Raw genomic sequence first — 42,411 nt, 5'->3', positions numbered from 1 at the left:
ATGGTTAAGCCGCGAACCTCAGAGGAGGTTCAGGCGGGGTGAGATTAGAAGTTGCCCAGCATCTTGGTGACGTCCAGAGCCGCATCCAGCTGCTCCTCAGTCACTTCGCCGCGCTCCACATAGCCCAGAGCCACAACTGCCTCACGGACAGTCACCTTGTGAGCCACCGAGTACTTAGCGATCTTCGCAGCAGCCTCGTAACCAATCAGCTTGTTCAGCGGGGTCACGGTCGACGGCGAAGCCTCAGCCAGGAAGCGGCAACGGTCAACGTTAGCGGTCAGACCGTCAATCATCTTCTCCGCCGAAACACGGGAAACGTTAGCGAGCAGGCGGATCGACTGCAGCAGGTTAGCAGCCATCACCGGGATACCCACGTTCAGCTCAAACGCGCCGTTAGTGGAAGACAGAGCAATGGTTGCGTCGTTACCGATGACCTGAGCGGCAACCATGATGGTAGCCTCACAAATCACGGGGTTGACCTTACCGGGCATAATCGAGGAGCCGGGCTGCAGATCGGGGATGTGTAGCTCGCCCAGGCCGGTGTTCGGACCCGAACCCATCCAGCGGATGTCGTTGCTGATCTTCATCAGACCGTACGCCAGGGTGCGCAGCTGACCGGAAACCTCAATCAGGCCGTCACGGTTAGCCTGAGCCTCGAAGTGGTTACGAGCCTCGGTCAGGGGCAGGCCAGTCTCCTCAGCGAGCAGCTCAATCACGCGAGCGGAGAAGCCGTCCGGGGTGTTAATGCCGGTACCCACAGCGGTACCGCCCAGGGGAACCTCAGCCACGCGAGGCAGGGAAGCGTTCACACGCTCAATGCCGTAACGTACGGTTGCGGCGTAGCCGGAGAACTCCTGGCCCAGGGTGATGGGGGTTGCGTCCATCAGGTGGGTACGACCGGACTTCACAACGTCCTTGAACTCTGCGGACTTGCGCTCCAGGGACTCAGCGAGCACCTCGAGAGCGGGAATCAGGTCCTTCACCAGAGCCTCGGTCACAGCAACGTGCACGGAGGTGGGGAAGACGTCGTTGGAGGACTGGGAAGCGTTCACGTGGTCATTGGGGTGAACCTCAATGCCCTTGGACTCTAGGGAACGGGTTGCCAGGGTTGCCAGAACCTCATTCGCGTTCATGTTCGAGGAGGTACCGGAACCGGTCTGGAAGACGTCAATGGGGAAGTGGGCGTCGTACTTACCGGTTGCTACCAGATCCGCTGCGTCGCGGATAGCCTGGGCGCGCTCAGCGTCGAGCACCTTGAGTTCCTCATTGGCGGTCGCGGCTGCCTTCTTCACGAGGGCAAGCGCACGAATATGGGCGGATTCGAGGGTCTGACCCGAAATCGGGAAGTTCTCGACTGCGCGCTGGGTCTGTGCACGGTAGAGTGCATCAGCCGGAACGCGAACTTCGCCCATGGTGTCATGTTCAATGCGGTATTCAATGTTTTCAGCCATATCTCTAGGATAGGCGTTCAAAGTGGCTTACGTCGCCTCGAAAAGGTGTCAAAAGAGGAAAAACGCTCATAAATTTTGCGGCGTGAGAAGGCGTGTAAAACCCCCGCCCCGGTAGATGTGCGAACACGCTACCGTGGCGGGGGTATCCCATAGAAAAATCTGTTGTTAAGTGCGAGCATGTGGGTTCTCGCGCTAAGGCTCGTAATGAGCGGAGAAGAGGAAACCTAGTCCAGGTTCTCCGCAACCACAACGCGCGGGGGAGTCTTCACGACCACCGGAAGCGTCTGAGTCGGCGGGTTCTGCGCGTCGTTCTTCTCCTCCGGCAGGGTCAGATCCTGCGAACTGAACACCAGCTCCGCCTTACCCTCCTTCAGATGGTAGAAGACACCAATCACGGCGACCTTACCCTCAACCACCGCATCCGAAATGATGTGGGACTGCTCAATAATGCGGATAGCGGTCTGACGGGTGTGCTCACGCACCATGTCGTTGACGGTCGGGTTCTCCGGCAGCTTCGGGGACATTGCCGAAGGCAGGATGTGCTGCACCAGGTTACGGATGAAGCCGTGCGGCATCTCGCCGGACTCCAGGGCCTTGCTCGCCGCGGTCACAGCACCGCAGGAGTCGTGACCGAGAACCATCACGATGGGGGTCTCAAACTCCTCAACCGCGTACTCCAACGAGCCGAGCGCCGCGTTCTCCAGCACATGACCGGCGGTACGCACCACGAACGCATCGCCCAGACCCAGGTCAAAAATAATCTCCGCCGCCAGGCGAGAGTCACCGCAACCGAAAATCGAGGCGAACGGGAACTGACCCGATGCAAGGTCGGTACGACGAATCGTGTCCTGGTTGGGGTGCTCGTTGCTACCCTCAACAAAACGGCGGTTACCGTCCTTCAGACGCTTCCATGCTTCTGCGGGAGTAGGTTGGATGCCAGCCATATGATGCTCCTTAGCGGACAAATACAGATAACGCGTGCCGTCGGAGCTAGCGAATCTGCGAACGGGTATGTGGGGCTTCAGACGCTCGTGCTGAAGCTCAGCTCCTTGCCGGGAGCCTCCCGGAGAAAGAACCTACCTCAAATATGCCTTAAATATGCGAAAAATAGCTAGTTTGGCACGCCTTCACAGCACCCAAAATCAGCGCCTCAGAGCGTATGAAGTGCCGAAGAGAGACGCAGCCCTCACCGATTTGCCGCATCTGCTCACCTTAAAGTCAACACGCACGCAAACTCGTTCAGAACAAGAAAAACGAAGCCTGAGCGCGCTATCCTGAAAGGAGCACTACTGCGTCGGCGACTTCGTGCTGGAAAGAACCAGCCAGCCGACAGTGTATTCAGAAATCTCGAAGGTGAGTCTATGACTACGAACAACAATCACGGCGATCGCAACCTCGCAATGGAACTGGTCCGCGCGACTGAAGCAGCAGCAATTGCTGCAGGCCCCTGGGTTGGCGCAGGCGAAAAGAACCTCGCAGATGGTGCAGCCGTAGACGCAATGCGCTACCGCCTCTCCACCGTCAACTTCAACGGCACCGTCGTCATCGGTGAAGGCGAGAAGGACAAGGCTCCCATGCTGTACAACGGCGAGAACGTCGGCGACGGCTCCGGCCCCTCCCTCGACGTTGCGGTTGACCCCATCGACGGTACCCGCCTGACCGCACTCGGCATGGACAACGCCCTCTCCGTGATTGCTGTGGCAGACGGCGGCACCATGTTCGACCCCTCCGCAGTGTTCTACATGGAGAAGCTGGTCACCGGCCCCGAGGCTGCAGAATTCGTCGACCTGCGCCTGCCCGTCAAGCAGAACCTGCACCTGGTCGCTAAGGCTAAGGGCAAGAAGGTCAGCGAGCTGACCGTCTGCGTGCTGGACCGCCCCCGCCACGCCAAGCTCATCCAGGAGATTCGCGAGGCAGGCGCCCGTACCCGCATCATCCTCGACGGTGACGTCGCAGGCGCTATCGCAGCTTGCCGCGAGAACACCGGCGTTGACCTCATGCTCGGCACCGGCGGCACCCCGGAAGGTGTCGTCGCAGCGTGCGCTATCAAGGCAACCGGTGGCGTGATTCAGGGCCGCCTGGCACCGACCGACGAGGCAGAGCGCGAAAAGGCACTGGAAGCCGGTCACGACCTGGAGCGCGTGCTGACCACCAACGACCTGGTCACCAGCGACAACTGCTTCTTCGCCGCAACCGGTATCACCGACGGTAAGCTGCTGCGCGGCGTGCGCTACAGCAAGAACGTTGTGACCACCCAGTCGCTGGTCATGCGTTCCTCCTCGGGCACCGTGCGTACCGTTGAGGCTGAGCACCGCCTCTCCCGTCTGCGCGAGATTCTCTCGCACACCAAGAGCCCCGGCGAAGCATAAGCCATTGAGGTAGCCCCCCAAACATAAAGGAGCCGCCCCCAACCGAATCACTCGGTCGGGGGCGGCTCCCTTTGTGTATATAGCTCGTATATTTAGCTTTTAGCTCTCAGGACCTACCCAGAGCGGGGCGCTTGGAGTTCTTTAGCGAGAGCGGAAGGACTGAACCTTTGCCTTCGCCTTCGACACTGCATCGCGAACAGCCGGGCGAGCCTTGTACGCCAGCGTGTAGGCACGGTAACCCAGCGAGGACACCGGAACATCCCAGGTGCCCGGGTACTCCACCGACTCGCCACCGAAGGACTTCTTGAACTTCGTGAAACCAGCCCACTCGTGGTCCGGCTGGTCCTCCGGCGCAATACCGAAGAGGTCAACGTACTTCAAGCCCTTACGCTTAGCATCCAGAATGAAGTTCGTAACCACCGGAATGCCTGCGGACAGGCGACGATGCTCGAAAGAAGCCGCCGCGTGCGCGTAGGTGCGGGTATCGTCCGAGTCGTATACGAACGCCGCCGCAATCGGAGTGCTCTCACCGTTCTTGTCGGTCAGCTTCGCAATGTAGAGCGACGCCGCGCCGGCGGGCATCAGCACGCGAGCCACCTGCATCAGGTAGTCATCCTGCTGACGGTTGAAGCCGTTACGATCTGCGGTCTCCTCGAGGAAGCCGAAGAGAATCGACAAATCCTCAGGATTCGTCGACACCTCAATGGTCACTCCCTTCTTGTGGATGTTGCGGTGCAGGTTGCGGTTATTGGACTTCATGCCCTTGAGGATCTCGTCCTCAGAGCCCGAAAGGTCAATAATCTGAGTGTGCGAAGGCTGCACCTGGCGAGGAGCCAGAACCGCACCACGACGAGCCAAGAAAGCAGCTGCATCCTGGTCACCCCAGATAGCGGACTGGGTAGGCTCAATGCGCACAAACAGGCAACGATGCTTCGCAGCCTCTTCCTTCAACGAGGCGAGAGCCTCATCAAAAGCCACAGCGCTAGAAGCGACCGGTCCGTACGGGCTGTACAGGTAGCGGCCGGTAGCGCCGCCCTCAACGGTCGCAAGGTACGACCAGCCGTTACCGCTCTTACGGATCACGGTGTGACCATTAGATTCCTGAAAACGTGCCCAAATATCGGACTGAAGAATATTGCTCATCCTTCTAGTGTATCCGAGCTTAGGGAACGTAAGCCTGGGGCTCCGACGACGCTTCGGGAGCAGGAACGGGGCGGGGTGCGGAGGAGCTTTCCTCCGCCTCGCGCTCAGCGGCTGCCTTAGCCTTCGCCTCGGCAACGCGGGTGCGCAGAGCCGCGCCCTTGTCCATCGCGGTCTGGCGCAGATCCTGCGAGAATTCACGCAGGTCAGAGTGGACCTGCTGAGCGAATGAGTCAGTGCCCGAACCCAGAATACGCAGGGCCAGCAGACCCGCATTGCGCGCGCCGTTAATGGAGACGGTAGCTACCGGAACACCGGCGGGCATCTGGACAATCGACAGCAGCGAGTCCATACCCTCGAGGTTCTTCAGGCGTACCGGAACACCAATCACGGGCAGTGCGGTCACGGATGCGAGCATGCCGGGCAGGTGAGCGGCACCGCCGGCGCCAGCAATAATCACGCGGATACCGCGGCTGTGAGCCTTCTTGCCGTACTCAATCATGTCCTCGGGCATGCGGTGCGCCGAGACGACATCAGCCTCGTAGGGGATGCCGAACTCGTCCAGAACCTCGGCTGCGGCCTCCATGACCGACCAGTCCGAATCCGAACCCATCACAATGCCAACAATGGGCTGGGAAGAATCATAGGGAGACTGAGACATAATCCTCATATCCTTTCAGGATGCGGTGGCGAACCACCATCAATAGGGTGCGTCGGATACGCAGGATGCTCTCACCCCACGCACCGGCTAAAAATAGGGCTACAGGGGGCGGCCGTCACGCAAAATGGAGGCGGCATTCGCGGCGCTGTGACGCAGTGCCTCAAGCTCAGCCACCGTGCCAGTAATATTCACGTGACCAATCTTGCGGCCCGGGCGGGTTTCCTTGCCGTAGAAGTGAATCTTCGCGCGCGGTTCAGCCGAAAGTGCCAGCGGGTAGACACCGAAAATGTCTTCGTTCTCGCCGCCCAGGTAGTTCTTCATCACGGCAACACCCTCCAGTACGGAGGTGTCACCCAACGGCAAATCCAGGACAGCACGCAGATGTTGCTCAAACTGGCTGGTCACCGAGCCGTCCTGAGTCCAGTGGCCGGTATTGTGCGGGCGCATTGCCAGCTCGTTGATGTAGAAGCCTGCGGGGGAGCCGGGAACCTCAAAAAGCTCAGCCGCCATCACGCCGGTGACGCCCAGCTCGGAGGCAATAGTTACCGCAGCGGCTGCGGCAGCCTCAGCGATCTCGGGGTCCAGGTTCTGCGCGGGGGCAATGACCTCGTCACAGATGGAGTTCACCTGAATGGTCTCAACGACCGGCCAGGGGCGCACCTCGCCGCTTTCACGGCGAGCAACCAGCGCGGAAAGTTCACGAGTGAAAGGCACCTTCTCCTCGGCAAGCAGAGCGGAGAAATCAGTGCGGGAAGGCAACTGCTCGAACCATTCGGCGCTGCGCTCGCGAGCCTCGGCGGGAGAATCCAGAACGAGAACACCCTTGCCGTCGTAGCCGCCGCGCGGGGTCTTCAGCACCACGGGCCAGCCGATTTCATCGCCGAAGGCGAGCAGCTCATCCAGGGTAGAAACCTGAGCCCAGCGCGGGTTAGGCAGGCCCAGACGCTCAACAGCCTTGCGCATCAGGAGCTTGTCCTGAGCGTACTGCAGAGCCTCCGGGTGGGGTTGTACATTCACGCCCTCCGCCATGAGGGCGCGCAGAAATTCGGTGGGCACATGCTCATGGTCGAAAGTGATGACATCCTTGCCGCGAGCAAATTCGCGGAGGGTGTCCAGGTCCTTGTAGTCCCCGACGGGTGCGGTACGTACCGCTGCCACGGCGCCGACGGTGGGCGCCTCCGCAAGAATCTGCAGGTCGAGGCCAAGGTTAGTTGCTGCGGGTGCCATCATGCGGGCCAGCTGGCCTCCGCCGATGACGCCAATTACGGGTCCAGTCACAGGGTAAGTCACAGCACCTAAGTGTACCGGGTTCGGAGTGCTTATGGGAGCAAGACCACATTAAGGTCACAGAATGGGTGCCAGAGAGGTGAAACAATCCAGCGCATAGATTCTTGCGCGATTGATATAACGCGGCGGATACGCGGTAAAGCCCTCAAGCTTGCCTCTTCGGCATCATCAGGGGCGAGGTGAACGGAGGCGTCCCGATAGCTGGGAGGTCTGTGGAAAAACTCTCAAAGGTACAAACAACGCACCGGGACTGTATTAACATATAAGAGCTTGTAAAAGAGGCTGAAGCATCACGCAGTGACAACGTAACCAACGCTCACCGTCGCAGCATCGGCACTTTTTCCCGAATAAAACCTCGCTAGATAGGCCCCGCATGAGCGCACAGACGAAACCGACCCTTACCGAACGCTTGAAATCTCTCTGGGACAGCTACGGTATTGAGGTGCTCAAATTCGGTACCGTGGGCGGCGCCGCCTTCATCGTCAACTCTGTGACGGTGTGGGTGCTGATGATGACCATCATGTCGGAGTCCCACACCAAGGCGAAGGTTGTTGCAAGTATTGTTGCGACCATCTTCTCCTGGCTCATGAACCGCCTGTGGACTTTCCGTGACTCCCGCTCCGAGAACTGGAAGCGCGAAGCTATCGAATTCGGCTTGGTCAACCTGCTCGGCATCCTCGTTGAAGCCGGCTGTGTGGCGTTCAGTACGTACGTGCTGAACCTGCGCACCCCCGAGGCGTCCTTCATCTCCGGTACGATCATCGGTACCATCCTGGGCACCATCCTTCGCTACTTCCTCTACCGCTTCTGGGTGTACGGTTCGCACCGCCAGAAGGTCGAAGAGGGCGAAGGCACCGACCATGAAGAGCTCGGCCGCATGTTCGACGAGGCCGCCGCCATTCTCGACGGCGAAGAGCCTGCAGCACGTAAGGCAACCTCTGAATCGGCTGCATCCGAGGCGCAGTCGAAGCCTGGTTCGCAGAACTCCTAAGCTCCTCGGGTTGAGCTCCTCTGACCGTAGAAGCAGCTTAGTTAGAACGTGGTATAACGATTCATCCCCCGACACGAACGGTGTCGGGGGATGAATCGTTTAAAGACCTATATGTTTGTTCGCGCTCCGTGTGATTGGTAGCCTTCCACGCGATTTTTCAGGCAACAGGAGAGGGGCGCTATGCGCGGGAAATCTCCACCGCACGCTCGGCAACCATCAAAGACGCCAGCTGCTCATCCTGCCAGTCCACGCTCGGGTCAGCCACAAACACCGCATGACCGGAGAGCAAAATCGCCAGCACCTCCAACAGGGCGCTCATGGTCGCCTCCGACGCATCAAAAGCGTAATCGGGGCTCAACTCCAGCGCGAGCGCACGCTGACCCGAAGGCAGCGCATAACCCGCCGTGTGATAAATCTGTGCCTGTGCAAGCGCCTGCTCGTACGCCTCCGCGTAGGTGAAGCCCTCAAGCACCTCTGCCGAGTCATCCGGAAGCATACCGGAGTACTGGTCGCCGAAGCTACGCACCAGCGCGCAATAATCGAGCACCTCATCAGCGTAGGATGACAGCGCCTGCAAGTCCCCGGTGTAGGAAAGCGCCAGCGGGGCACGATCAACCGCCACAAGGTACGCGGGGTCGTTCGTGTAGCCAGCCTCCTGCTCGGTGCAGACTGCGGCAACCAGCGGCTCATCCTGGTTCAGTAGCGCACCAACTCGCAGCGCCGCCAAACCCAGAACAATAGTGCGCCAGTGCAGGGGCGCCTGAAGATCAAAACCCTCGCCGGGCTCCAGCTCGCATTCTTCAACCAGCAGGTTTGCGCTCTTATCAACCCAATTCATCAGAACCCTGCCGGAGAGTTCGATGCGCTCGCCGTTTGCCGAATACCAGATGAGCGCGGGGGTCTGCTGGCTGCTGAGCTTCTCAAAGAAGCGGTTCAGAGTTGTGGGCACGGAGGCGCCGGTGGGGGAGAGAGTAACCATGGGTTTCACTCTACCGCACCGTGTGGTGGGGGCGCGTGGAGAAGCCGACGCGGGAGTAAAAGATACAGGGGTAAAGTAAAAATGCCTAAGGATGCCTTGAAAAATCTAATGGCTCAAAATGTTTGACAGCCCTAATGTCTCATTTTGGAATGCGGCATAAATATAAATTGGAAATGTAAATGGTTCGCAATGCCTCGAAAAATATTCAGAAACCGCATGGTGAAAAAGATAAGTTTTTCTTATCTAATTATTAGAATCTTTCCCCTTACTTGAGATGGGGCGTGTGGGATGGTCGTCATGAACCCTTATATTTGCAGTCAGGATGCGGAATTTGCGGGCGATGGAAACCAGCCCTGGAGAAGGGAAAACCTGGGTGTCCCTTAGGTGTGAGCGAGGGCAAGTGGTGCGTGGGAAAATATATAAAGGTCAAATTTACATTAAATATGACGCCCCTAACACATACATCTAAATATTGTTTAAGTCTAGTTTGACGAAACGGCGTGTCGCACGTCTAATAGATATATAAGCGTGTTTGCCTTGGAGGGACCGTAGAGGCCAAAGCGAACCATGCCACACCATACACACTAAGATTCCGTCCACGACGGATCCGCAGACTCATTAAGCTCACAATGAGAACACGGAAGGAAAACCCATGGGCTCCTACATTGCATCGGACCGCTCCATCGCGGCCGCGCGCGCATCAGGCGCTCAGCACCGTAGCATGAATCCCACTCAATCTCTCGAAAAAGCCACCGACGCCTTTCTCGCAGACGCAGAACGAAACATGCCTGCCTGCACCGACGTATGGACCGCAGCGGCAGGACTCTACGGAACCGAAGGCGAAGACGGAGAACTCGCCTGGCAAGCTGAAGCGCTCTGCGCCCAAACCGATCCTGAAGCCTTCTTCCCCGAGAAGGGCGGCTCCACCCGAGACGCCAAAAGGGTATGCGGTGTATGCCCCGTGCGCGAAGAATGTCTACAATATGCAATGGACAATGACGAGCGCTTCGGAATCTGGGGCGGCCTGTCAGAACGTGAACGCCGCCGACTGCGCAAGCAGGCGAACTAAGCCAGGAAGGTACCATCCACATGCAGACCGCACGACTGTGCTCCCGCCAAACCTGCCAGCGAGAGGCGACTGTTACTCTCCACTACTCCTACGCAGATTCCACGGCACTCATTGACGCGCTCTCTGAATTTCGCGAACCCCACGCCTACGACCTCTGCGACAACCACGCCGCACGACTGACGGCACCGCAGGGTTGGCGAGTGGTCTACAAGGTACCCGTCCAGGGTGCGGACACCACCGAATCCTAGAATTCGAACCCAAGATTTAAACACCCGAATGCAAAGAACCTTCCGTGAATTCACACGGAAGGTTCTTTGCGTATGAGAAACTGGCAGATAGTACAGACACCCGCAACTCACTCAAACACCATTCACTCGAAGAAGAACGCGAGATCAATGAGCAAAGAAACACACCGAGGAATGTGGGGCGCACTGCGCCCGGCCATCCGCAGCAATAGCGCCGAAGAACTTCTCAAGGCCCGCCGCGCAGAGACCGTCACCAGTGAACCGGCGCCGCACACCGGCGCATTCGGCCGCATCGCAGCAGACGTACCCACCGTCGCTGAAGAACCCGACCTGCCCACCGGTTCCGTACCCGTCGTCCCGGCGCGCAGCAAACTCCGTGAGCAGGGCGTCGGCACCCGCGTGCGCACCCGCACCAACGTCTCCACCGGCTTCGTGCCCCTCGTCCGCGATTCGAAGAGCACCCCCAAAAACCCGACCCTCAGCGACCTCAACCGCGAAACCATGCAGCGCGCCGCCGAAGCAGAAGCCGCAGCAGCAGAAGCCGAAAAAGCCGCTGAAGCAGAACCCGTCGCTACCGCGGAGGCGGCAAGCGCCTCCACCGCCGGACGCAAGTACCGCACCGAAACCACCCGTACCGGCCACACCCAGGCAGTTGCAGACCCCAACGCACCGCTGTCCTCCCTGGCTGCCTCGCCCGAGGCCGCTGAACGCGCCGCAGCCCGTGAAGACGCCGTGGAAGACACCCCGCGTTTCCTCAAGCTTCGCGCAACCCTCATCGCGCTCACCGTACCGCTGACCGTACTCATGATCGCGATTCGTGCCGTTGCTTCCGCGCCCTTCCTCTGGCTCGAATACCACCGCCCCGGATTCCCCGAAGACAGCTACGGCTACTACCTCATCGAGAGAATGCGCCTGGGCTCCTACGGCGTGGACTACATCAACAACTTCGCGCCGCGAGAATACCTCGCCCGTCTCACCACCGGCGCTGACAATACCCTCGCCTTCACCGAAGCAGAAGTGAACCACATGCACGACGTGAAGTGGGTGTTGCTTATCGCCACCGTTGCCGTTGCCGCACTCTTCCTCGTGACGCTCTTCAGCAGCATCTCCCTGCGCGAGCGTGCCCCCGGAACCATTCGCCGTAGCCTCTTCGCCGGCACCTGGATTACCCTGGGCCTTATCGTGGTGCTCGGCGTGGTGGGCGCCTTCGGTTGGGAATGGCTGTTCACCACCTTCCACCAGGTGTTCTTCCCGCAGGGCAACTGGGAGTTCTCCGTGCGAAGCTCCCTGATTCGCCTCTACCCTCCGCAGTTCTGGATCGACGCGGCAATCGCCGTAGCGGTCCTCGTGGCAGCGCAGATTACCCTCCTGCTCGTGACCACCTGGCCCACCAAATACCGCAAGCTCAAGGCAGAACGCCGCCGCCAGGAACGCCAGGAACTGCGCGTCAAGCTCGCCTCCGCACGAGTCGGCGAGAACTAAAAATCATCAGCTGATTCACCGCGCAAACCAGCGTGGAAAGGGCACAGCAAAGGGGGCTGGGCTCTACCCATACGGTAGAACCCAGCCCCCTTCGCTATACCCAAGCTCGCATCGCTCGCGCCTCAACCCGAGCCTAAAACCCGGCTCTAAAACCCGAGGCTAGATTCCGAGCCTAAATCCAGGACTTAAACCACATGTGCGAATACCACTGTTCATACGGAATCACCTGAGCAGTCCACAGCGGCATAAAGTACGCGCTCAACACCAGCACGCCGACCAGGTAAATCGCCACCAGCGTCACGCCCAAACGAGCACGCAACACCGAACCGCGAGCACCCGACAGCACCAGACCTAAAGTACCCGCCAACAGCAGAATCAGGAACGGCTCAAAGGACAGCGCGTAGAAGTAGAACATCGTGCGGGTCGGGTACATAAACCACGGGAAATAGCCCGCACCGAACACAACCAGCAATGCACCAAAACGCCAATCCCGCTTCAGCAACAGAACCAGAAGCGCCACAATAATCGCCGGAATAAAAGCCCACCAAATAGCCGGGTTACCGATATTCAAAATAGCCTCAGAACAGGACTTCACGGTACAACCCGAAGAACCCAGCTTCGGCGATTCATAGTAGTACGAGGTCGGGCGGCCCAAAACCAGCCACTGCCACGCCTGCGAAGAATACGTGTGCGGGCTGCTCAAACCAGAATGGAACTTAAACGCCGACACATGGTACTCCCACAGAGAACGCAGATCCTCAGGAAGCCACATAACACCCTTGCCCGGGTTCTCAACAGCCCAACGGCGGAAATACGCATTCGACGACTGGAACCAGCCCGCCCAAGTGCTCAGATACACCAGCAGACCCACACCAATCATCTGGAAGAACGCGGGGATGCCGTCACGCACCAGCGCCGTCAAACCCCACTTGTCCAGGCCCACAATACGGCGAGCATTAATATCCCAGAACACCGTCAGCAGACCCATCGCCGCAATAAAGAACAGCGAATTCCACTTCACACCCACCGCGGCACCGGCGCACACACCGGCAGCAAAACGCCACAGGCGCAGACCCATACTCGGGCCCCACGGCATCGGCGGAAGCACACCGCTATTCTGACGTGCCGCCTCCGCAATATTGCGCGCCAACACGCGCCGCGCCTGAATACGATCAAGCACCAGGCACACAAAAGTCGCCAGAATCCAGAACATCTGGAAAATATCCAGCAGAGCCAGGCGAGACTCCACCAGCATCAGACCATCCACCGCAGCCAGCAGTGCCGCAATAGTCGCCACCGTCATCGAACGGAACAGCAACCAGCCAGCATACGCAATCAACGCCACCGACAGGGTGCCAATCATCGCAGCAGAAACACGCCAACCAAAGGGATTATTATCACCAAAAATCGCCATGCCCGCGGCAATCATCCACTTACCCAACGGCGGATGCACCACATACTCCGGTGAATCCGTCAACAGACCCGACGGATGACCCGCCGCAAAAGACGCATTAGCGTCCTTCGACCAGCTCAACTCATAGCCGTAATGCACATACGAGTAGGCATCCTTGGCGTAGTAGGTCTCATCAAAAACAATGGCATTCGGATGCGCCAAATTATAAAAACGCAGAATACCGGCAACCAGCACAATCAGTGCGGGCGCCAGCCAACCCCAACGCGGGGCACGAATATAGGCAACAGCGAGCGCATCCAGCAGAGAATCGAGGCCGTAACGACCGCGTTCAGACGAAGAACGGGTCAAATCGGCCGGACCAACCGGAGCGGCAGATGCGGGAGAAAGTAGCTTAGGTATCTTCACCCCATCAATCCTAAAGGGTCAGAACGCACGATGCACCATTTCAGCCCGTGAACGGCTTATATGAAGCACCCTGAACCTGCGCCTGACGCAGCGCCCCGCCCGGCAAGATCACCCGGCGCCGGACAGAGCGCGGGCGTTACACTTAGTGGGTACACGAAGACCAGACACAGACACGAGGCCTGCCATGACCGCACCCGCAGAATACACCGAAGAAACCACCGACCCCTCAGAAACGGTCGAGGCACCCCAGGCTGACACCGCTGACCCTGCTGTCACCTCCGAAGAAGGCGGCGTGCTCATCCTCGGCGGCACCCCCATCGGCAACCTCGCTGACGCCTCCGACCGACTGCGCTCAGCCCTCGCCACCGCAGACCTCATCGCCGTTGAAGATACCCGCAAGCTACGCACCCTCGCCTCCGGCCTTGGCGTGCGCACTCGCGGCCGCGTCATCGTCAACCACGACCACAACGAATCCGAACGCAGCGAAACCATCGTGCAGGCGGTACAGGACGGCCAGCGCGTGCTGTTGCTCTCGGATGCGGGCATGCCCACCATCTCCGACCCCGGCTATGTTGCCGCCGCAGCCGTCGCGGAAGCCGACCTGCCTGTCACCGTGGTGCCCGGCCCCTCCGCCGCGTTGACCGCGCTCGCGCTCTCCGGCCTGCCCACCGGACGATTCACCTTCGAAGGCTTCCTCGCCCGCAAGGGCTCCGAGCGTTCGCGCCGCCTCGCCTCGCTGGTGGGGGAGGAGCGCACCATGATTTTCTACGAATCCCCGCACCGCACCGCCGCAACCCTTGCTGACTTCGTGCAGATCTTCGGCGCTGACCGCCGCGGAACGGTCAGCCGTGAGCTAACTAAGCTTCACGAAGAGGTTCGACGCGGTACCCTGGCTGAGCTTGCCGAATGGGCTGACTCTGAACGCGTCCGAGGCGAAATCGTCATTATTGTTGAGGGCACACAAGCCCCCGAAACCCCCGAAGCGCGGGACGTCGTGCAGCTAGTCCTCGACCGTGTGGCTGGCGGCGAGCGCCTCAAGAGCGCCTGCGCCGCGGTCGCTGCCGAGACCGGCACCTCCAAGCGTGACCTGTACGAGGCAGCCCTGGCTGCCCGCTCCGAATAACCCAAAACACCCGCAGTTTTATCCCGAGGATTTATCAATGTGTCAGAGCCATCCCGGTCCTGAAATCACCCAGGAGTACCTGAACTCCCTCGCCGCCCTGGCGAACTACACCCTGCCCACCCCCGCGGCACTCCAGGCGACCGCCCTGCCTAACGGCTGGGAGTCGGTGCCCGGTGAAGTACCCGCACCCTATAAGGCGGAACTCTACACCGGCATCAGCGACGCCGAAGGCGGAGAGGGAACCCGCCGCCGCTCCACCACCGGTGAGAACGGTCGTAGCCGCAACCTGGTCTTCCCGCCCGCCCCCGAGCCGCTGCCGTACCCGATTGTGGATAACCACACCCACATGGACCTGCTCGACGGCGAAGTAGAAATCAGCGCCCGCGATGCGCTCGATGCCGGTGAGAAGCTCGGCATCGGCGCCATCGTGCAGGTCGGATGCGATATCCCCTCCTCCCTCTACGCCGTGGCCGCCGCCCAGGCTGACGAGCGTGTGCTGGCCGCCGTCGCCATTCACCCGAACACCGCCCCCGAGCTGGCTGCAGCCGGACAGTTGGAGGCGGCGATCGCCACCCTCGACGAGCTTGCCACCGCCGACCGCGTGCGCGCCATCGGTGAGACCGGCCTGGACTACTTCCGCACCGGAGATGAGGGTAAGGAAGCACAGCACTACAGCTTCCGCGAGCATATTCGCATTGCGAAGAAGCACAACCTGGCGCTGCAGATTCACGACCGTGATGCGCATGAGGACGTTGTGCGGATCCTGGATGAAGAGGGTGCGCCGGAACGTACCGTGTTCCACTGCTATTCGGGTGGCCCGGAGCTTGCGGCGATCTGCAATGAGCGTGGCTGGTATATGAGCTTTGCCGGCACGGTGACTTTCAAGAATTCGAAGGGTATTCAGGAGTCGTTGGCGATGGCTCGCCCGGAGCTGATGTTGGCTGAGACGGATGCACCGTTCTTGACTCCGCATCCGTTCCGTGGCCGCCCGAATGCGTCCTACATGACAAATTACACGGTACGTTTTATGGCGGCTCACCGCGGTGAGGAGCTGGAGATGCTCTGCCGCCGTATTCGTGAGAATTCGGAGCGGGTTTACGGTCAGTGGTAGGCGCGTACAGCCTGTAGCTGATAGCTACTCTGGGTCGCCCACTCCGGCTGAGCGTGGTTGCATGCTTAGCCACGTGAAGATGTGGGAGGACTTCGTCGCATCGGATGCTGACTGGGCTCTGATTGCTGAGGATGACATCCTTACTTCTCCGGATGCCGAGGCGGTAGTGGACGCAATCATCACCAAGTTCCCGCAGGTTCAGCTGGTGAACCTGTGCGATGCGTACTCGTTCAAGGCAGGCACCATGAACCCGCGCCTGGGCGTGGGGAAGTAAGTAAGCCTCTTTAAGAAAGCCTCTCTTTGTCATATATGTATGGCAGGGAGGGGCTTTTTTGTTGCCGTTTTCAGCTCTAGCTGGGGAGGGCGCACGTAACGTGCGAGACATAACAAGGGGCTGCACGCCAATTCCCGGGTACTATCTTCACATGAGTGATAGGGTATTTCTATACATACAATTCATCACTCACTGACTAGGCAATTTGTTATCGTGCGCGCATATTTTCGGCGTGCTTTGTGTTTGTCGGTGCCAAGTCAATACTCGGCACTCATGCATGGCTTCTGTCGTTTCAGATCAGGACTGTATGGGTGCGCCACAGCAAAGGGAAATTCATGACAAAAATTCTGAAATACGTTCTGGGACTGGACGGCGCTAACCGGTTTGATTCTTTCTTCTCGGTGGGGGCACCCGCTCAAGGTTTTCAGCGTTATTCTGCGGTGGATAACCGTGATGATCACGTCACTGATGCACAATTCGATAGCAAGCTGTTCTTGACTCGTTACGGTAAAGAGCCGAGGCCTGCCGAAAAGGGTTGCGCTTTGAGCCACTACCACATGTGGAAGGACTTCCTCGCTTCAGATGCCGACTGGGCTTTGCTGGCAGAGGACGATGTCCTCATTTCCCCTGACCTGCAGCCTGTAGTGGAGAGGATTATCGAAAAGTATCCTCACGTGCAGATGGTTAACCTGGGCGATATCTACGCTTCTGAAGCTGGCAAGCTCAACCCGCAGGTTGATTACCCCCGTCTTTCGTTGCTTTCTCCTTTTGTGTACGGCAAGTACCGTATGGGTCGTGCCTATGGTTCAAAGCCTCTGTACGGTGCAGCCTTGTATCTTCTTTCGCGTTCTGGAGCTGAACGACTCGTAGAATGTTATGGCGAGACGGTTCCCGGCGTTGTTGCTGATGATTATTCTCTCTACCGAGAATGGGGAGTGGACATATATTTGGTGCAGCCCGGCCTGTGCGGTTGGGAGGGCACCAGCCTCATTCAAACTTCTGGCGTTCGTCACTTGGAAAGTCTCAAGAGCACGCAGCATGGCACCGGTTTTATCGACCGGGTGCGCATCGCCCTGGCGCCGAAGAAGCGTATTGCGAACGCGAAGAATATTCTGGATGCCACTCTCGAAGATGTGAAGCAGCGTCTAGGACGATAATCCAGAGGCGGTAACCCACAGATGGATTGGGGTACTGTCATCACATAAAAATGTGAATACGTGGATCTTCTGCCCTGTCATTTATCCCCTCCCTATCGTGTACATACGGTAGGGAGGGGATTGCTTTTGCTGTGCATCAGTACGACGTAGGCTATGTCGCGTCTTAACCTGCAGACACCTGAGATTGGTGCATGGTGAATGATAGAATTCTTTCTACGTTGCACTGTAGTGTGCGTATTTATCACATGCTCAATAGTCAGACTCCCTGCCACTTACGCACCGATTTTCAAGATTGATGAACTTTTTGTCGTGCAGGCGGTCTGATGTTCTGAAAGCTCGCCATTAACCGGCGCAATCTTCTGTCGCTGAGGTTTTCTGAGTGAGCTATTGAAGGGAAAAACATGGCAAAGATTCTGAAGTATGTTCTGGGCCTGGATGATGCGAACCGTTTCGATTCGTTCTATTCTGTGGGCGCGCCGGCGCAGGGTTTTGTCCGTTATTCTGCGGTGGATAACCGCGATAATCACGTCGCGGATGAAGAGTTTGATGTTGAGCTTTTCCGCAGCCGTTGGCATCGTGATCCTAGCCCCGCTGAAAAGGGTTGCATGCTCAGCCATGTGAATATGTGGCGCGACTTTATTGCAAGTGACGCCGATTGGGCTCTGATTGCTGAGGACGACATCCTGATTTCTCCGGATGCTGAGGCAGTGGTGAACGCAATCATTACGAAGTACCCGCAGGTGCAGGTGGTGAACCTCTGCGATTCTTTTGCGAATGATGCCGGCAAGCTGAACCCGCAGGTGGAGTACATTCGTCTGTCTCTGCTGTCTCCTTTTGTGCACGGTAAGTACCGTATGGGTAAGCCGTACGGTACCTGGCCTTTGGTTTGCACCGGCCTGTACCTGATTTCCCGTTCGGGTGCCGAGCTGCTGCTCAAGCAGTTTGAGGATAAAGCTCCGGGTACTGTGGCTGATGATTATAGGCTGTACCAGCAGTGGGGTGTGGATGTGCGTTTTGTGCAGCCTGGCCTGTGCGGCTGGGAGGGCAGTAGCGTCATCCTGGAATCCGGCAAGCGTCATCTGGACAAGGTGAATAGCCTCCAGCACGGCACCGGTCCCCTGGACCGGGTGCGTATTGCTTTGGCACCGAAGAAGCGTATTACAAATGCTAAGATCGCACTGGAAGCCACTCTTGATGAGGTAAAGCAGCGTTTCTCGCGGTAACCTAAACTGTAACCTCCCACCATCCACCTATGTGAAGGAACGCTGTGAACGATCTGCCTCTGCTCGGCCCTGCTGAGATTCGTGAGCTTGCCGAGATGCTCGGTATTCGTCCGACGAAGACTCTTGGGCAGAACTTTGTGATTGACCCCAATACGATTCGTCGTATTGTCAACGCGGCAGAGATTTCACCGGAGGAGACGGTGTTGGAGGTTGGCCCGGGTTTGGGTTCGTTGACCCTCGGCATCCTGGATGCTGCGAAGGATATGGTTGCGGTTGAGATTGACCCGCCGCTGGCGCAGCAGCTTCCGCACACGATTGAGAAGTTCCGCCCCGAGAAGGCGGGCGATATTGACGTGGTGCTTATGGATGCACTGAAGGTCACCGAGCTGCCTCGCACTCCGGATGCTCTGGTGGCGAACCTGCCCTATAACGTGGCGGTTCCGGTGCTTCTGCACCTGTTTGCGCAGTTCCCGAGCATCCGTCACGCCCTGGTGATGGTTCAGGACGAGGTTGCTGACCGTCTTTCGGCGACCCCGGGTTCGAAGATTTACGGTGTGCCCTCGGTGAAGGCTAATTGGTACGCCGAGGTGTACAAGGCGGGCGTCATCGGCAAGAACGTGTTCTGGCCTGCCCCGAAGATTAACTCGGGCCTGGTGGGTTTCCGCATGCGCGAGGAGCCGCTCTCGACCGTTGACCGCGACCTGGTGTTCACGATTATTGATGCGGCATTCGCTCAGCGCCGTAAGACTCTGCGCGCCGCGCTGAGCTCCTGGGCGGGCTCGGGCGCGCGTGCGGAGCAGATTCTGACGGCGGCAGGTATCGCTCCGACCGAACGCGGTGAGAAGCTGGATATTCACGGCTTTATCCGCATTGCGGAGGCTTCGCTGACTGTCCCGGCGGAGCCTGCTGCGGAGTAGCTTCTACCTGCTCTGAATTTTTCACTGACGTTCTCACGCGAGTTCCCGCGCGAAAGGTGTATGCGCTGATGAGTACCGCCTCCCAGGTCACTATTTCGGTTGATGCTCCCGGTAAGGTCAATCTGTACCTTGCCGTGGGGGATGTCCGCCCGGACGGCTACCACCCGCTGACTACGCTTTTTGCGGCGGTCTCGCTGACGGAGACCATCACGGTCTCTGAGGGGTCTGTTCCCGGGCTGAGCCTGAGCATGGATATTGTGCCCGGCTCCCTGGTGGACCAGCAGATGCAGGCGGGGCAGTTTGACCCTGCCGATGTGCCGATGGATGAGCGGAACCTCGTGTACCGTGCCGCCGAGCTGATTCTTGCGGAGCACGGCATTGATTCCGCTCCGGCACTGCACCTGCATATTGCAAAGGCTGTGCCTGTGGCAGGCGGCATGGCGGGCGGCTCAGCGGATGCGGCGGCGGCTCTCATCGCCACGGACCGCTACCTGCACGCCACCGGTCGTACCGGCGCGCTACTGACCCAGACGGATTACGAACGTCTTGCCGCGCAGCTAGGCGCCGATATTCCCTTCAGCGTGCGTGCCGCGCTCGGCCAGACTCTCGCCCTGGGGCAGGGGACCGGTACCGAGTTGCAGAACGTTGCGGCGCCTCAAGAACCCCTGCATCTGGTGATCGTCGCCGCGCAGTTTGGCCTCTCAACCCCCAGCGTATTCAAGCAGCTGGACGCGGGCCGTGCCTCGGGTGAGTACCCTGCCTCCGGTGAACTGGTGGAACCCGTAGAGCTTCTTGAAGCTCTGAACTCTTACGACGGTTCGGAGGCGGCGCTCGCCTCCCTGGCTGCTCTGCTGCGTAACGACCTGCAGGCTCCAGCGCTTTCGTGCGCCCCGCAGCTGGAACAGACCCTGAGCCTGCGTGACAGTGAGGGTGTGTATGCTTCGCTGGTCTCTGGCTCCGGCCCGACGGTGCTTCTGCTGGCTTCTTCGCAGGCTCGGGCGGAGGCTCTTGCGTCCGCTCTGCGCGATGCGGGCAACCACGCTGTGAGCGCGGTCATTGCGGTTCTGTATCATTAGTATTTGATACATATATACGATCTATCATTCATTCGCTTCCGCTAGCTACTATCCACTGTCTTGAAAAGTCTCGCACTTTCTCTCCCGAATATGTTGTTCGGCATTGGGAGAAGCTTTTCGAATCTATTCACCGTTAGTAGCCGCTGTAGCGGAGAACTGAATATATACAGAAATGCCGGTTCTAGATTGAATCTAGAACCGGCATTTTTCTATGCCCCGTAGGCGTTAGCCCAGCAGCTCGGAGAGTTCGAGCCAGCGCATTTCTAACTCGTCAATCTCGTCCTGGAGAGCCTGCTGCTGCTCGCCGAGTGCCGCCAAACCGGCGTAGTCGGAGGGGTCGTGCGTGCTCATCTGTTCGGAGAGCTTCTCCTGCTCCGTAGCGAGCTTCGCCAGGCGGCGCTCAATCGCACCGGACTCCTTCTGAGCCGCACGCTGCTCGGCACCGGAAACCTTCGGCTTAGCGGATGCCTCTGCCTCCTGCGCCGAAGTCTTCTGCGTCGGGGAGGTGGAACGCGCCTGCGCGGAACCTGCTGCGGATCCGCCAGCACCTGCCGCCGAGAGCGCCAGATACTCATCCACGCCGCCGGGCAGATGGCGGAACGAACCATCAATGACCGCGTACTGCTGATCGGTCACGCGCTCCATGAGGTAGCGGTCGTGGCTGACCACCAGCAGGGTGCCCGGCCAGGTATCCAGCAGATCTTCCATCGCGGCGAGCATATCGGTATCCAGGTCGTTGGAGGGCTCGTCGAGAATCAGCACGTTCGGCTCGTCCAGCAGAATCAGCATGAGCTGCAGGCGACGCTTCTGACCACCTGACAGGTCCTTGACCGGGGTAGACAGCTGCGCACTGGTAAAGCCCAGACGCTCCAGCATCTGCGAGGGGGACAGCTCCTTGCCGTCTGCAATGTAGCTACGCTTCTTGCGGCCAATCACATCCGAGACGCGGTCGTTAGCGACCTCGTTGAGCTCATCAAGCTGCTGGGTGAGGGTCGCAATCTTCACGGTCTTACCGTGCTTGACGCGGCCCTCGGTCGGCTTCAGGTCGCCGGTCACCAGCGAAAGCAGAGTCGACTTACCCGCGCCGTTCACGCCCAGGATGCCGGTGCGCTCGCCGGGAGCGATACGCCAGGTGACCTTCTTCAGTACGGGGCGCTTGCCGTCGGGCATCGAGGGATCATCGTAGACGACGGAGACGTTTTCGAGGTCCACCACGTCCTTGCCGAGGCGAGAGACCGCCATCTTCTTCAGCTCCACGGTGTCACGTACCGGGGGAACATCCGCGATGAGGGCGTTCGCGGCGTCAATGCGGAACTTCGGCTTGGAGGTACGCGCGGGTGCACCGCGGCGCAGCCATGCGAGCTCCTTACGCATCAGGTTCTGGCGCTTCGCCTCAGCCGCGGCTGCCTGACGGTCACGTTCCACGCGCTGCAGAATGTACGCCGCGTAGCCGCCCTCGAAGGGCTCGACGATGCGGTCGTGCACCTCCCAGGTGTCGGTACAGATTTCGTCGAGGAACCAGCGGTCGTGGGTGACAACCATGAGGCCACCGGCATTCTTAGACCAGCGGGACTTCAGATGGTTGGCGAGCCAGGTAATGGCCTCGACGTCCAGGTGGTTGGTGGGCTCGTCGAGCATGAGCACGTCCCACTCCTGCGCGAGCAGGGAGGCGAGCGCTACGCGTCGGCGCTGACCACCAGAAAGAGAGGAAACCGGCGCGTCCCAGGGCAGGTCGGAGACCAGACCGGAGATAACGTCGCGGATGCGTGCCTGCGACGCCCACTCATATTCGGGGGTGTCGCCCACAATCGCGTAGCCGACCGTGTGGTCGTCGTCGAGAACATCGGACTGGTCGAGGTAGCCGATGCGGGTGCCGCCGCGCACGGTGACGCGGCCGGAGTCCGGTTTGAGCCGGCCGGCAAGGATCTTCATGAGGGTGGACTTGCCGTCGCCGTTACGGCCGACAATACCGATGCGGTCGCCTTCGTTCAGACCGACCGTGATGCCTTCAAAGATGGTTCGGGTAGGGAATTCGAGGTGCAGCGATTCGCCGCCAAGTAGATGTGCCACGCCTTCTAGGGTACAGGGTGAGTCTTCGGTTCAAGTAGCGCCCGAAGCTTTGATGAGGGGGTACTCGGCGGTGCTGAGAAAAGCTGTGAGGATTGCGGGGCGCGCGGCTAAGTTGGGCACAGATATTTGATAAACTGAGGAAAGCATTTCCTGCATTGCGCTGTTCTGTGCCCAAAATGGCGGTCAATGACGATGAGGACCCGCTAGCGGGGGCTTGTCGTGAATGTAAGGATAATCCGCCATGGTGTAATGGCAGCACAGCGGCCTTTGGAGCCGTTTGTCTAGGTTCGAGTCCTAGTGGCGGAGCGTAAGCACTCAACGGCACCGTTGATAGAGAGTTTGCGGTTCGCGCTCACTCCTCACTCTTACAACCTCGTCTAAGGAGTCTTCCCAGTGAATACTGAACTGGCACCCTCTGCAGTGATTGTTCTCGCTGCAGGCGCTGGTACGCGCATGAAGTCCGCTACCCCCAAGGTTATGCACGGTATTGGTGGTCGTTCCATGGTGGAGCACGCTGTCGCCGCTGCCCGTGATTTGAACCCTGAGCGTCTTGCTGTTGTGGTGCGCCACCAGCGCGATAAGGTTGCTGAGCACGTGCTCGCTTTCGACCCCGAGGTGACCATCGTAGACCAGGATGAGATTCCCGGTACCGGCCGCGCTGTTGAGGTCGGTCTGAACGCTCTGGATGCGCAGGCTCCCGTTTCCGGCACCGTCCTGGTGACCTACGGTGACGTTCCTCTGCTGCGCCCCGAGACTCTGCGCGAACTGATTGCTTTCCACGAGGAAGACAAGAACTCTGTTACCGTCCTGACCACTCACGTGGATGAGCCCGGCGCGTACGGCCGTATTGTCCGTAATCAGGCTGGCGAAGTGACCGCCATTGTTGAGGCGAAGGACGCTTCCCCCGAAGAGCTTGAAATCACCGAGATTAACTCCGGTATTTACGCTTTTGACGCCGCTGTCCTGCGTGAGGCACTGCTCGAGGTGACCACCAACAACGCACAGGGTGAGAAGTACATTACCGACGTTCTGTCCATTGCTCGTTCTAAGGGCTACCGCACCTCCGCTCTGGCTATTGACGACCGCTGGGAGGTCGAGGGCGCTAACGACCGCGTGCAGCTGGCTCAGCTGGGTCGTATGCTCAACAACCGCATCCTTGAGGCTCACATGCGTAACGGCGTGACCGTCGTTGATCCTGAGAACACTTGGATTGACGTCACCGTCACCATTGAGAACGATGTGACTCTCCTGCCCGGTGTGCAGCTGCACGGTTCCACCACCGTCGCTACCGGCGCCACCATTGGCCCGGACACCACCCTGACTGATATGACCGTTGAGGCTGACGCTACCGTCATCCGCGCGCACGGTCACGGCGCTGTCATTGGCGAAGGCGCAACTGTTGGCCCCTTCGCATACCTGCGCCCCGGTACCACCCTGGGCAAGGACGCTAAGCTCGGCACCTTCTGTGAGGCTAAGAACTCGCAGATTGGCGATGGCGCTAAGGTCCCGCACCTGTCCTACGTTGGTGATGCCACCATCGGTGAGGGCGCGAATATTGGTGCTGGCTCTATTTTTGCAAACTATAACGGCCTGGTGAAGAACCGCTCCGTTATTGGCGCGCATGCCCGCATGGGATCCGCGGGTATTTACGTTGCACCCGTTACTGTGGGTGACGGTGCATACTCCGGCGCGGGCGCGCTGATCCGTAAGGATGTTCCTGCGGGCGCCCTCGCCTACTCTGAGACTTCCCAGCGCACCATCGATGGCTGGGTCCTGAAGAACCGTGCTGGTACCGAACCCGCCGAGGCCGCTAAGGCTGCTGGCGCGCAGGAACCGGCAGAATCCTAATTTGAGGAAAGAACAACACCATGAGTAGCGAGATTACCAACCCCGGTGAGCGCAAGCTTGTAGTGGTCTCCGGTCGAGCACACCCCAAGCTTGCCGAGGAGATCGCACAGGCTCTTGACCACGACCTGCTGCCCACCTCCGCATACACCTTCGCCAATGGCGAGACCTACGTTCGCTTTGAGGAGTCGGTGCGCGGTGCGGACGCTTTCGTGATTCAGTCGCACCCGGCACCCATCAACGAGTGGCTCATGGAGCAGATCATTATGATCGATGCGCTTAAGCGTGCATCCGCTCGTTCCATTACCGTGGTGTCTCCTTTCTACCCCTACGCTCGTCAGGACAAGAAGCACAAGGGTCGCGAGCCTATCTCGGCACGTCTGATTTCGGACCTGTACAAGACTGCTGGTGCTGACCGCCTGATGTGCGTGGATCTGCACACCTCGCAGATTCAGGGCTTCTTCGACGGTCCGCTGGATCACCTGTTCGCGATTCCGGTTCTGGCTAAGCACATCCGCGACCGCGTGGACGACCTGTCCAACGTGACCGTTGTGTCCCCGGATACCGGTCGTGTCCGTGTGGCTGAGCACTGGGCTGACCTGCTGGACGGCGCGCCCCTGGCATTCGTGCACAAGACCCGCGACATCAACGTCCCCAACCAGGCTGTTTCTAAGACTGTTGTGGGTGACATTGAGGGCCGTACCTGCGTGCTGATTGACGACATGATTGACACCGGCGGCACCATTGCTGGCGCTGTGAAGGTCCTCATGGACAAGGGCGCGAAGGAAGTTATCATCGCGGCAACCCACCCGGTTCTGTCCGATCCGGCTGCTGAGCGTCTGTCCCAGTGCGGTGCTGTGGAGGTCGTCGTGACCAACACCCTGCCCGTGTCGGAAGAGAAGCAGTTCGATAACCTGACTATTCTCTCCATCGCTCCGTTGATCGCTCGCGCTATCCGCGAGGTCTTCGACGAGGGCTCTGTGACCGAGATTTTCGATCACTAAGCTTCTAAAGCCTAACGAAAGTCCCCCGCTGACTACTGTCGGCGGGGGACTTTCTGCTATTGAGGCTAAGTTATAGAGGCTAAAGCTAACCCGGCTGGAGCAGATATCTGTTCCAGCCGGGTTAGTGCTATATTTAGTGTCGTGTGCTTAGCGGTGTGCGCTTAGCGGTGTGCCTGTGCGAGCCAGGGCAGAATGATGCGCAGGGACTGCTCCACCTCGTCCACTGCGACCTTAGCTGCTGCGGGGCCGCGGCGGTAGGGGTCTTCCAGCTTGTCGCTATCGAGCGGGCGAGCACCGTGCGAGTAGAGGTAGGACAGCGGTTCGGCGCGGCGCGCATCCTCACGGATACGTGCAACCTGCTTGAGGAGCTTGATCTTGGCGTGGTGCTGGGGCCACTCGCGCACGATCCAGTCAGCGTGCACCTTCTCAGCCACCAGGATGATGGTGGCGTTCTCAATAATCTGGCCGTTGAGCTGGCGGGAGGCGAAACCCTCCGGGTTGTAGCCTCGCTCAATAAGTTCGTTGGCTACATGCTCGTAGACGCCGTGACCAACAAGCGCGCCGGTGCCTGCGCTGGCGAAAATCCACTTGTCTTCCAGACCGTACTCGGCGGCAAGGTGCTTGGAGATGACCTCGCCGGATGCGCTACGGGCAATGTTGCCGGTGCACACGAAGAGCGCTTCGAAGGGGCCGTCCTTGCGTGTGCTCTCGGCCTGGTTGAGGGTGCTGGGGGAGAACTTGAAGAGGGAGGGACGTTCACTGCGAGGCTTCGTTGCCTGGCGGGAAACCTGCGTATTCTGGCTGTTGGCTTCTTCGGGGTTGGCAAGCTCTTCGGCATCAACGGTGGGCGCGTTGTGCTGACCCACACGGATAATGCTGGGTCCTGCGGGCTTGTCGTCTACGTCGAGAATGTCACCGGGGGTAGCCTCGATATCGGTGTGGGTGAGGGGCTGCGCGGAAACGGTTGCGGTACCGTCGGCGCTGAGCTCTTCTTCAGGCGTGACTTGCTGGCTGGCTACCTCGGCGGGGGAGTGGACTTCGTAGTCTTCGATGGCTTCGCGGAGCGAACCGTCGGGAGTGACGGTACGGCCGGCTACCCCGCGGCGGTTCTTGCCCGCCAGCTCGGGGTTGCTCTTAATGAGGGAACGGACTCCGTCAGCAATATTTGCGGAGGAAGAAGCGGGGGTTGCCGGGTGCTCCTCGGCGGTTTCTGCGGAATTGGTTTTATCCTCGGAGGAGCCCCACGCGTACTTGTCCTTGAGGGACTTAATGTTGAAGATGCCCATCAAAAAGCCTTTTCTAATTGACGTACCCAACAGTGAACAGGGAAGCCGGAAGTGCTGGGTTGGTTGAATGAATAGTATCTATCATACCGAGTTACTTGCACCTTCAACGGTTCCTTTTCCTGTGTGTGGCAAATACCCCTAAATGTCTTGTGTTTTCGCTACGAATTAGAGGTTCTTCTTTCAACTAAAGATGACCAAAAGTACAAGCTTGATGCTGAAAATGTTTAGAGGGTGCGTGCTAGAATTGGCGTGAAATGCTGGTCTTCTTCTCACTCAGAGACCAGCGAGCATACTCACCAACGAGGACCAATGAAGAGGATTTATACTAAGCTTCGCCTGTTTTTCCCGGGACGAACCTTTACGCTACTTGTTTTTAACCTGATCGGCCTGTTCCTCCTATCTTTGATGGAGATGGTTGGCGTTGCTGCAATTCTTCCCATTGTGAATATTGCGATGGGTGCGGAAATTACCGGCTACCTGGCTATTATTTCCGATATCTTTGGCAACCCTCAGCGTTCTGATTTGGTGCTCTATCTGGGTATTGTTCTGGTGCTCGCCTTTGTGATTAAGGGTATCGCTGCGCTCCTCTTTAAGCGTTGGAGCCTGAAGTTTACTGGTTACCAGCAGCTGGCGACGTCGACAACAATCCTCAACCATTACATGAAGGATAGCTACTTTAACCACAGAAAGTCCCAGCCTGAAGAAACCGTCTACTTGATTAGCACCTACGTGGTGTTTGCTTACCGTGGCTATGTCGGCTCGATCATTAACTTTGTAGGCGACCTGCTCTCAATCCTAGTGTTGTTGGTGATGATTCTGTGTGTTATGCCGATTCCTGCGCTGGTTGCTTTCGCATACTTCGGCATTACCATTGCTGTCATGCAGTTCTTCCTGCGTCGAGGAAACACTAAGTACGGTGAGATTTCTGCTCGTGCCGGTCGTAATGCTCTTCGTTCTCTCTTCGATAACATCAAGGGCTTCCGCGAGATTCGTATTTCTAATTCCCGTGAGTCGACCGTTGAAGAGTACCGCCAGTATGCGTTGCGTGGTGTGAAGAGCGAAGTTAACGTTTCCTTCTTGTCGGACTTCCCCAAGTACGCTCTGGAAATTATCTTCATCGTTGGAATCGCGGGTCTTCTGGGTCTGATGACTTCCACTCAGGGCGCTGATGGCCTTCCTGCCCTCATGCTTTTCGCAACCGCTTGCATCCGTATTCTGCCGAACGCTACCCGTATGGTTGCTTCTATGGGTAGCATCCGTGCGAACGAGTTTGCGAGTGAGGAAGTCGCCAAGGTCATCCGCTCGATGAGCCCCGAAGAGCAGCGCCTGCAGATGGTTGAACCTAAGGGCGATTTTGATCCGGCAACCATCATTAACCCGGCTGTTGAACCTGTCGATGTTCTGGTTGATAACCTGGTTTACCGATACCCCGATGGCGATAAGGACGTTCTCAAGGATATTCAGCTGGATGTGCCGGCAGGTACCTCGGTTGCTTTCGTGGGCGGTTCCGGCTCGGGTAAGACTACTCTTGTTGACCTGATTCTTGGTCTGCTCACGCCGACGAGCGGCACGATTTCCAGCCAGGGTAAGGACATCCATAATGACCTGCCCTCCTGGTACCAGAAGATTGGTTATGTCCCTCAGGATCCATACCTGGGTAACGGCACTCTGCGTGAGGCAGTCGCCTTCGGCATTCCCAAGCAGTACATCGACGATGACCGAGTGAATTACTGCCTCGAGCTGGCAGAGCTGATGCCCGTTGTCGAGACCCTGGAAGACGGCATCAACACTCCGATCGGTGAGAACGGTAACCGCCTCTCCGGTGGTCAGCGTCAGCGTGTGGGTATCGCCCGCGCGATGTACCGCAACCCGAGCCTGCTGATCATGGATGAGGCAACCAGTGCACTGGACAATGAGACTGAGCACAAGATTACTCAGACCATTAACCGCATCTCCCAGGAGATTACCGTGATTATCGTGGCTCACCGCCTTTCCACGGTGCGTAACGTTGATCAGCTGGTGTACCTCTCCCAGGGCCGCATTGCCAATAAGGGAACTTTCAAGGAAGTTCAGGCGGCAAACGAAGAATTTGCGAACCTCGTTCGCCTGGGCCAGCTGCCCGACTAATTGAAACTATGGGGGTGATCGTATAGAGATATAGGTACGGTCGCCCCCATATTTAGCCTTCTATCGCTTGTGATTTTCAGGCGCCTCACTCAAAGGACATATTGTGACTCATACTCCCCGTGTTTCTGCGGTTATTCCTTTCTACGGCGAGCCGGAACCGGTTCTTGCCATTATTGACACTCTGCGTGCTCAGCAGGGCATTGACCCCACCGATATCGAGATTGTTATTTCTGACGACGTTTCTCCCACCCCGTTCCCCGAGGTTGAGGGTGTGACCGTCGTGCGTCGTGCCGTCAATGGCGGTTTCGGTAAGGCTGTGAACTCCGGTGTTGCTGCCGCGACCGGTGAATGGGTTTTCATCCTCAACAGCGACCTGGAGCTGGATAACACCTTCGTCTCGCGCATGCTCGCAGCCGTGGAACGCCACGGCAAGGTGCTGGCTAGCCCGCAGATCATTGGCCACGACGGCAAGCAGCAGTGGGTCGCACGCAAGTTCCCCACCGCAGCGCATGTGGCGTGGGAATGGTTCACTCCGCTGGCTCGTTTCAAGCCGACTAACTGGTGGCACCGCGGCGTTGGCCACGACGTTGAGGCCTGCACCGGCACCTCCGACGCGAAGGTCGACTGGGTTATGGGCGCGTGCATGGTCGTGCCCCGCGCGACCTTCAACCGCCTCGGCGGCATGGATGAGCGCTTCTATATGAACAGCGAAGAGGTGGACTTCCAGTACCGCCTCTCGAACGCTGGCGTGGACCGCTATCTGATCCCTTCGGTGACCGTAACCCACGAGGGCGGTGGATCTTCGCCCTCCGAGCGTCGTATTCAGTGGCTGACTACCGCTCGCTTTATTTATGCCAATAAATGGGGCTGGGAGAAGAAGCTGGCGAACCTGCTGCGCGTGACCAGTTACGCGAACTTCCTGGTGAATTCGGTGCGCGGCCTGCGCAATAAGGACGTAGACGCTCGCGGCTTCCTTGCCACCGAGCTGGAGCGTATCGCTAAGGCGGAGCGCCGCGAGAACTAGGTGCGAAACCTACGGAATTTACCGTGATGGTTCCGCATGATTTGTTGCCTTCTTCATAAGAAGGTTCACATAGAACGTAGGAGGCGACACAGTGCACTCGAGTGTGTCGTCTCCTGCTTTCGTTGTAAAATTTCAATAGGTATGTTTTGCCTCAAGTAGCAGGTGAAACTTTCCGTTCCTCTTCACTCCAACACATAGCACCGCACGGTTCTACCCTGCGGGTTCTTATAGCAAACGCCGACAGGATTCAATCCTCATATGACTCAGCCCAAACTTCTACTGCTCTCACCCGCATTCCACGGGTACTGGAAGGCAATTCAGGCATCCCTGGAAGTGCACGGATACGAAGTGCGCACCCACATCTACGATGCCCCGGGTACTCTGCCCGAGCGCATCCTCAACAAGCTTGCCCACGAACTGCCCGAGAAGTACCGCCCCGAAAGCTTCGCAGCGCAGGCAACCCGTAAGGCGATTGACGCTTTCAACGAGTTCCGCCCCGATATTGTGCTGGTCATTAAGGGCGATATGCTCTCCCGCGAATGGTGGGACCTGCTGGAGACCTCCGGCGTTCGCTACGGCACCTGGCTCTACGATGAAATGCGCCGCATGAGCTACACCGAAGAGGACCTGCACCACCTGGGTGCGCTGGCAAGCTACAGCCCGCTGGATGCGCAGCATCTGCGCGAGCAGGGCTTCGAGGTGCTTGATATGCCTAACGCCTACGACACCCACTGCCCGGTTGTCCCCATGCGTGAGGACTCCATCAACTTTGTGGGCGCTAAGTACCCCAACCGTGAGGAGACCCTGCAGGCGCTGGTCGCAGCCGGCCTGCCGGTGCGCGCTTACGGTCGTGCCTGGTCTCGTCACCCCTACGACATTCTGCGCACCAAGCAGTTCAAGGACTCCGGCGTGCCTGCAGGTCGTGATATCGACCGCTCGGAGGCGTACGGCATTATGGCGTCCTCCCCGGCAACGCTGAACATCCACAATAACCAGGATGGTTTTACCATGCGTACCTTTGAGGCCCCCGGCGTGGGCGCTCTGCAGGTGATTGACCGTGCCGATGTGGATCGCTACTACATTCCTGGCGAAGAGGTTCTGGTCTACGAGAGCATCGATGAGCTCATCGAGATTTGTACCCGTATTTTCCGTGAGCCTAAGTGGGCTCGCCAGATTCGTGAGGCCGGTCAGAAGCGTACTCTGGCTGAGCACACCTTCGATCAGCGTGTAAAGATTTTGGAGCAGCTATGGGCCTAAACCTTTCTAAGATTGTGACCAAGATGCCGAGCGTGCGTTGGCACATGGCAGACCTGCTAGGAAAGACCCTGTACTCGCGAGCGTTCGGTTCTTTCGGCTCGGGTACTGTTCTTGTTCGTCCCCTGCGCATGGTCGGTGTAGAGAACATCTACCTTGGTGACCAGATTGCAATCTACGAGGATGCGTGGATTGCTTCTGAAGCCGGAGGTATTCTGCGTATTGGTTCCGGTACCTACGTTGGTCACCGTAGCCATATTCACGCTCTGTCGAATGTGACTATTGGTAAGGACTGTGTCTTTGCCGATAACGTGATGGTCAATTCTGGTGAGCATCCTCTGGACTCTCTGCACGATGTGCAGCCCGGTGGTGACATCGTGATTGGTGATCGTGTTTTCCTTGGTCAGAATGTGTCTGTGCTCGGTGGCGTCACTATTGGAGACGGCGCGGTGATTGGTGCTGGAGCTGTGGTCACCCGCGACATTCCGGCTAACGCTGTGGCTGTGGGCATTCCAGCTACCGTTATTCGAGTCCGTTCTGGGGAGAAGCAGGATGCTTAAGTACCCTCTAGATTTGGATGCTTGGCAGGCGTGGCAGAGGCGTCAGAAGAAGCTGAAGTGGGCTAAGTATAAGCTGAACACGCTTCTTGATTCTGCACGTTCTCAGACTGGCAGGGAGGAACCCGTACGCGGTCTTCTGTACACTCGCGGTACTAAGCCTCAGGTGCTGATCGTTATGGATTCGTTCTCTCCAACGAACCGCAACGCAATCTTGGAACCTCTCAAGCATCTGGATGCTGTCGATGTTGCCCTGTGGGTTCCCGAGGACGCTAGCGAGTACCTGGACGGACAGTATGCGAGCGAGCGCTACTCGCGCAAGGACTGGTCCGAGCAGGAAATCTCCGGCGATGAGCTGATTAGCCTCCTGCCGGATGTTCGTATCGTTCTATCTGCCGCGCAGTTTCTTGGACGCGGTGCAGTAGCCTACGAGTTCTCTCGCGCGATTGGCGCTGAGTACTGGATGGTTCAGCACGGTCTGCTGGTGCCTCAGGCACCGCCGCTACCGGTTGGATGCACCCTGCTGGCTTTCAGCGAAGCTGATGCGGAATTCTGGGCATCGGGTCGCCGCGATGTGACCACCCACGCGGTGGGTTCGCAGCTACTCTACCTGGCGGCACAGAAAGCTGCCGGTGCTGAAGCGCAGAAGCCGAACGACCTGGAACCGATCTTCCTGGGCCAGATGCACGGTGCGGAACTGCCGCGCGCATCCTTCGCGTACGCTTCGCATTCCTTCTTGAAGAAGTTTGGTGGTGTTTACCGTCCGCACCCGAGCGAGAAGGATAAGCTGTCGGTGCTGACCCACCAGCTGTGGGAGAAGGAAGGCATCCGCATTGACCGCTCCGGTACCCCGCTGAACGAGGTGCCGAACCCGGTGGTATCCATCTTCTCTACCGGTGTTCTGGAGGCGGCAATCCGCGGAATCCCGGCGTGGGTTTACCACCCGGCACCGCCGGCATGGCTGGTGGAATTCTGGGATCGCTACGGCATGAAGCAGTGGGGGCAGGAACCGACCCCCGCGCCGGTTCAGCCGAAGAAGGAACCGGCACAGCGTATCGCTGAACTAATGATTGAAACTTTGGAGGCATAATGCGTATTCTCTGCGTCATTCCCGTGCGCGGTGGCTCGAAGGGCATTCCGCGTAAGAACCTGCGTCCTATCGCGGGTAAGCCGCTGGTTGCATGGACTATCGAGCAGGCATTGGCTGCTAAGGAAGAAGTCGCCGGCGAGCACGAGCTGCGTGTTGTCGTCTCCACCGACGATGCTGAGCTGGCTGATATCGCCCGCGAGTACGGCGCCGAGGTGCCGTTCATGCGCCCGGCACACCTGGCTGAGGACACCACCGCCACCGAACCGGTCATTGAACACGCTATCGAGTTCTACACCGAAAACGGTTGGGAGCCCGAGGCTGTCATGCTGCTGCAGGCAACCAGCCCCGTGCGTCTGCCCGGCACCCTGGCTCGTGCGGTCCGCCAGTTCGCTGAGAACGGTAAGGACTCCATGGTCGGTGTGATTCCGATTGGTCCGTTCATCTGGACCTGGCACGCTGACGGTGAGCCCACCGCGGCATTCGAGATTATGCATCGCCCGCGCCGCCAGGAACTGACCAAGGAAACCTTCCGCTACCGCGAGAACGGTTCGATGTACATCACCAAGACCCACGTGTACATGGACCACCACAACCGCCTGGCGGGCTACCCCGGCGGTACCATTGACTTGTTCATGCTGGACGAGGTCGAGGGCGTCGACATCGACGCACCGATTGACTTCTCCGTGGCAGAGCACCAGCTCACTCAGATCCTGTCCGAAGGCAAGTAACCTTCACCCGCGGCAGTACCTCTTCTGCCGCTTCCGGCTTGACCAGCACTCAGGCATTCAACTAAACGCTCAAACGAAAAGGTCAAAATCGTGATTATTGAACGCAATATTGCCCCCTACGTGGTCTTCGCTGAAGACCCGATTCTCAACGCACTGCAGAAGATTTCTGCTAACGGCCAGCGCATCATCTTCCTGGTGAACGAGTCCGGTATCCTGCGCGGTTCGCTCTCTGACGGCGACTTCCGTCGTTGGCTGATTGCTAACCCGACCGCATCCCTGGAGACCAGCGCCCTGGACGCTGCAAACACCAACCCGCAGACCGCACCGGCTGATGCTGATCCCGAGACCCTGCGCGCATACTTCGCGAAGGGTATCAACCACGTGCCGCTGACCGACGAGCGCGGTCACCTCGTGGCACTGGCAATGGATGAGCAGGACGTCCTGCGCATCGGTAAGCACACCATCAGCGAGGATTCCCCCTCCTTCATCATTGCTGAGATTGGTAACAACCACCAGGGTAGCGTTGACTTCGCTAAGGAACTGGTGGACCTGGCTGTTGAGTCCGGCGCAGACGCTGTGAAGTTCCAGCTGCGCGATATGGACGCTCTGTACCGCCAGCGCGGCGCAGCAACCGCAGGTGAGGACCTGGGCGTTCAGTACACCCTGGACCTGCTGTCCCGCTTCTCCCTGACCGTTGACCAGATGTACGAGGTCTTCGACCACGTCAAGCAGCACGACATGGACATCATGTGCACCCCCTGGGACGCACCCTCCGTTCAGGCACTGGTTGACTACGGTATCCAGGGCATGAAGATTGCTTCTGCTGACCTGACCAACCACGAGCTGCTGCGTGACGTGGCTTCCCGCGGCCTGCCCATGCTGGTTTCCACCGGTATGAGCCGCGAAGAGGAAATCCGCGAGTCCGTGGCTCTGCTGCGTAACGCTGGCGCATCCTACGCTCTGCTGCAGTGCCAGTCCGCATACCCCGCGCCCTTCAAGGACGTCAACCTGGCGTACATGGACCGCCTGGCTGAAATCGGTCAGTGCCTGGTCGGCTACTCCGGTCACGAGCGTGGCTACCACGTGCCGATCGCTGCTGTTGCTCGCGGCGCGAAGATCATTGAGAAGCACTTCACCACCGACAAGACCCTCGAGGGTAACGACCACACCGTCTCTCTGCTGCCTGAGGAATTCAAGGCAATGGTTCAGCAGATCCGTGAGGTTGAGACCGCTATTGGTTCCGCTGCTCCTCGCGAGGTATCCACCGGTGAGCTGATGAACCGCGTGAACCTGGCAAAGTCCCTGGTTGCTACCCGCCACATCGCTAAGGGCGAGGTCGTGACCGAGGCTGACGTTGCTGTGAAGTCCCCCGGCCGCGGTCTGCAGCCGAACTACCTGCCGCAGCTGCTGGGCCGCACCATGCAGCGCGACGTTGAAGAAGGCTCGTTCTTCTTCGAGGGCGACCTGAAGGACGACCTGGTGACCCGCCGCGACTTCAAGTTCGACCGCCCCTGGGGTCTGCCGGTTCGTTACCACGACTACAAGCCGCTGATTGAAGAGGCAAAGCCGGACTTCCTGGAGTTCCACTTCTCCTACAAGGACCTCGAGATTAACATCGACGACGTCTTTGACTCCAAGCTGGACATGGGCTTCACCACCCACCTGCCCGACCTGTTCGCAGGTGACTTCCTGGTGGACCTCGCGTCCAAGGACCCCGAGGTGTGGGAGCGCTCCATCGCTGAGGTTCAGCGCACCATCGATATCACCCGTGACCTGACCCGCTACTTCACTGTAGATGAGGATCCGGTCATGGTCGTGACCATGGGTGGCTTCACCAAGGATAAGCACATCCCCGCATCTGCACGTGCTGAGAAGTACGAGCGTATCGGTGAGGCTCTGAAGCGTCTGGACGCATCCGGCGTTCGCCTGGCTGCTCAGACTCTGCCCCCGTACCCCTGGCTGATGGGTGGTCAGCAGTACCACAACCTGTTCCTGGATCCGAAGGACACCGCAGAGTTCTCGCGTGCATTCGACACCGCGCTCTGCCTGGACATCTCTCACACCATGCTTGCCTGCAACTTCCTGAACATTCCGCTGTCGGAGGCTGTTGAGCAGCTGGCACCGCTGTCCATCCACCTGCACCTGGTGGACGGCACCGGCGTTGACGGTGAGGGCGTTCAGGTCGGCGAAGGCGATGTCGACTGGGCATCCCTGGGCAAGCAGCTGCGTGAGCTGGCACCGAAGGCATCCTTCATTCCCGAAATCTGGCAGGGTCACATCAACAACGGTGAAGGCTTCTTCACCGCACTGGACCGCCTCGAGAAGTGGCTGTAGAAAGTAGACACTCACTCATGAATTCAAACGGATTTCCCACTGCCCTGTGGGTCGTTCCGGTTCCCGAGTTTGGTGGAGTAGCTCGGCACGTTGTCGATATGGCACGTGCCGGGCTCCCCGGCTTTAACCTGGTGGTTCTCGCACCCGAGGGTAAGCTCACGAGCCGTCTTGAGGAACTGGGTGTCACCGTCATCAAGGCTGAGTTCGGCCCCGACTACGGTTTTAAGACTTCCTTTGCTTCTTTGCAGAAGGCTATTGAACAGCTCCGCCCGGATATTGTGCATAGCCACCTGGCGTATGCCGATGTTGTCGCGACCGCTGTAGTCAACACGCTACGCATCCGTAGCGTCATCAAGCGCGGCACCTGCGTGCCGAAGCTTCTGACCACCGAGCACGGTATTGCCGGTAATGACTCGGTGTACCACGGTAGCTCCTGGCGTTCTAAGCTCATGGAGACCGTGCACCGTGTGCGCCTGTGGGGTACCGATCAGGCGATTGCTGTTTCTCGTTCTACCGCCGATCAGATGCGCACCAAGTGGGGCGCTCGTGGTGTGGAGCTGGTGTACAACGGCGTGGATATCCCCGAGGTGCACGCGGCTGTTGAACAGCAGCGTGTACCTGCCGAGGGTGGTCCGCGTATTCTCTCGCTGTCTCGTCTGTCCCCTGAGAAGGGTATTGACGTGCTGTTGGATGCTTTTGCGCAGCTTCGTGCTGAGTACCCGCAGGCTCATCTTGAGATTGCGGGCTCTGGCGATTTGGCATCCGAGTTGCAGGCACAGGCTCAGCGCCTGAACCTGGGTGATTCGGTGGTCTTCAGCGGCTTCGTTAACCCGATTGAGGCTATGGGCCGTAGCGACATGATTGTTCAGCTGTCGGTGTGGGAGAACTGCTCCTACACTCTGCTGGATGCTAAGGCCGCCGGCTTGAAGACGGTCGCTACCGCTGTGGGCGGCAACCCGGAGATTCTGGGCACTGATGAGCTGGTGGACCGCCAGAGTGCAACTCTGACTCAGGATGTTCTGCAGGCTATGCGCGCGCAGCTGCAGAAGGGCGAGTCTGAGCCTTTCACCTGGATTTCGAATGAGCAGATGGCTGCTCAGACGGTTGGTATTTACACTCGTGTACTTCGAGGAGGCCGATGATGATCCAGACTTCGCAGGTTTACGCGCATCTGAACGAACCCACCGAGAAGCCAGAGGTTTCGCGTTTCTCTGAAACTGTGTCTCGCGGTAGTAATTACGTCCGCCATCAGACCAGCCAGATTCGTATGCCTGAGTTCATCATGGCATTCCTCTTGCTTTTTGGTGACCCGGTACCGGGTGTTGGTTTGCCCTTTAACCAGGTAATCATTCTTCTGCTGGCCCTGTACGGTCTGACCCGTAAGCCGACTTTTGACGTGAGTCATTTTTCGGGTCTGCGCGCAATTATGTTTATCGCAATGGGTTACCTCGCGCTCGTCTCAATCAATGGTGTTCACTCTGAAGATGCATCGGATTGGACACGTCGTTTGCTCCGTCTTGTGGCGGCAACCGTGTTGATTTGGGCTATTGCAGCCGGACGCCTGCATATTCGTTCTATTGTTCTGGGATACTCATCGGCGATTCTTTTCAACGCTGTAGGGTATTTTGCAGGTTTTGCCCCGACAACTGGTTATGTTGGTTATCTGACCGGCTGGCTGGGCGATAAGAACTTCTCGGGCCTAGTATATTGCCTCTTCGGTTTGTTGATCCTAAGCTTTGCCCGTAACAAAATTGAAGTTATTGGCGCTATCGTTGTTTTCTCCGGTCTGCTGTGGGCTACGGGTTCTCGTACCTCTATTGCGGCGTATGCAGCGGGTCTGATTTGGATCGTTATTGCGCACCGTATGAAGACTTTTGGTCGTATTGCGTTGGGTATTGCCCTGTATGTCGTGATTGATGTACTGACCAGCGACTACTCTCGTGCGGGTGTGTTTGCTGACCGTACTGGTACGGATGCGCTCCGCGCTTTGATTGACAACGCTTCTGAAATCAAGGTTCAGGCAACCGGCTTCTTCGGCCAGGGCTTGGGCGAAGCATATGTCTATCTGGCACATACTGGTTCGAAGACCTGGTTCCTCCATAACTCGTACTGGTCTGCCCTGATTGAGGGTGGTTGGCCGTGGATGATTCTGGTCGTAGCTATTACCCTGCTCTACATTGTGAATGTGTTTAGCGGTCAGAAGACTCTGCCGCCGAAGTTCTATGTCGTGCAGGGTGCTGGCGTTGCCATCATGATTTGTGCATCGCGTCTGGGCGAGGTGTTTTACACCTGGCCGTGGGCTATTGCATGCGGTCTTGCTCTGCGCGTGTTGCTACTTGAGCGTGAACAGCGTTTGGGCACCGGCCATGATGAGTCGAGCGTCGAAGGCTTCGACGAGCGAATTGAAATTCGTGAGGCGGAAGAGAAGTCGCAGCACGTTGCGCCGATGTGGAAGGACGAAAATGTCTAAGACTAATCGAGCTCCTGAAGTTAGCGTCATTATTTGTGCGCTGAACGCTGCATTGACTCTTCCTCGCCAGCTTAAGGCCCTGGAGAACCAGGAAACTGAGCTTCCGTACGAAGTGATTCTGGTAGACAACGGTTCGGAGGATGACACCCGCGCCGTTATGGAAGCGTGGGCTCTGGAACCCCGAGAGGATAAGTTTACGGTCAAGGTTGTGGACGCCTCCGCAACGCCGGGTATTCCCGCGGCCCGTAACGCTGGCGCACGTGCCGCATCTGGTAGGGTCTTGGCATTCTGCGATGCTGATGATGAAGTATCGTCTCAGTGGGTTCAGGCGTTTTCAGACGTGCAGGATAAGGAACTGGCAGGTGGCTGGATTCGTGCTTTTGATGCTAATGGCGCCCCCCGCCCCGACGCCTTTGGTAAGGGTTTGATTGCAACTCCTTATCTGCCCCACGTGGGCAACTGTAACTGTGCTATTACCCGTGCACGATTTTTCGAAATTGGTGGCTACGATGAGTCCCTTCCTCGCTACGGCTATGAGGATGTGGATATTTCGTGGCGCCATCAGGAAGCCGACGGTGTGATGCGCTTTATCCCTGAAGCAGAGATTCGTTTTACTCTCTCGGAGGGAAAGAGCTCTATCCGTAAGAAGTACGAGCTGGGTGTGGGACGTGTGCTGATGGCCCGTCGTTTCCCGAAGTACGATTCTGCAACGTATTCGTTGAAGTCTACTGTGACGGGTAGCGTTCAGCAGTTGCTGAATATTCTGCGTCAGGCTGTGACTCAACGTAAGGTTGCTCGTCGTGATGTTGCTACCTGGGTTGCTTCGTTGGGGCGTATCCGCGGAAGTATCAAATACTCCGGCAAGAACTATGTACCCGCCCGCAAGCTGGTGAAGGAGTAGAAGGATGGAGAAAGAACTCTACATCGCCACCAATAACGGTGATATGGGCGGCGGCGAGGTCATGCTCCTGAATATTGCCCGCGCAGCCCGTAGCCTTGGCTACAAGGTCACTATTGTGGGTCCTGCCGAGCCGAAGCAGCTTGTAGAAGCCGCAGCGGATGAGGGATTCCCCCGCATCATCTTGCCGGCTAAGAACCGCGCACAGTACATGGTGGCTCTGCGTAGCTGGCACGCTCGCCACAAGGACGTTCTGCTGTGGTGCAACGGTCTGGTTCCCGCAGCGGCGACGGGCGGTCGTAAGAACCGCATCGTGCACCTGCACCAGCTGCCTACCGGTGTGAACGCGAAGCTCGTACCCTTTGCCCGCCATAAGGCGTCTGTCACCCTGGTCCCGAGTCGTTATGTGGCGCGTGCCTGCCCTGGGAGCGAGCTGTTCGCGAACTGGGTCAGCGGCGTGTCCACTGAGCTGGATCACCGTGTGGGGGAGCGACGCCTCCGTGTTGGTTACCTGGGACGTTTGACTCCGTCTAAGGGCATTGCGACCCTGTGCCAGGCGATGAGTTCCCTGAACGCTAACGGTATCGAGTACGACCTGGTGATTGGTGGCGAGCCTGTCTTCGCATCTGATGAGGAACGCGAGGAGGTTGAGGATGCGCTAGCTCGTGTTGCTACGTTCAGCACGCGTCTGGGCTGGACTACCCCGGACCGTCTTTTCGGCGATATCGACATGCTCGTTGTACCTTCGATTGCCCCCGAGTCTTTTGGCTTGGTGGTTGCTGAAGCGATGAGCGCGCGCGTCCCTGTAATCGTCAGTGATGCTGGTGCTCTGTCGGAGGTGCTTGGCGGCGCATCGTACCCGTACGTTGTGCCTGCTGGTCAGCCGGTAGCTCTTGCGCAGGCCATTAAGAGCCTGGGTACCGAGCTCCGCGAAGACACGGATGCACTGGCGGAGCGAACCTCCGAGTTGTTCTGGCGTTGGCAGGAAAACTACTCGCCTGAAGCAGGTAAGGTCCGTGTTGGTGAGATTCTGGAGCGTTTTATCCGCTAAGGTGCTTCTAAACGTATAAGCCATTCCCAACGGATATCCTCTCACTCAAACCCTGAAGGAAAATTATGACAACTACTCACCGCTACAAGGCTGCGGTTATCATTCCGTCTCGCGGTGGTGCAAAGATTCTGCACTACCCGCTGGATGCGCTTGCCGCTCAGACCGAGAAGGACTTCCAGGTTATCGTGGTCCTCGACGGCGATATCGATAACAGTGAAGCTGTGCTTGACCGCTACATTGCCGAAGGCAAGTTGAACCTGACCAAGATCGTTTTCGAGGAGAACCGCGGTCGTGTGGCAGCGCTGAACGCTGGCCACCGTGCGGCTGATGCGGATGTCCTCATCCGTTGCGATGACGATCTGGAACCCGATTCCAACTACGTTGCGAATCACCTCAAGTACCATGAGGCTCCCGGCGAACACGGCGTGATTGGTATTTACCTGAACCAGTTCCCGGACACTCCCTACTCTCGTGTGTACGGTAACTACCGCGACCAGAAGTTCCGTGAATCTGCGTACAAGGTTGCTCCTGAGAAGCGCTGGATTTACTGGGCGGGTAACGTGTCGATGTCGAAGAAGCTCTTCGATGAGATTGGTGGCTATGACCCCGCGTACCGTCTCTACGGTTGGGAAGACGTAGACATGGGTTACGAGGTTGCCCAGCACGGTGGCGAAATCCATATTGCCCCTGAACTGGCGACTAAGCACTACGTGGCTGCTACCACCACTGCGGTGCGTGCTCTGCGTGCTCTGCACTCGGGTTCTGCTCGCACTATCTTCGTGCGTAAGCACGGCGAGGATGCACACCCCGCCCCGAACCCGACGGGTGCATGGGGCCTGCTGGTCAAGGCGCTTGCTCGTTTCACTACGGAGAAGACCATTAAGGCTCTAGGTGACGCGAGCGATAAGATTCTGCTGAAGTTGCCCGCTAAGGCTGCTGAGAAGCTTGTGGCACTGCAGGTTGAGGCCGCATCCTACGCTGGTATTCACTATCCTGAGCGAGCTCAGAAAGTTTTCTAGGAGGAAAAGAAAATGTCACTCACTCAGCTCTTGACCTCCGCTCCCTTTACCGGGCCGAAGAACCCTGACGCGGTGCTTGCAGATATCCCGAAGAGCCTCAAGAAGCTTGGCCGTCTGGCGCGCCGTTACGTACCGCTGGTCAAGCCTGAGGCTACTGAAGAGATTGCGATTGCCCACGACTACCTGACTCAGCGCGGCGGCGCGGAGCGTGTTGTTCTGGCAATGCACCGTGCGTTCCCGGACGCACCGATTTACACGACCCTGTACGACCCGGAGGGCACCTTCCCGGAGTTCAAGGACGCAAAGATTATCACGAGTCCTTTGAACAAAATTGGTTACCTGCGTCGTAACCACCGCATGGCTCTGCCAATTCTGCCGTTTGCTTCTTCTTTCTTGAAGGTGCCGGCTGAGCGTGCTGTGGTGTCGACGACCGGTTGGGCGCACGGCTTCAACTTCGCCGGTCGCAAGTTCATTTACTGCCATTCGCCGGCGCGTTGGCTGTACCTGAGCGACCAGTATCTGGGCGAGAAGAGCACCGGTCCCGTGCCGTTGCTGCTGAAGACTCTGCGTCCTGCACTGATGCTGTGGGATCACTGGGCGGCTCACCGTTCGGCGGTCTACGTGGCGAATGCGAGCGTGATTAAGAAGCGCATTGAGACGGTGTACGGTAAGAAGGATGTTCCGATTTTCTTCCCGCCGCACTCGGTAGACACCACCGCACCGGTTGAACCTATTCCGGGCCTGGAAGAGTTCACCGAGTCGGAGGACTACTTCCTCATTGTTTCGCGTCTGCTACCCTACAAGAACGTTGATAAGGCTGTTGAGGCATGCAACGAGCTGGGTAAGAAGCTCCTGGTGGTTGGTCGCGGCCCCGAGAAGGAACGCCTTGAAGCGCTTGCGGGCCCCACTGTTCGTATCGTTTCTGGTATTTCGGATGCCCAGCTGCGTTACGCGTACCGTCACTGCTTGGCGCTGTTGGCTATCTCTTATGAGGACTTCGGCATCACCCCGCTGGAGGCAGGCGCTAGTGGCAAGGCTGTGATTGCGTACCGTGCGGGTGGCTTCCTGGATACCATTCAGGAAGGCAAGACCGGCATGTTCATCAACCAGCCGACCGTGGAGCAGCTGGTGGAAGCTCTCGAGGCTTTCAACCCGGATGACTGGGACGCTGACTATATCCGTGAGCACGTTGACGGTTTCTCGGAGGCTCGTTTCATTAGCCGTTTGAAGACGTACGTGCAGGCTCTGCCCGAAGACTAAAAAGAGCTAGGTGGCTCATA

Annotated in this window: 36 protein-coding genes and 1 tRNA gene; 28 read left to right on the top strand and 9 right to left on the bottom strand. The window is 58.3% G+C overall.

The genetic code is table 11. From position 1 onward, the window contains the following. Nucleotides 1-44: 44 nt before the first annotated feature. Entirely contained in the window at nucleotides 45-1,451 is a 1,407-nt protein-coding gene (locus tag AB8C10_RS07065) for a class II fumarate hydratase (protein WP_049338717.1), read from the bottom strand. Nucleotides 1,452-1,675: 224 nt separating this feature from the next. Beyond that, the gene (locus AB8C10_RS07060; RefSeq protein WP_368867314.1) at nucleotides 1,676-2,395 is read right to left on the bottom strand and encodes a carbonic anhydrase; all 720 of its coding nucleotides are present in this window, start codon (nucleotides 2,393-2,395) and stop codon (nucleotides 1,676-1,678) included. A gap of 417 nt (nucleotides 2,396-2,812) precedes the next feature. On the opposite strand from AB8C10_RS07060, the gene glpX reads away from it, so the two are divergent. Beyond that, entirely contained in the window at nucleotides 2,813-3,820 is a 1,008-nt protein-coding gene (gene glpX, locus AB8C10_RS07055; RefSeq protein ID WP_314657936.1) for a class II fructose-bisphosphatase, read from the top strand. 141 nt (nucleotides 3,821-3,961) lie between these two features. Here glpX and AB8C10_RS07050 read toward each other — a convergent pair whose 3' ends face one another. The 3 genes from AB8C10_RS07050 to AB8C10_RS07040 form a co-directional block, all read right to left on the bottom strand. Then, nucleotides 3,962-4,963 carry a lipid II:glycine glycyltransferase FemX gene (locus AB8C10_RS07050; protein WP_368867313.1) on the bottom strand — a complete coding sequence of 334 codons (1,002 nt, stop codon included), beginning with the start codon at nucleotides 4,961-4,963 and terminating at the stop codon, nucleotides 3,962-3,964. A gap of 19 nt (nucleotides 4,964-4,982) precedes the next feature. Next, complete coding sequence (purE, locus tag AB8C10_RS07045) at nucleotides 4,983-5,621, bottom strand: 5-(carboxyamino)imidazole ribonucleotide mutase (RefSeq protein WP_368867312.1); 639 nt, start codon at nucleotides 5,619-5,621, stop codon at nucleotides 4,983-4,985. A gap of 99 nt (nucleotides 5,622-5,720) precedes the next feature. Beyond that, nucleotides 5,721-6,911, bottom strand: coding sequence for a 5-(carboxyamino)imidazole ribonucleotide synthase (locus AB8C10_RS07040; protein ID WP_368867311.1), 1,191 nt, complete (start codon nucleotides 6,909-6,911; stop codon nucleotides 5,721-5,723). Nucleotides 6,912-7,281: 370 nt separating this feature from the next. Between AB8C10_RS07040 and AB8C10_RS07035 the strand changes: the two genes are divergently transcribed. Beyond that, nucleotides 7,282-7,899, top strand: a complete 618-nt coding sequence (locus tag AB8C10_RS07035; RefSeq protein WP_294627628.1) for a GtrA family protein — start codon at nucleotides 7,282-7,284, stop codon at nucleotides 7,897-7,899. A gap of 178 nt (nucleotides 7,900-8,077) precedes the next feature. On the opposite strand, the gene AB8C10_RS07030 is transcribed toward AB8C10_RS07035, so the two are convergent. After that, nucleotides 8,078-8,878, bottom strand: coding sequence for a TIGR03089 family protein (locus AB8C10_RS07030; protein WP_368867310.1), 801 nt, complete (start codon nucleotides 8,876-8,878; stop codon nucleotides 8,078-8,080). A gap of 652 nt (nucleotides 8,879-9,530) precedes the next feature. Here AB8C10_RS07030 and AB8C10_RS07025 point away from each other — a divergent pair. The 3 genes from AB8C10_RS07025 (at nucleotide 9,531) to AB8C10_RS07015 (ending at nucleotide 11,674) form a co-directional block, all read left to right on the top strand. Beyond that, complete coding sequence (locus AB8C10_RS07025; RefSeq protein ID WP_368867309.1) at nucleotides 9,531-9,947, top strand: WhiB family transcriptional regulator; 417 nt, start codon at nucleotides 9,531-9,533, stop codon at nucleotides 9,945-9,947. Between the two features lie 20 nt (nucleotides 9,948-9,967). After that, nucleotides 9,968-10,195 (top strand): DUF3499 family protein, encoded by a 228-nt coding sequence (locus AB8C10_RS07020; RefSeq protein WP_368867308.1) that lies wholly within the window; start codon nucleotides 9,968-9,970, stop codon nucleotides 10,193-10,195. A 147-nt stretch (nucleotides 10,196-10,342) separates the two neighbouring features. Beyond that, a complete protein-coding gene (locus AB8C10_RS07015; protein WP_368867307.1) occupies nucleotides 10,343-11,674 on the top strand; it encodes a TIGR01906 family membrane protein in 1,332 nt (443 codons plus the stop codon). Nucleotides 11,675-11,846: 172 nt separating this feature from the next. Here AB8C10_RS07015 and AB8C10_RS07010 read toward each other — a convergent pair whose 3' ends face one another. Beyond that, nucleotides 11,847-13,493, bottom strand: coding sequence for a dolichyl-phosphate-mannose--protein mannosyltransferase (locus tag AB8C10_RS07010; protein WP_368867306.1), 1,647 nt, complete (start codon nucleotides 13,491-13,493; stop codon nucleotides 11,847-11,849). A 184-nt stretch (nucleotides 13,494-13,677) separates the two neighbouring features. On the opposite strand from AB8C10_RS07010, the gene rsmI reads away from it, so the two are divergent. From rsmI to AB8C10_RS06975, 7 genes are all read left to right on the top strand, one after another. Continuing rightward, a complete protein-coding gene (gene rsmI, locus AB8C10_RS07005) occupies nucleotides 13,678-14,616 on the top strand; it encodes a 16S rRNA (cytidine(1402)-2'-O)-methyltransferase (protein WP_368867305.1) in 939 nt (312 codons plus the stop codon). A 37-nt stretch (nucleotides 14,617-14,653) separates the two neighbouring features. Then, nucleotides 14,654-15,727 (top strand): TatD family hydrolase, encoded by a 1,074-nt coding sequence (locus AB8C10_RS07000; protein WP_368867304.1) that lies wholly within the window; start codon nucleotides 14,654-14,656, stop codon nucleotides 15,725-15,727. Beyond that, nucleotides 15,660-16,001 carry a glycosyltransferase family 25 protein gene (locus AB8C10_RS06995; protein ID WP_368867303.1) on the top strand — a complete coding sequence of 114 codons (342 nt, stop codon included), beginning with the start codon at nucleotides 15,660-15,662 and terminating at the stop codon, nucleotides 15,999-16,001. The genes AB8C10_RS07000 and AB8C10_RS06995 overlap by 68 nt, the downstream gene beginning before the upstream one ends. Nucleotides 16,002-16,336: 335 nt before the next feature. After that, a complete protein-coding gene (locus AB8C10_RS06990) occupies nucleotides 16,337-17,158 on the top strand; it encodes a glycosyltransferase family 25 protein (protein WP_368867302.1) in 822 nt (273 codons plus the stop codon). Nucleotides 17,159-17,559: 401 nt separating this feature from the next. Continuing rightward, nucleotides 17,560-18,381 carry a glycosyltransferase family 25 protein gene (locus AB8C10_RS06985; RefSeq protein ID WP_368867301.1) on the top strand — a complete coding sequence of 274 codons (822 nt, stop codon included), beginning with the start codon at nucleotides 17,560-17,562 and terminating at the stop codon, nucleotides 18,379-18,381. A gap of 44 nt (nucleotides 18,382-18,425) precedes the next feature. After that, a complete protein-coding gene (gene rsmA / locus AB8C10_RS06980) occupies nucleotides 18,426-19,298 on the top strand; it encodes a 16S rRNA (adenine(1518)-N(6)/adenine(1519)-N(6))-dimethyltransferase RsmA (RefSeq protein ID WP_368867300.1) in 873 nt (290 codons plus the stop codon). A gap of 68 nt (nucleotides 19,299-19,366) precedes the next feature. Continuing rightward, nucleotides 19,367-20,374, top strand: a complete 1,008-nt coding sequence (locus AB8C10_RS06975) for a GHMP family kinase ATP-binding protein (protein WP_368867299.1) — start codon at nucleotides 19,367-19,369, stop codon at nucleotides 20,372-20,374. A 225-nt stretch (nucleotides 20,375-20,599) separates the two neighbouring features. On the opposite strand, the gene AB8C10_RS06970 is transcribed toward AB8C10_RS06975, so the two are convergent. Next, nucleotides 20,600-22,444: an ABC-F family ATP-binding cassette domain-containing protein gene (locus AB8C10_RS06970; RefSeq protein ID WP_368867298.1), complete on the bottom strand. Its 1,845-nt coding sequence runs from the start codon at nucleotides 22,442-22,444 to the stop codon at nucleotides 20,600-20,602. A gap of 235 nt (nucleotides 22,445-22,679) precedes the next feature. On the opposite strand from AB8C10_RS06970, the gene AB8C10_RS06965 reads away from it, so the two are divergent. The 3 genes from AB8C10_RS06965 (at nucleotide 22,680) to AB8C10_RS06955 (ending at nucleotide 25,293) form a co-directional block, all read left to right on the top strand. Further along, nucleotides 22,680-22,750, top strand: a tRNA-Gln gene (locus AB8C10_RS06965). A gap of 87 nt (nucleotides 22,751-22,837) precedes the next feature. Then, nucleotides 22,838-24,292, top strand: coding sequence for a bifunctional UDP-N-acetylglucosamine diphosphorylase/glucosamine-1-phosphate N-acetyltransferase GlmU (glmU, locus tag AB8C10_RS06960; RefSeq protein ID WP_368867297.1), 1,455 nt, complete (start codon nucleotides 22,838-22,840; stop codon nucleotides 24,290-24,292). A 20-nt stretch (nucleotides 24,293-24,312) separates the two neighbouring features. Continuing rightward, nucleotides 24,313-25,293 carry a ribose-phosphate diphosphokinase gene (locus tag AB8C10_RS06955; protein ID WP_368867296.1) on the top strand — a complete coding sequence of 327 codons (981 nt, stop codon included), beginning with the start codon at nucleotides 24,313-24,315 and terminating at the stop codon, nucleotides 25,291-25,293. Nucleotides 25,294-25,454: 161 nt separating this feature from the next. Here AB8C10_RS06955 and AB8C10_RS06950 read toward each other — a convergent pair whose 3' ends face one another. Next, the gene (locus tag AB8C10_RS06950) at nucleotides 25,455-26,579 is read right to left on the bottom strand and encodes an arsenate reductase/protein-tyrosine-phosphatase family protein (RefSeq protein ID WP_368867295.1); all 1,125 of its coding nucleotides are present in this window, start codon (nucleotides 26,577-26,579) and stop codon (nucleotides 25,455-25,457) included. 411 nt (nucleotides 26,580-26,990) lie between these two features. On the opposite strand from AB8C10_RS06950, the gene AB8C10_RS06945 reads away from it, so the two are divergent. From AB8C10_RS06945 to AB8C10_RS06885, 13 genes are all read left to right on the top strand, one after another. Continuing rightward, a complete protein-coding gene (locus AB8C10_RS06945) occupies nucleotides 26,991-28,706 on the top strand; it encodes an ABC transporter ATP-binding protein (RefSeq protein WP_314937620.1) in 1,716 nt (571 codons plus the stop codon). 103 nt (nucleotides 28,707-28,809) lie between these two features. After that, on the top strand, nucleotides 28,810-29,730 hold the full coding sequence (locus AB8C10_RS06940; RefSeq protein WP_368867294.1) for a glycosyltransferase family 2 protein: 921 nt from the start codon (nucleotides 28,810-28,812) through the stop codon (nucleotides 29,728-29,730). Between the two features lie 258 nt (nucleotides 29,731-29,988). After that, nucleotides 29,989-30,987 carry a CgeB family protein gene (locus tag AB8C10_RS06935; RefSeq protein WP_049327938.1) on the top strand — a complete coding sequence of 333 codons (999 nt, stop codon included), beginning with the start codon at nucleotides 29,989-29,991 and terminating at the stop codon, nucleotides 30,985-30,987. Beyond that, a complete protein-coding gene (locus AB8C10_RS06930) occupies nucleotides 30,978-31,544 on the top strand; it encodes an acyltransferase (RefSeq protein WP_012904026.1) in 567 nt (188 codons plus the stop codon). Before AB8C10_RS06935 ends, AB8C10_RS06930 begins: the two co-directional genes overlap by 10 nt. After that, nucleotides 31,537-32,631, top strand: a complete 1,095-nt coding sequence (locus tag AB8C10_RS06925; RefSeq protein ID WP_368867293.1) for an RNA-binding protein — start codon at nucleotides 31,537-31,539, stop codon at nucleotides 32,629-32,631. The genes AB8C10_RS06930 and AB8C10_RS06925 overlap by 8 nt, the downstream gene beginning before the upstream one ends. Next, nucleotides 32,631-33,359 (top strand): acylneuraminate cytidylyltransferase family protein, encoded by a 729-nt coding sequence (locus AB8C10_RS06920; RefSeq protein WP_368867292.1) that lies wholly within the window; start codon nucleotides 32,631-32,633, stop codon nucleotides 33,357-33,359. Before AB8C10_RS06925 ends, AB8C10_RS06920 begins: the two co-directional genes overlap by 1 nt. Nucleotides 33,360-33,449: 90 nt before the next feature. Next, nucleotides 33,450-35,693, top strand: coding sequence for an N-acetylneuraminate synthase family protein (locus AB8C10_RS06915; protein ID WP_005506934.1), 2,244 nt, complete (start codon nucleotides 33,450-33,452; stop codon nucleotides 35,691-35,693). A 17-nt stretch (nucleotides 35,694-35,710) separates the two neighbouring features. Further along, complete coding sequence (locus AB8C10_RS06910; protein ID WP_368867291.1) at nucleotides 35,711-36,835, top strand: glycosyltransferase; 1,125 nt, start codon at nucleotides 35,711-35,713, stop codon at nucleotides 36,833-36,835. Continuing rightward, nucleotides 36,832-38,163, top strand: coding sequence for a hypothetical protein (locus tag AB8C10_RS06905; RefSeq protein ID WP_368867290.1), 1,332 nt, complete (start codon nucleotides 36,832-36,834; stop codon nucleotides 38,161-38,163). The genes AB8C10_RS06910 and AB8C10_RS06905 overlap by 4 nt, the downstream gene beginning before the upstream one ends. Then, a complete protein-coding gene (locus tag AB8C10_RS06900) occupies nucleotides 38,156-39,064 on the top strand; it encodes a glycosyltransferase family 2 protein (protein ID WP_368867289.1) in 909 nt (302 codons plus the stop codon). Before AB8C10_RS06905 ends, AB8C10_RS06900 begins: the two co-directional genes overlap by 8 nt. Before the next feature lie 4 nt (nucleotides 39,065-39,068). Next, nucleotides 39,069-40,112, top strand: coding sequence for a glycosyltransferase family 4 protein (locus AB8C10_RS06895; protein ID WP_368867288.1), 1,044 nt, complete (start codon nucleotides 39,069-39,071; stop codon nucleotides 40,110-40,112). 65 nt (nucleotides 40,113-40,177) lie between these two features. Then, nucleotides 40,178-41,131, top strand: coding sequence for a glycosyltransferase family 2 protein (locus AB8C10_RS06890; RefSeq protein ID WP_368867287.1), 954 nt, complete (start codon nucleotides 40,178-40,180; stop codon nucleotides 41,129-41,131). A gap of 12 nt (nucleotides 41,132-41,143) precedes the next feature. Next, nucleotides 41,144-42,391: a glycosyltransferase gene (locus AB8C10_RS06885; RefSeq protein WP_368867286.1), complete on the top strand. Its 1,248-nt coding sequence runs from the start codon at nucleotides 41,144-41,146 to the stop codon at nucleotides 42,389-42,391. Nucleotides 42,392-42,411: the final 20 nt, after the last annotated feature.

The sequence above is a fragment of the Rothia mucilaginosa genome (genome assembly GCF_964210535.1).
GTDB lineage: Bacteria > Actinomycetota > Actinomycetes > Actinomycetales > Micrococcaceae > Rothia > Rothia mucilaginosa_F.
Note: the sequence above shows the minus strand (reverse complement) of the source record. Positions and strands in the feature narration are given on the sequence as shown.

Coding starts and splice junctions, on each gene's coding strand:
- AB8C10_RS07065 (WP_049338717.1), bottom strand. CDS start 1,451: ATGGCTGAAAACATTGAATACCGCATTGAACATGACACCATGGGCGAA.
- AB8C10_RS07060 (WP_368867314.1), bottom strand. CDS start 2,395: ATGGCTGGCATCCAACCTACTCCCGCAGAAGCATGGAAGCGTCTGAAG.
- glpX (WP_314657936.1), top strand. CDS start 2,813: ATGACTACGAACAACAATCACGGCGATCGCAACCTCGCAATGGAACTG.
- AB8C10_RS07050 (WP_368867313.1), bottom strand. CDS start 4,963: ATGAGCAATATTCTTCAGTCCGATATTTGGGCACGTTTTCAGGAATCT.
- purE (WP_368867312.1), bottom strand. CDS start 5,621: ATGTCTCAGTCTCCCTATGATTCTTCCCAGCCCATTGTTGGCATTGTG.
- AB8C10_RS07035 (WP_294627628.1), top strand. CDS start 7,282: ATGAGCGCACAGACGAAACCGACCCTTACCGAACGCTTGAAATCTCTC.
- AB8C10_RS07030 (WP_368867310.1), bottom strand. CDS start 8,878: ATGGTTACTCTCTCCCCCACCGGCGCCTCCGTGCCCACAACTCTGAAC.
- AB8C10_RS07025 (WP_368867309.1), top strand. CDS start 9,531: ATGGGCTCCTACATTGCATCGGACCGCTCCATCGCGGCCGCGCGCGCA.
- AB8C10_RS07020 (WP_368867308.1), top strand. CDS start 9,968: ATGCAGACCGCACGACTGTGCTCCCGCCAAACCTGCCAGCGAGAGGCG.
- AB8C10_RS07015 (WP_368867307.1), top strand. CDS start 10,343: ATGAGCAAAGAAACACACCGAGGAATGTGGGGCGCACTGCGCCCGGCC.
- rsmI (WP_368867305.1), top strand. CDS start 13,678: ATGACCGCACCCGCAGAATACACCGAAGAAACCACCGACCCCTCAGAA.
- AB8C10_RS07000 (WP_368867304.1), top strand. CDS start 14,654: ATGTGTCAGAGCCATCCCGGTCCTGAAATCACCCAGGAGTACCTGAAC.
- AB8C10_RS06990 (WP_368867302.1), top strand. CDS start 16,337: ATGACAAAAATTCTGAAATACGTTCTGGGACTGGACGGCGCTAACCGG.
- AB8C10_RS06985 (WP_368867301.1), top strand. CDS start 17,560: ATGGCAAAGATTCTGAAGTATGTTCTGGGCCTGGATGATGCGAACCGT.
- AB8C10_RS06975 (WP_368867299.1), top strand. CDS start 19,367: ATGAGTACCGCCTCCCAGGTCACTATTTCGGTTGATGCTCCCGGTAAG.
- AB8C10_RS06955 (WP_368867296.1), top strand. CDS start 24,313: ATGAGTAGCGAGATTACCAACCCCGGTGAGCGCAAGCTTGTAGTGGTC.
- AB8C10_RS06950 (WP_368867295.1), bottom strand. CDS start 26,579: ATGGGCATCTTCAACATTAAGTCCCTCAAGGACAAGTACGCGTGGGGC.
- AB8C10_RS06945 (WP_314937620.1), top strand. CDS start 26,991: ATGGTTGGCGTTGCTGCAATTCTTCCCATTGTGAATATTGCGATGGGT.
- AB8C10_RS06935 (WP_049327938.1), top strand. CDS start 29,989: ATGACTCAGCCCAAACTTCTACTGCTCTCACCCGCATTCCACGGGTAC.
- AB8C10_RS06930 (WP_012904026.1), top strand. CDS start 30,978: ATGGGCCTAAACCTTTCTAAGATTGTGACCAAGATGCCGAGCGTGCGT.
- AB8C10_RS06925 (WP_368867293.1), top strand. CDS start 31,537: ATGCTTAAGTACCCTCTAGATTTGGATGCTTGGCAGGCGTGGCAGAGG.
- AB8C10_RS06920 (WP_368867292.1), top strand. CDS start 32,631: ATGCGTATTCTCTGCGTCATTCCCGTGCGCGGTGGCTCGAAGGGCATT.
- AB8C10_RS06910 (WP_368867291.1), top strand. CDS start 35,711: ATGAATTCAAACGGATTTCCCACTGCCCTGTGGGTCGTTCCGGTTCCC.
- AB8C10_RS06905 (WP_368867290.1), top strand. CDS start 36,832: ATGATGATCCAGACTTCGCAGGTTTACGCGCATCTGAACGAACCCACC.
- AB8C10_RS06900 (WP_368867289.1), top strand. CDS start 38,156: ATGTCTAAGACTAATCGAGCTCCTGAAGTTAGCGTCATTATTTGTGCG.
- AB8C10_RS06895 (WP_368867288.1), top strand. CDS start 39,069: ATGGAGAAAGAACTCTACATCGCCACCAATAACGGTGATATGGGCGGC.
- AB8C10_RS06890 (WP_368867287.1), top strand. CDS start 40,178: ATGACAACTACTCACCGCTACAAGGCTGCGGTTATCATTCCGTCTCGC.
- AB8C10_RS06885 (WP_368867286.1), top strand. CDS start 41,144: ATGTCACTCACTCAGCTCTTGACCTCCGCTCCCTTTACCGGGCCGAAG.